The 57,671-nt window shown below is 45.2% G+C and carries 38 protein-coding genes (1 of these 38 running past the window's edge); 14 read left to right on the top strand and 24 right to left on the bottom strand.

From position 1 onward, the window contains the following. Window positions 1–267, top strand: partial view of a biotin/lipoate A/B protein ligase family protein gene (locus QUA74_RS17695; RefSeq protein WP_333331583.1) — the end only. It extends 489 nt beyond the left edge of the window; the window shows 267 of its 756 coding nt (coding positions 490–756); its start codon lies off the left edge, out of view; it ends in the stop codon at window positions 265–267. 203 nt (window positions 268–470) lie between these two features. Here QUA74_RS17695 and QUA74_RS17690 read toward each other — a convergent pair whose 3' ends face one another. The 4 genes from QUA74_RS17690 to psaK all read right to left on the bottom strand — a co-directional run bounded on the left by QUA74_RS17690 (window position 471) and on the right by psaK (window position 4,884). After that, on the bottom strand, window positions 471–1,253 hold the full coding sequence (locus tag QUA74_RS17690) for a DUF928 domain-containing protein (RefSeq protein ID WP_333331580.1): 783 nt from the start codon (window positions 1,251–1,253) through the stop codon (window positions 471–473). 38 nt (window positions 1,254–1,291) lie between these two features. After that, a complete protein-coding gene (locus tag QUA74_RS17685; RefSeq protein WP_333331578.1) occupies window positions 1,292–3,241 on the bottom strand; it encodes an adenylate/guanylate cyclase domain-containing protein in 1,950 nt (649 codons plus the stop codon). A gap of 81 nt (window positions 3,242–3,322) precedes the next feature. Then, window positions 3,323–4,519, bottom strand: coding sequence for a site-2 protease family protein (locus QUA74_RS17680; RefSeq protein WP_333331575.1), 1,197 nt, complete (start codon window positions 4,517–4,519; stop codon window positions 3,323–3,325). A gap of 80 nt (window positions 4,520–4,599) precedes the next feature. Further along, window positions 4,600–4,884 carry a photosystem I reaction center subunit PsaK gene (gene psaK, locus QUA74_RS17675; protein WP_333331571.1) on the bottom strand — a complete coding sequence of 95 codons (285 nt, stop codon included), beginning with the start codon at window positions 4,882–4,884 and terminating at the stop codon, window positions 4,600–4,602. A 133-nt stretch (window positions 4,885–5,017) separates the two neighbouring features. Here psaK and QUA74_RS17670 point away from each other — a divergent pair, with 133 nt between their 5' ends. Next, window positions 5,018–5,665 carry a phosphoribosylanthranilate isomerase gene (locus tag QUA74_RS17670; RefSeq protein ID WP_333331568.1) on the top strand — a complete coding sequence of 216 codons (648 nt, stop codon included), beginning with the start codon at window positions 5,018–5,020 and terminating at the stop codon, window positions 5,663–5,665. A gap of 133 nt (window positions 5,666–5,798) precedes the next feature. On the opposite strand, the gene QUA74_RS17665 is transcribed toward QUA74_RS17670, so the two are convergent. Further along, a complete protein-coding gene (locus QUA74_RS17665; protein ID WP_333331565.1) occupies window positions 5,799–6,113 on the bottom strand; it encodes an acylphosphatase in 315 nt (104 codons plus the stop codon). Window positions 6,114–6,172: 59 nt separating this feature from the next. Between QUA74_RS17665 and QUA74_RS17660 the strand changes: the two genes are divergently transcribed. Next, window positions 6,173–6,724: a CPBP family glutamic-type intramembrane protease gene (locus QUA74_RS17660; RefSeq protein WP_333331562.1), complete on the top strand. Its 552-nt coding sequence runs from the start codon at window positions 6,173–6,175 to the stop codon at window positions 6,722–6,724. A 45-nt stretch (window positions 6,725–6,769) separates the two neighbouring features. Then, window positions 6,770–8,068 (top strand): HEAT repeat domain-containing protein, encoded by a 1,299-nt coding sequence (locus QUA74_RS17655; protein ID WP_333331559.1) that lies wholly within the window; start codon window positions 6,770–6,772, stop codon window positions 8,066–8,068. A gap of 310 nt (window positions 8,069–8,378) precedes the next feature. On the opposite strand, the gene QUA74_RS17650 is transcribed toward QUA74_RS17655, so the two are convergent. Both QUA74_RS17650 and QUA74_RS17645 read right to left on the bottom strand, forming a co-directional pair. Next, a complete protein-coding gene (locus QUA74_RS17650; protein WP_333331555.1) occupies window positions 8,379–10,223 on the bottom strand; it encodes a BamA/TamA family outer membrane protein in 1,845 nt (614 codons plus the stop codon). A gap of 171 nt (window positions 10,224–10,394) precedes the next feature. Further along, window positions 10,395–10,595: a hypothetical protein gene (locus QUA74_RS17645; protein ID WP_242720238.1), complete on the bottom strand. Its 201-nt coding sequence runs from the start codon at window positions 10,593–10,595 to the stop codon at window positions 10,395–10,397. 128 nt (window positions 10,596–10,723) lie between these two features. On the opposite strand from QUA74_RS17645, the gene QUA74_RS17640 reads away from it, so the two are divergent. Then, window positions 10,724–11,584, top strand: coding sequence for an alpha/beta hydrolase (locus QUA74_RS17640; RefSeq protein ID WP_333331552.1), 861 nt, complete (start codon window positions 10,724–10,726; stop codon window positions 11,582–11,584). Window positions 11,585–11,714: 130 nt separating this feature from the next. Continuing rightward, window positions 11,715–13,196: an ATP-binding protein gene (locus tag QUA74_RS17635; protein ID WP_333348506.1), complete on the top strand. Its 1,482-nt coding sequence runs from the start codon at window positions 11,715–11,717 to the stop codon at window positions 13,194–13,196. A 146-nt stretch (window positions 13,197–13,342) separates the two neighbouring features. Here the strand turns inward: QUA74_RS17635 and QUA74_RS17630 are convergent, their stop codons facing one another. The 6 genes from QUA74_RS17630 to QUA74_RS17605 all read right to left on the bottom strand — a co-directional run bounded on the left by QUA74_RS17630 (window position 13,343) and on the right by QUA74_RS17605 (window position 25,328). Then, window positions 13,343–13,696 (bottom strand): slr1659 superfamily regulator, encoded by a 354-nt coding sequence (locus QUA74_RS17630; RefSeq protein WP_333331544.1) that lies wholly within the window; start codon window positions 13,694–13,696, stop codon window positions 13,343–13,345. A 66-nt stretch (window positions 13,697–13,762) separates the two neighbouring features. After that, window positions 13,763–14,371 (bottom strand): DUF6272 family protein, encoded by a 609-nt coding sequence (locus tag QUA74_RS17625; RefSeq protein ID WP_333331541.1) that lies wholly within the window; start codon window positions 14,369–14,371, stop codon window positions 13,763–13,765. Window positions 14,372–14,402: 31 nt separating this feature from the next. Beyond that, on the bottom strand, window positions 14,403–15,638 hold the full coding sequence (locus QUA74_RS17620; protein ID WP_333331538.1) for an adenylate/guanylate cyclase domain-containing protein: 1,236 nt from the start codon (window positions 15,636–15,638) through the stop codon (window positions 14,403–14,405). Window positions 15,639–15,794: 156 nt separating this feature from the next. Beyond that, window positions 15,795–21,245: an AAA family ATPase gene (locus tag QUA74_RS17615; RefSeq protein WP_333331535.1), complete on the bottom strand. Its 5,451-nt coding sequence runs from the start codon at window positions 21,243–21,245 to the stop codon at window positions 15,795–15,797. Window positions 21,246–21,501: 256 nt separating this feature from the next. Next, window positions 21,502–23,034 carry a hypothetical protein gene (locus QUA74_RS17610; protein ID WP_333331533.1) on the bottom strand — a complete coding sequence of 511 codons (1,533 nt, stop codon included), beginning with the start codon at window positions 23,032–23,034 and terminating at the stop codon, window positions 21,502–21,504. 167 nt (window positions 23,035–23,201) lie between these two features. After that, window positions 23,202–25,328, bottom strand: coding sequence for a SpoIIE family protein phosphatase (locus QUA74_RS17605; protein ID WP_333331530.1), 2,127 nt, complete (start codon window positions 25,326–25,328; stop codon window positions 23,202–23,204). A gap of 175 nt (window positions 25,329–25,503) precedes the next feature. Here QUA74_RS17605 and QUA74_RS17600 point away from each other — a divergent pair, with 175 nt between their 5' ends. Further along, window positions 25,504–25,863 (top strand): VOC family protein, encoded by a 360-nt coding sequence (locus QUA74_RS17600; RefSeq protein WP_333331527.1) that lies wholly within the window; start codon window positions 25,504–25,506, stop codon window positions 25,861–25,863. 3 nt (window positions 25,864–25,866) lie between these two features. After that, entirely contained in the window at window positions 25,867–27,147 is a 1,281-nt protein-coding gene (locus QUA74_RS17595) for a recombinase family protein (protein WP_333331524.1), read from the top strand. A gap of 34 nt (window positions 27,148–27,181) precedes the next feature. Here QUA74_RS17595 and QUA74_RS17590 read toward each other — a convergent pair whose 3' ends face one another. From QUA74_RS17590 to QUA74_RS17580, 3 genes are all read right to left on the bottom strand, one after another. Continuing rightward, window positions 27,182–28,318 (bottom strand): adenylate/guanylate cyclase domain-containing protein, encoded by a 1,137-nt coding sequence (locus QUA74_RS17590; protein ID WP_333331610.1) that lies wholly within the window; start codon window positions 28,316–28,318, stop codon window positions 27,182–27,184. 174 nt (window positions 28,319–28,492) lie between these two features. Further along, window positions 28,493–32,191: a GAF domain-containing protein gene (locus QUA74_RS17585; RefSeq protein WP_333331521.1), complete on the bottom strand. Its 3,699-nt coding sequence runs from the start codon at window positions 32,189–32,191 to the stop codon at window positions 28,493–28,495. Between the two features lie 105 nt (window positions 32,192–32,296). Further along, window positions 32,297–33,850, bottom strand: coding sequence for an ATP-binding protein (locus tag QUA74_RS17580; protein ID WP_333331517.1), 1,554 nt, complete (start codon window positions 33,848–33,850; stop codon window positions 32,297–32,299). 646 nt (window positions 33,851–34,496) lie between these two features. On the opposite strand from QUA74_RS17580, the gene QUA74_RS17575 reads away from it, so the two are divergent. Together QUA74_RS17575 and QUA74_RS17570 are read left to right on the top strand one after the other, a co-directional pair. Continuing rightward, window positions 34,497–35,819: an AAA-like domain-containing protein gene (locus QUA74_RS17575; protein WP_333331514.1), complete on the top strand. Its 1,323-nt coding sequence runs from the start codon at window positions 34,497–34,499 to the stop codon at window positions 35,817–35,819. 115 nt (window positions 35,820–35,934) lie between these two features. Next, the gene (locus tag QUA74_RS17570) at window positions 35,935–39,528 is read left to right on the top strand and encodes an AAA-like domain-containing protein (RefSeq protein WP_333331511.1); all 3,594 of its coding nucleotides are present in this window, start codon (window positions 35,935–35,937) and stop codon (window positions 39,526–39,528) included. 495 nt (window positions 39,529–40,023) lie between these two features. On the opposite strand, the gene QUA74_RS17565 is transcribed toward QUA74_RS17570, so the two are convergent. Together QUA74_RS17565 and QUA74_RS17560 are read right to left on the bottom strand one after the other, a co-directional pair. Further along, window positions 40,024–40,992 (bottom strand): SPFH domain-containing protein, encoded by a 969-nt coding sequence (locus QUA74_RS17565; RefSeq protein WP_333331508.1) that lies wholly within the window; start codon window positions 40,990–40,992, stop codon window positions 40,024–40,026. A gap of 95 nt (window positions 40,993–41,087) precedes the next feature. Then, entirely contained in the window at window positions 41,088–41,519 is a 432-nt protein-coding gene (locus QUA74_RS17560; RefSeq protein WP_333331505.1) for an NfeD family protein, read from the bottom strand. A gap of 334 nt (window positions 41,520–41,853) precedes the next feature. Here QUA74_RS17560 and QUA74_RS17555 point away from each other — a divergent pair, with 334 nt between their 5' ends. The 4 genes from QUA74_RS17555 (at window position 41,854) to QUA74_RS17540 (ending at window position 47,448) form a co-directional block, all read left to right on the top strand. Next, on the top strand, window positions 41,854–43,980 hold the full coding sequence (locus tag QUA74_RS17555) for a protein phosphatase 2C domain-containing protein (protein WP_333331502.1): 2,127 nt from the start codon (window positions 41,854–41,856) through the stop codon (window positions 43,978–43,980). A gap of 765 nt (window positions 43,981–44,745) precedes the next feature. Continuing rightward, window positions 44,746–46,653 (top strand): 1-deoxy-D-xylulose-5-phosphate synthase, encoded by a 1,908-nt coding sequence (dxs, locus tag QUA74_RS17550; RefSeq protein ID WP_333331499.1) that lies wholly within the window; start codon window positions 44,746–44,748, stop codon window positions 46,651–46,653. Between the two features lie 112 nt (window positions 46,654–46,765). Continuing rightward, the gene (locus QUA74_RS17545; RefSeq protein WP_333331496.1) at window positions 46,766–47,083 is read left to right on the top strand and encodes a hypothetical protein; all 318 of its coding nucleotides are present in this window, start codon (window positions 46,766–46,768) and stop codon (window positions 47,081–47,083) included. Further along, the gene (locus QUA74_RS17540) at window positions 47,080–47,448 is read left to right on the top strand and encodes an aspartyl protease (RefSeq protein WP_333331494.1); all 369 of its coding nucleotides are present in this window, start codon (window positions 47,080–47,082) and stop codon (window positions 47,446–47,448) included. The genes QUA74_RS17545 and QUA74_RS17540 overlap by 4 nt, the downstream gene beginning before the upstream one ends. A gap of 198 nt (window positions 47,449–47,646) precedes the next feature. Here the strand turns inward: QUA74_RS17540 and QUA74_RS17535 are convergent, their stop codons facing one another. From QUA74_RS17535 to QUA74_RS17510, 6 genes are all read right to left on the bottom strand, one after another. After that, window positions 47,647–50,064, bottom strand: a complete 2,418-nt coding sequence (locus QUA74_RS17535; RefSeq protein ID WP_333331492.1) for a sulfotransferase — start codon at window positions 50,062–50,064, stop codon at window positions 47,647–47,649. A 134-nt stretch (window positions 50,065–50,198) separates the two neighbouring features. Then, window positions 50,199–52,271 (bottom strand): Wzt carbohydrate-binding domain-containing protein, encoded by a 2,073-nt coding sequence (locus tag QUA74_RS17530; RefSeq protein ID WP_333331489.1) that lies wholly within the window; start codon window positions 52,269–52,271, stop codon window positions 50,199–50,201. Continuing rightward, complete coding sequence (locus QUA74_RS17525; protein WP_333148033.1) at window positions 52,272–53,063, bottom strand: ABC transporter permease; 792 nt, start codon at window positions 53,061–53,063, stop codon at window positions 52,272–52,274. Further along, on the bottom strand, window positions 53,060–54,310 hold the full coding sequence (locus tag QUA74_RS17520; protein WP_333331487.1) for a glycosyltransferase: 1,251 nt from the start codon (window positions 54,308–54,310) through the stop codon (window positions 53,060–53,062). Before QUA74_RS17520 ends, QUA74_RS17525 begins: the two co-directional genes overlap by 4 nt. A gap of 255 nt (window positions 54,311–54,565) precedes the next feature. Beyond that, window positions 54,566–55,876 (bottom strand): glycosyltransferase family 2 protein, encoded by a 1,311-nt coding sequence (locus QUA74_RS17515; protein WP_333331484.1) that lies wholly within the window; start codon window positions 55,874–55,876, stop codon window positions 54,566–54,568. Between the two features lie 74 nt (window positions 55,877–55,950). Continuing rightward, window positions 55,951–57,141: a glycosyltransferase gene (locus QUA74_RS17510; RefSeq protein WP_333331480.1), complete on the bottom strand. Its 1,191-nt coding sequence runs from the start codon at window positions 57,139–57,141 to the stop codon at window positions 55,951–55,953. Window positions 57,142–57,671: the final 530 nt, after the last annotated feature.

Here is a 57,671-nt window from a genome sequence, read left to right as displayed (position 1 = left end):
CGACGGGGCGATGCTATTTTGCAGCACGGTTCGATGCGTTTGCAGCCAGATTATCGTTTGTTTTCTCAAGTGTTTGGGGAGGAATTAATTCCTGTGCAATTACCTCTATCTGAAGGAGAAGATGATTTGATTGCCACTGTAATTGATGTTTTGAGTGCGGCGGCTTGTCGCTGTTTTGAGATTGATTTGGAGGTGCAGCCGCTTTCGGATCAGGAATGGCTCGATATTTGGGAATTAACAACAAGTAATAAGCTGTTTCACATTTAATCTGCATCTTTGGGGGTGGGCTTTACTGCCGCCTTTTGGGAACAGCCAAGATGGCCGTTCCACAACAAAGAGTTTTTATTGTAGAACAGCCATCTTGGCGGTTACTGATACAAGTTAAAAACTTGTACACTTCTTTTTATTAAAAGTCTTCTGACCCGTTGCTCTAACGCCACCAAAAAAGTTAAATTTATATGCAGTACAACTTATGGCTGTGGCTGAGTTTGAACGATCGGCTCTTGGGCAATTTCGCCCAATTTCACAGAATCCAACAAGCTTTCCCAATCAGCCTTGAACGTTGTATCATTAGGCTGATCACGGCGAGCGGCAGCTAGGGTGCTGAGGGCATCTTGCCAAATCCCATTTTCAGCATAAATAAAGGTTTTCTGGCGCGGATCAGCCTGATCTAATTGACGGCGGATATCTGCACTAAGTTCAACACGCCGTACAGTACCGATTTGGATCTGATCGGCCGATCGATCTTGAGAGTCGCAAATCACTGTAAAATTCCAAGTGTAACTTTTGCCTACTTCTAAGGGCGCCACATTTTTGTTAGTGGGGATACTAACGCCGATTACCCCTGATAAATTGCTAATTGTGAGATCCTGTTTATAAATCTGGTTGCCACTTTGATCTTTTAAGATAAATTCGGCTGATTCCGCCTCTGTTGGAGGCAAGTAGAAAAAGAACGTTGGATAGTCGAAAACAGTCCGTCCGATCTTATTTGTAGGCACTAAGGCTGTGAGACCTAGCTGACTAATGCTCGCGCAGCCACCGCGCACAGGGCGTCCCGGTTGAGTGGGAGGCCGCTCATCAATATCTTCACGGGGCTGAATGAAGCGCGGCCCTCCCGGTACAGTGGGTGGCTGGCCCACATTCGGGGGAACCGGCTGTCCCACAACTGCTAATTGGGAAGCATTAAGTGTTGCTATCAATACTATTGAGCCAACTGATGTCAGATTGATGAGAAACTTAGTAATTGTTTTCATATTAACTCCATGAATTTGTAGGGAGAGATTCTCTCTTTTTATTTCTTTTTTCTTCCCAAAATCCGGTAGACATTAACTTTTTGTTCCCTGCCTCTTAACGGTAAAGATCCCCAAGATTCTACCTCAAATTTGTCCGCCAGATGCAGAAAGGTTTCTTCTGCAATCAATATCCGGCAAGTGTCCTCATGCCGATCCTTTTCGCAGCTTTCCAGGCGAGAGGCAATATTTACGCTGTCGCCGATTACTCCATATTCTAAACGGGTTGTGCCTCCCAGACTACCCACCATAACAGGCCCTGTAAAGATGCCTACTCGCATTTTTACGGTCGGTAAACCGCGATCGAGCCAATTTTGATTCATTTCTGGCAAGCGGGAACTGATGGCTAAAGCGCAAGATACGGCAAGGCGAGCATCTTCTGCAATTTCTTCTGCAGTGGTGCGGGGAATGGGTACGCCAAATACTGCCAGCATTCCATCTCCGGTAAATTTATTAATCACGCCTTGATGTGCTTGGACTTCTTGGGCCATTGCGGATAAATACTCATTTAACCAACTCATTACCACTTCTGGCGGTAGTTTTTCGGAGATTGTACTAAAACCCTGCACGTCGGTGAGGATGATCGTAGCAGTAACTTTTTGCCCTGGCAATAACCCTGATTCGAGCAGATGGACGCGTTCTTTCCACAGCGCATTTGCGATCGCCGGTGAAGTTTGTTGTCCTAATAATTTCATCACAATCCCTTGCTGTTGCCTCGACTGCTCGTACTTATAGGTGACTGCGACTCCTGCGGTGATTAAAAGGGCGAGGGCTGGAGCGATTAGAGGTATCCACCCCTGTTGAATGAATAGGAAAAAGGTGAATCCCGCTAATGAGCCGCAAGCTGCGATCACACTTCCCATCAAATTCAGCGATTTTTCTAGCCGCCAAGCTAAACAGCCGCCGACTGCACTCCACACAGCGATCCAGAGAATTTCTTGCCATTCGTCCCAATACCAAAATAGCCCTTGGCCGTCTAAAACTGCACTGAGAATTTGGCTGGTGGCCGTTGCGTGAATTAATACCCCAGGCGTCTGGATATTACCGTTTGTAGTAGCGCTGTAAGGGGTAGAAAAAATATCTTTTACAGTTGGGGCTGTAACCCCGATTAAGACTATTTTACCTTTTACCAATTTGGGGTCAACTTTGCCCTTTAAAACTTGAGTTAGGGTCACGGTTTCTGCTATCTTTTTAGAAGCTCGGTAATTGAGCAATATTTGATAGCCTTGGGCATTAATGTTTTGATAACCTCCTGAGTCAGCTCGCAATTTTAAAAATACTATTTTGTTAGCCTCGATTTCTTGTTTTTCTGTCAATTTAGACTCTACTTTTTTACTATTTAAATAGGCAAAAGCTAGTCGCATTGAAAATGAAGTCTGTGTCGTTTCCCCCTCGCTAGCAAACATCAAATTGCGACGCACTATACGGTCTGGATCGACTACTAAATCGTTAAATCCTACCCGATTCTCTGGTATGTTAGGATTTGGTGGCACTCGCTGCAGCTTTGAGTCGCCGCGGAAGGTTATCGGAAATATTTTGGGATTTTTCAATTGAATAGCTAATTCTGCATTCCCCGGCTCGTAGGGAATGTCGCGAATTATATCGAGACCAATAGCTAGGGGTTCAAGACGCGCTATTTGTGCGATCGCTTTTGCTAAAGTGCGATCGGAAATTGGCCATTTTTCACTAGTATTAATATCCCGCTCTGTGATTTCAACTATAAGCAACCTGGGGTCAGGGCCCAGATCTGGCCGCAACTGCACCATGAGGTCGTAAGCATTTAATTCTAGTGGCTGCAACCCGCCTAAATGCCTCACTCCCAATAGAGTTCCGGTCACGACAATCCAGATAATAGCAAGAGGCTGCAAGTCAGGGAAGGGGAAGAAATAAGTTAAGTTTTTTCCACGTCCCTCCGCAAATTTATGATAAATTCTCTTAAAGAAGTGGGGCATAAAATTTAGTGTTTCAACCCTGAGTCACAAAGTACGCTACATCTTAACTGATCACTGATGCCCCTTACTGATGGCCAATTTTTAATTTTCCTGTGCGGTTTTGGCGATCGCACTTAACTGCAATCCCTGCGGATAGCTGTTTTCTTCTTTGCTGCGCTTGATGTCGGCGATTGAAATCTGGGGTTTGAGGTATTTTGCCAAAACTTTAATCACGTCGCCCCGATCGATCGTCCCCGCTACTGAACCAATCGGCGAGAGGACGATGATTCGGGGGAGTTGGCGGGCTTCCATGCTGTTAATTACTTCGGCGATGGATGCTTTTTCCGAGACTGTGGGGGTTTTTCCCAGGGGTTTCAAAATGTTGTGCAAAGTCTGAATTTGCCACTGACTGCGTTCTGTGAACCGGATATCGTCGATCGACACTAAGCCCAAATCGCGGCCGTTGGTCGCAGCAATGTAAAATGGAAACGGATTGACTTCTAACAAATAGCGATCGGCAAATTCTCGCAGAGTCAAATCTGCATCTACAACTCGAAACTCGCGGCTCATCGCATCGCTGGCTTTAATTTTGAGCAGGGCTTCTTGCAGTGAAGTCAATCGGCTATAAGCAGTGGCATTGCGAATGCCAAACCCGCCGATCAGCGCAATCCACAAACCGCCGAACTCGCGCGCTAAAAAACATAAACTCAGACCCAAAGCAACGCCCAGCCAACCTAAAACTTGTCCTGTTTTTGCCGCCCAGCGAACGCCGGCAAATCGAGAGCCGGTGATTTTCCAAATTGCTGCTTTTAAAACTTGTCCTCCATCCAAAGGCAGACCGGGAATTAAGTTAAATAATCCCAAAACGAGATTGATGAGTGCTACCCTTTCGGTGACAATTCCTAGCAAACTTTTCGGGGGAAGAACTTGAGAACCCAAACCGAGGATTAAAAACACCGCAAAGCTGACTAGAGGGCCGGCAATAGCTACTTGAAAAGCTTGACCGGGAGTTTTTGATTCCGAGTCGATCGAAGCTACTCCGCCAAATAAGAATAAGGTAATAGAATTAACTTTAATGCCTTGCGATATCGCCGCCAAGCTGTGTCCGAGTTCGTGCAAAAGCACGGAAGCAAACAGTAGCAGAGCTATTGCTAACCCCGCACTCCAGGAGAGCGCAGACCCCCACAGGCGGTAACTGCTGGCGTATTCGCGGGTTGCTAAGGCTAAAATTATAAACCACGAATAATCTATAACTAGGGGGATGCCAAATAAAGAGCCGATTCGCCAACCTGTCTGCATGAATTTTCCTGGGAAAGGAGAGCAAGAAAGAGTTTCTATTATATCTTTTCTTCCCCTTTCCTTTGCCTTTCCCCTGATTTTTACAGAACTCCGGCGCTACCCAAGCCCAAGATTACTCCGGCTCCGAGCAAGTGGCCGAAGCTGGCTGTTGCCAGCAATTCTGGTACCCCGAAGCCTTTGAACATTCCAGGGAGTGCAACGGGTAAAGCTGGGCCCTTGCCTCGGTTTTGCTTGGAGATGCCGTAGTAGCCGATCGTGATCGCCAGCAAATTACATAAAATCATCGTCAGTCCTACCAGTGGCGACCACTCCGGTGTTGAGGGAGCGGTAGATTGTACGGCTAACAGCAAAGATGAGGTGATCATGTTCTTATCTCCTGATTTTACAGATCAATTGATTTCCCAGATTATAAAAAGCGGTTTGCATTAAACTAAGATTTGTTTTAATAGTTAACAATTCGTTGATATTTTGATACAACTGCGGAACCGAGGAGGAAGAGTGCGGGTTAAAATTTGCGGAATCACTAAATTAGACCAAGGAATTGCGATCGCCCGCTTGGGAGCCCAAGCTTTGGGGTTTATCTGCGTGCCGGCTTCCCCCCGCTATGTCACCCCAGAAACAATTCGCCTGATTGTCGAGCAGTTGCCGGAAAATGTCGATCGCATCGGCGTTTTTGCTAACACCACAATAGAAAATATCTGTCAAGTAGCGGCAGAGTCAAATTTAAGCGGGGTGCAGTTGCATGGAGATGAAACAGCGGAATATTGCGATCGACTGCGGGATTTTTTGCCGGGAATTGAAATTATCAAAGCTTTGAGAGTTAAGACTCCTGAAACTTTAGCCACCGCTGCTGTTTATGCTGTTCGTGTCGATACTTTACTGCTGGATGCTTACCATCCCAATCAACTCGGCGGTACTGGCAAAACGATCAACTGGATGATGTTATCAGAGTTTAGACCCCAGTGTCCTTGGCTGCTGGCGGGCGGTTTAACACCCGATAATATTTTAAATGCAATGGATAGCGCGATCGGCAATAACTTCAGCGGTGTTGACCTTTCTAGCGGCGTAGAAATAGCGCCGGGAGATAAAGATTTGACCAAAGTTGCTCAGTTGTTTGCTAATTTAAGTCAACTTGCTCATCATTGATAAATTGGCCATACATAATTCGCGCTTTTTATGCGATTCATTCTTTAGTCAGCGTGAGCGAAGCCTGCCTTATACAAGGCAGACCTCGTTTATACAGTAGCGGTTTCAACCGCAGATTATTCCCTTTATTCTTTTATCGGCGGATCTCAAAAGTACGCGCGGCGAAGCTATCTTGAAGGGAATCGCCCTCCGGGTCTTCGTATTCCAAAACCAACTCACTAACCGTAGCACCGGTGGGGCCGCGGCGGCACCAACTAATCATTTCTTCCACAGCTTTTTTGGAGCCTTCAAAGACAGCCTCGACGCGCCCATCGGGGAGATTTCTTACCCAGCCGCCCAGGCCGAAATAGTTTGCTTGATTCCTCGTTGAATATCGGAATCCTACTCCTTGAACTAATCCCGAAACAAAAACGCGGACTCTGACGGGCGGGGGTGATTGGTTTTGCATAATAAACGGCTCAACTTACTGCTAACATCTGTTTGAAAATTTTAAGGATCAGTTTGATTATGTTAAATTTTAGTACGATCACGGTGCCGGGATTCCTGATACGCCGCGTCACCCTAGCTTTTTCAACTATTCCCGATTTCACCGATTGGCTGGTTGCAGCTATGCTAGCGCTGGTTTACACTTTGATCGCTCTTTCCGTCGGTTTTTGGTCGGGATTTCTAAAAGTAGACGTGCAAACCTCTCGGCGTACAATTGTGGGAGTGCTTCTTGGCTGTTTGTTAAGTCCGGGCATCACCGAGGAATTATTGTTCCGGGTGTTAATGCTGCCGCACCCGTTCGAGAAGGCTTCTGGGTTAATCCTGTGGTTTTGGGGATGCGCGAGTTTGGCGGTTTTTGTAGTTTACCACCCGCTGAACGCGCTGACTTTTTACCCGGTTGGTCGATCGACCTTTATGAATCCAGTGTTTTTGCTGCTGGCGGCAATTTTGGGAGTTGCGTGCTCCATCGCATACCTGCAAAGCGGTTCTATCTGGCCTGCGGTGGCGGTTCACTGGTTCGCAGTGACAGCCTGGCTGTTGCTACTGGGCGGTTACAGGAGGCTCTATGGTTAAATGTAAAAAGTCCAGCATCACTATTTTGTCAGGAGGATCTCAGTTGTGGGTATCATAGGAGCGATCATAGGTTTTTTGGCAGGGGTAGCAGTTGCTTACTGGTTAGTGGAAAAGCGCTTAAACAAGCAAAAGCAAGAATACTTGCAGCAAACTCGCAGAATTAGTGAGGAAATAGAATTAGCTCAGATGTCTCGGGTGCAACAAGCTGTCGAATCTCAGAAAGGAGAACGGGAAAATCAGCTTAGAAAAGCTACTATCGAACACGAAAATTTACTCAGACAAGTTACTACCCAATACGAAAACCAGCTCAAACAAGTTGCAGCTCAATACGAAAATCAGCTCCAACAAGTTCGGGCAGAACGCGACAGTCAGCTCCAACAAGTTGTCAGCGTAGACGAGCCTGGGCTGCGGCGACAAATCAGCGAGGAATTAGAAGCGGCTAACAATGCTAGGATGCAGCAAAATATCCAATCTTTGCAAGCAGAACACGAACACCATTTACTCAGAGTTGCTGACGAATTGCATCTAAGTTATCAAGCTCAGATGGAGCAACATTTGCAAAACCTGCAAGATGAACACGAAATTCGCTTGAGGCAAATTGCCGAGGAATATGAGAACCGAGAGGTTGAAATGCAGTTAAATATGGAGGCTTTGCAAGAGCAATACGAGAGTCAGTTGCAAGCGGCTCACGAGCAGTTGAGAGACCACGAAGCTCAGATGCAAGCTACTATCAGGTCTTTGCAAGGGCAGTACGAGAGTAATGTAGAACAAGAAGTCCCGGAGCAGCAGTTCAGTCAGTTAAATTCAACAGAATTTGCCGAAGGTTTATCACAAGAAGAAGTTTTGCAGCAACTGTCAAGTGAGTTAAATCAAACCGAAGTTGAAGAAGAGTTAAATTACACAGATTTTTCGGAACCACAACCAATTGATTTACATCCACCCGAAGTCGAACAACAGCTTCCAATTGCCAGACAAGCACCAAGCTATTCCCTACCGCAGTTGATGGGATGTGTTCAAAGTCAGGACAAAGAAACCCGCAAGTTTGCAGCGTCTGCTTTAGGTAAAATGGCTGCTGCTAATGCTCTGAGATCGGAAGGTCAGCGAGCAATAGAAACATTGGGAAAATTAGCTCAAGATATTCACCCGGATGTGCGCGAAGCTGCTGTGGAAGCACTAGCAATGATTAAGTCTGACAAAGTGATTCCGCTGCTACAAAAAGCTTTGCGAGATATAGATAGCGGTGTGGCTAAATCGGCAAGTGCTGCGCTCAATAAGTTTAAATTTTATCCGCGCACTCCGGCGGCTAAACCGAAAACTGTTGATGTGAAAAAACCCAAGCGTTAAGCAGTTACTAGGATATATATAGCAATTCTCAATTGCCTACAACACAGTAGGGATACAATATTGTTGTGTCCTTACCGAGGTGCTGTATTTCACTCAATTTCGATTACTACCACAAACTGTGGAGGTTGGGTTGAGCAAAGAAATCCAACTCAATTATTCGATCGACAACTCGCCCAATCAGACGCAGCAATCACCGACACTGCGCTGTTTAAAACCCTGGGCTGAAACCTTTTTTTAGCAACTGGCAATTGAAATCGCTTCTTGTATCTACACTTAACTCGTGACTAATGACTACTGACTGATGACTAATTTAAAATCGCTGCTTTGTACCGAGTATAAATTTGAGATCGCCGGAGTCGCTAACCGCCATATCTAAGCGAATTAATCCAAAGCGCGATCGCACTCTCACACCCACCCCAACACCCGCCCCAGTCCCCGGTTTGTCCCTGACTACCGCCGGTTTTCCCAACACGCTATCTCCCGTTCCCAAATCCGACGCAAAATCAACAAATATCACGCCGCCGACATCCCTGCCGACAGGAAACCGATATTCGCCGGAAGCTAAAAAATAACTTCGGCCGCTGCCAATATCCCCGCTATCGTAACCCCGCACAGAATTGCGGCCGCCCAGGCGAAAAGCTTCCGTTGGTGGCAAATCCCCGATTACCGTCCCCGCTTGCAAGTTAAAAGCCAGCATTTCGGGCAAAGCCTCGGACTCGCCGCGGCCGAGCAAAGTTACTGGTACATACTGTATATAATTGGCTAACAGGCGGTTGCTCACAATGTTACCTCGCCCTAGAGGTATCGACTGCTCGGTGCTGAGGCTGAGAATCGAGCCGCTGGTGGGGTCGAAGGGATTGTCCCGCCGATCGAGCATCGCACCCAAAGAAACAGTGTATAACTCGTCAACGCCCGATCCGCTGAATGTGAGAGGATTGCCGAGTTCGTCGCGGCGGGCGATATTTAAGTTGCGATCGCGCGTACTGATATTTGTATAATTCAGTCCCAAAGTCGATTGCCAATCGCCCAAAGGTCTGGTAAACCTGAGATTTCCGCCCATCCGAATTTCCCGAACTCGGTTCCCGTTGGGCAAATCAATATCTTTGTTGAAAATTTCCGATATTCTGCGATCGCCAAAAGCTCTCACACTGTATCCCAAACGGTCTTCGGCGGCCACGTAAGGGCTGACAAACTGGACATCGTACTGGATACCTCGGAGGCTGGGCTGAAGATCCACCGCCAGCCGCTGTGGCACCCGGCCGAAAGTTCGATCGGTATAGGAAAGAGGAACAGCAACGCCAACATCATCACTAAGACTGGCACTCACGCTAAAAGAGCGAGCCGATCGCTCTTGAACGTTGTAAATTACATTAACATCCGTGCCAACTTCTTCAATCGAAACCGTAACCTTGTCAAACAATCCCAATTGCTGCAACTGCTGCAAATCCGATCGCACCACTTCCCGGCTGTAGTTATCCCCCGCCTTGAGTTTGAGTTCGCCTCGGATAAAATCTTCCGAAATTCTGCCCTCAACCGGATTCCCTTTTTTATCAACAGCTTCGCCTCTGGAATTGACAAAGCGAATTTTCACCTCAGCAACGTAAACGCCTTCAGCATTGCTTGCTTGACTAATTTGTAGAGTACCGCCTAGCTGTCGGGCGTTGCTGTTTACTGCTTCGGGGATTTCGGCTTTTGCCGCGATCGTCGCGGGAGTTTTTAACAGAGATGTAAAATCTTTATTGTGGCTGGACTTGAGAGAGGGCGATTCCCTAGGGGATAGCTGCGCCGCGCGTACTTCTCCAGAAGCTGCGAGCTCATCGGATGCCGGCAAATTCTGCACAGTTGGGTTCACCTGAGAGGTTGCACCATTCTCAATCAGCTTTTTAGGAACAGGCAAGATGCCTGTTCCACAAAACAATTCATCTCTTGTGGAACGGGCATCTTGCCCGTTCTTGAGAATGGTGCCAGATGTGAGACTCACCTGATCCTCCTCCCTCTGTGCCCTTGTGGGACAGGCGTCTCGCCTGTCAATTTCTGCAGTTCCCTCTCTAAACTCCGCCTGAGTCGGTGCGGCAGTCGGATCGATCGCCCGCGCCGCCAATTCGTCGCCAGCCAGCGCCGCCAAAGTCAAAAATGCAATAATCGGAATTCGCATAAATAAAAATAAATTTAAAGCACACCCAACGCATATTACCCAAAACCGGGCCCCCTGCATAATTAGCCGAAAAGAAACCCGGTATTTTTGAGGCTACCGGGTTTCTGGGATGCTGAAATTTAGGAAAGTTCGATCGCGGGCGATCGTAAATTGGGGAAACCGAAAATTTGTTTAAAGAGTTTGTCGAGAAACTCGTTTCTCAAAATGAGCCTGAGTCTGCTGCAACAGTTGTTCGCGACTATCCTTAGCGGTGGTAATGGTAGGGAGCAAGTTGCGAGCTTGTAACGTCATGTGAAGCTGTAGGTGTGCTACGTACTCACTGACATCTTCGCGAAGAGAGCAAGCCGGGTACTGTTTTAAAGTAGAGTTCAAAGTGTTCTCCTGCTTTGAGTTTGCAGTATTTTCTAATAATTATAGAGAATATCATGGTCTATTTCTAATTGTGTACTCCGTAATGAACTTTAACCTTTGGACTGCTGTTTTGTTACAATTGTTTACAAATGTATCTTACCTATCAGGAGTCGATCGCCATGCAGTCTCAAGCACTTGTAGGACAAACGCACACATTAAGTACATTTGTCAATAGCACCACCCAAACAGCCGCCTACCTGGACATCGGGTGCGGCAGACCCTTATTGATGCTGCACGGTTTCTTCGGAGAAAAGACTTGCTGGCTGCCATTAATAGAGTTATTGCAATCTCAGTTTCGGTGCATCAGTTTAGATATGTTGGGTTTTGGAGAATCCAGTAAACCAGAAATCCGCTATGACGTAGCTGTAGAAGTTGATTTTGTCCGGCAAGTTGTAGAACAACTAAATATCGAACCCTGCTGCATTATCGGACATTCTTTTGGCGGTTGGGTAGCATCTGCATATTCTCTAAAATATCCTAATTCTGTTAGCAGTTTAGTCTTAGCAGCACCGGCGGGAATTCGGGACGACACTTTTTGTGGTCAATATGATGCTTTGCGGCCGCTGTTGTGGGAAACCCCAGCCGTGGATTGGGCCTTGCAGTTGGCAAAACCTTTTGCTAGTTTAGCTGGAAAAAGTGAGAAATTGCAGCAAATTTCCGGGTGGCGCAGGGAATTAATGTCTCAACCAGTAGCAAGGTCATTTTTAATGAGCCGGATGCGGCCGGAAGACGCAGTTGATACAGTAGAAAAAGAAATTCACAAATTGCAAATTCCTACCTTAGTCATAGCCGCAGAGAGTGACGAAACAATTCCTCTATGGCACTGTGAAACCTACGCTAATGAGATACCGGGGGCCGAGTTAGCAATTATTCCTAATGCTGCTCACGGGTTGCCACAAACTCAAGCTCAAATTATGGCGAAGTTGATTGGTAATTTTTTGAATAATTAAGAAAAACGGTGCAAGAAGGCGACTCATAAAAATTGTGATCAACTACTAATTGAAAATAATTGTATTTTAGTATACTACTTTAGTAAGAAATACATAATATATTGCTTAGTGTATTGTACAATTTTTTATTATGGCTCTTAAATCTTGTGTCAGCAGGAGCTACAGACATTTAGTTGAGTCGGGGATATTACCAATGGCTGCAATGAGGAACTATTTTAATCTGGAAGAAATTACGACAGCCAGAAAAATTAGTGCTGCGGTAATTAATATCAGCGGCCGTCAGCGAATGCTTTCCCAACGAACGGCTTTTTTTTGCATGAGGTTAGTTTGTTCTCAGAATGGGGTAGAAAGATCCAAACTGCGGGGGAATTTGTTAGAGGCGATCGAGCTTATGGAAAAATCACACCGCGACTTAATTAATACTGACAGCAGCATCAACTTAGTGAGTCCCCCTTCAGCCACCGTCAAGGCACTGTATTTTGAGGCGCCACTGTATCTAGACAAACAAGTCCGCCAATATATCGATCGAATAAAAGCATTGCTGCAAGTTCCCGATGCCGAACTCAGGCTGGAAAATCCCCACCTGCTGTATATTGTCGAAGCAGCGGGCGGCGAGTTGCTAGAAGCTTTCGATGCCGTGGTGAGTCAATACCAGCAAGAAAGCGAAATCGAACAATTTGAAATCGACCTTAAACAGGTTGAACTTTATCAAGAAAGTTGTGCTGCTACCTCGAAAGCGGAAGCTCAAGCCGCCGAGATCGATCGCGCACTTTGCGAACTAAAACAAACTCAAGCTCAACTCCTCCACAGCGAAAAAATGTCTTCGCTGGGGGCGCTAATGGCTAGTATCGTCCACGAAATTAATAACCCAGTTAGTTTTATTTACGGCAACTTGAGCCATGCCGCAATTTATACTCAAGATTTGTTGAACCTGCTGTGTCTCTATCAAGAATGCTATCCCAATCCCTGTCCCGAAATCACAGATAAAATCGAAGAGATAGATCTTGGTTTTATAGTTGAAGACTTGCCTAAAGTTATCTCTTCCATGCAACTGGGTTCCAATCGCATTCGCGAAATTGTCAAATCTATGGGTAATTTTTCGCGAACCGATAACAGTAACATGACGCTGTGTGATTTGCACGACAGCATTGATAGCACCGTGTTAATTTTGCGAAACCGTCTCAATTCTAAAACAGACCGTCGCGACATTCAATTAGTTAAAAATTATGGAAAATTGCCTGCTGTAGAGTGTTATGCCGGACAGCTCAATCAAGTATTTATGAATATAATTAGCAACGCGATCGATGCTTTGGACGAGGCATCACAAACTCAGCCCTATGCTGCGCTAAAAATTTCTATCAGCACAGAATTAGCAGGGCCAGATCGCGTGAGAGTGCGGATTGCTGACACTGGAACCGGAATGACAGCAGAGATAAAAGAACGAATGTTCGAGCAGTTTTTCACCACCAAGGAAATCGGTAAAGGTACTGGTTTAGGATTGTCTATTGTCTACAAAATCTTAGTAGAAAATCACCGAGGATCGCTTCGGTGCGAGTCGGAACCCTGCAAGGGAACCGAGTTTATCATTGAACTCCCGATCCAGCAAACTTAAGCAATTTACTAATCATCCAAATTTATCTATGTTAACTGTGGCACGCGCGTCCCGCCTGTGTTAACTGTAGCACGGGCGTCCCGCCTGTGTTAACGGTGGCACGGGCGTCCCGCCTGTGTTAACTGTAGTTAAAATTTACACATATCCTACTCTAATTCTAACTTCAAAGTTGGCAACAGCTTTTCTAAATTTCTGAGAGATTTCTGTTGCCAAGGAATATCATTTGAACCCAATACCAAAAGTTTAATCGTTTTCTTTTTCCGGACGCTGATGACAAATTTAGACAGCATACTGATACCAGAACTGTTAACAAAATCCAATTGTTTTAGGTTCAAGGTAATAGTAGGCGGTTCGCGATTGGCGACCTCATCTAACAATTCGACTATTGGTGCATACTCTGGAGGGCCGCTCAGGCTGAGTTCGCCTTGGAAAGTGGCTGTGACTGATTCTGGATCGTACTGAATGCTGTAATCTTCACCTTTAATTTCTTGAATGCCCATTGTGATTGTGTTTCCTGACTAAAATATTGCGATCGCACAAGAGAGTAAACATTGAAATGCTAGAAACTAGACCCTAATTTGAACTACAGTCGTAAGAATTATGGTATCACTATCTGGCCTGCGATCGAATTTCCAACCTATCTTAGCTGAATAGTCATTAATCATCGTCAGCAATCCCAATCCCGATGTGTCACTTTCCGATTCCGCATTCTTTTCAAGCTGCTGCAAATAAAGTTCATTGGGATCGGAAGCCATAATTTCTTCAATAAACTCCTTCAACTTATTTGCCCCTTGTGGATTGACACTATTACTGGCAAAAATTACTGCCGTCACATCTGTGTCACCAATAAAATGTATGCCAAATCTGACCTTGTAATTGGTATCATCGTTATTAAATTTTATCGCATTTTCTAACAGTTCGTTGGCTACGTAGCTCACAGCTCCCTTGCTTTCTTTTATCCGTTTCTCGCTGCTAGCATCCTCCTCATCCACCGGTAGAAAGCTAGACAAATAATCGGCTACAAAATGAGCAGAAAGCCTGTTGTTTCGCCAGCGCTGTTTGATGGGGCGAGAACTGGGGGTAAATGTAAGTTCTAGGGAGTCGTGTTCAGGAGGAAATTCTTCAATGAATTCTCCAAAAATTTGTGTCATTGTTTTTAAGCTTCCAGATGTCATGATTTTTCTGCCTCCAATTGATGTATTAATGTCACTTCTGGGTGAATTTCCACACGCCATTCCAGTTAGCGGGAATACTCTTTTCTAACAGCGATTGGATGCGTTTTAGGTAAAGTTGACTGGGCTTGTCATCTGGATTTAGGGCCACTATCTGTTCAAAACAAACTATGGCCTTAGCGAAATTTCCCTGAGAATATTCTTCGAGTCCCTCCTCAAATATAGGCAAAGTTTGAATTTTGAGCGATCGCACTGGTTCTACTTCAACATCTAACACCTCACAAACTGTAATGGCTTCTTGTCTACCTTTGACAATAGCCCGATCCAAAAAACGGATATGATACTTTTCGGGTTGACTCAAACGTTGTACCACATCTCCAGAAATTAATAAAGATACGCCATAATACTTAGTCAAACCTTCCAGACGAGCGGTGAGATTGACATGATCTGAGAGCGCATCTGCTTGCATCCGATTCGCGTCTCCAATAATCCCAACCATCGTATCACCCACATGGATACCAATGCCAATCTTCAGCGGTATATCCCCATTTATTTTACGGCTTTGATTGTATTTCTGCAACTGCTCCAATTTCACAATTCCTGCCTGAATAGCATCATCAACGCCATCAGGAAAAACTGCCATGACTCCATCTCCAATATACTTGACAATAAAACCGTTGTGCTTACGAATTTCGGGACTAATTTGCTGTAAATAGTTATTGATGAAATCAAAGTTTTCTTGAGGAGTCATTTGCTCCGCCATCGTGGTGAAGGAACGCATATCGGAAAACATAATGGCCATCTCTTTGCTGACGTGATCTCCAAGCTGGAAATCAACAATGCTCTGCTTGCCGAGAAATTGGAGATATTCATCGGGAACAAAACGTCCGTAAGCTTGCAAAAGTTTCTCTAATTCTTGTTCCCGCGCTTTCACCGTTTGCACCATATGCGAAAATACCTGTGCCAGTTCTCCCAGTGCATCACTGCGCGCTGCCACCTCTGACAATATCTGGGGTTCAAAGCTGTTATTTTTCACAGCAATAGCTGCATCTATCACCTTTTTTACCTGCTCGATGTAAGTCTGCATCTCTCGATTTTTATGACGGATCTGGTTTTCGAGATCCGTGGAGTGTTGCGTGATAATTTCTACTAAGGTTTCATAGCTGTTTTTTTCATCCTCTACTTCCTCAAGTTTTTCGCTCAACTCCTGTAGCTGGGTATAGAGATTTTCTGGAGATTTAGAGGGGGCTAAATTTATTTGTGGTTTCATAATTTATACTTCCGAATCGGGAAGCGCAAAATTGTTTGACTCGCTCGCGGTAAATTATTAGAACTTAAACGGGGAGAACTCGAAATCCTGTTTCGGCGTCGAAGTTTGGTCACTAAATCCCATATTCTTCGTAGAAACCGGGTTGACGACCATCAATCATAAATTATGCACAATATTTCCCTGTTGCTTCAATACTAGCAAAGTAATGTCATCAAAAACCTTTTGTTCTCCAATAAAGTCTCGCAAATCAGCGATGGTGGCTTCCTTGATTTGTTCGGCGCTCAAATGCCAGTTTTGAGAAACCACTTCACATAGTCTTTCGATACCGTAGAATTTTTTGTGGATATTTCTAGCTTCGGGGATACCGTCAGTATAAAGCACTACCCCGTCCCCCGGCTCTAAGTCTACTAAAACATGGCTGACCCAATCGGAAATATTCTCATCTAAGCCGAGCGGAAATCCTAAATTCATCATGTCAATCCGTTCAATTTGACCGCCTTTTCTGACCACAAGAGTTTCCTCGTGTTGACCACTAATACTAACTTTACAGTCGGCATAGTTGAGCAAAGCTAGTGTCATATTTTTGTCGGACTTCATGCGCTGGACATTTTTATAAATAGTGCGGTTGAGGGTATCTAAAAAGCGAACCGGGTCTAGTTCTTGAACTTCCTTCAAAGTGCGAACAGCCGCTTGAGTCATCACCATCAAAATGCCGCTTTCTAGTCCGTGTCCGGTGACATCACCAATGGCAATAGTCACCACTCCTTCAGTATAAAGTACGTCGTAGTAATCGCCACCAACTTCATCTGCTGGCTCCATAAATCCAGCAATATCTAACTCTGTAATTGCTGCTAATTCTGCATATTTGGGCAGAATTAACTGCTGCATTTGTTTGAGGATTTCGAGTTCGGTACTCATCCGCAGATTTTCGGTTTTGAGGCGCTGGTTGAGGGCAGAGATTGCCTGATTAGCATGAGCTAGTTGGGCTGTACGTTCTTCAACTTTATCTTCTAGAGTTTGATAGAACAGAGCATTTTCGAGCGAAATAGCCGCTTGGGAAGATAGGATTTTTAAAACTTCCAATCTGTCAGGAGTAAATGCACCTGTGGCGAGATTGTTTTCTAAGTACACAATGCCCATCGCTTTACCTTGGTTTACAATTGGAGTACACAATACAGATTTAGGTGGGTGCTGAATAATGTAGGGGTCGGCAGCAAAGATATTTTCAGTAGCAATATCGTTAATTACTAAGGTTTCTCTGGTACGCCAGACGTAGTTAATGGCAGTGATGGGAAGGTTTTGGCTTTGAGAGAGTGGAATATTTGGCAAATAGCAGCTATCGCCTAAATATTTAGCAACGATGGATAATTCACCATCCCTTTCTAAGATGAGAGAGCCTTTTGACGCGCCAGCATTTTCTATCAATACTTGCATTAAAATTGACAACAATTCATCAATGTTTATTTGCCCCGATATGGCTTGAGAAGCTTTAATAACTGTTGCCAAATCGAGAATATCAGAAATATTCTTCCCACTTGAACTGATGGTTCCGACTATAGTCTGAGCAATGGTATCTCCTCCATACAAACTTGTTTTTTGTTCTACAATGGGGGCGAGTAATTGGGGATATTTTTGTTCTAAATCATCAATTTTTGCCTGAGATCCCCAGCGAGCATAAGCGTAATAAGCGTCAGTTAGATAGACGCGGGCAATTTTATCTTTACCTAATTCCAGATAAAATTTAGCTGCAAGTTCACCTGCTAATGCTTCTTCTTGGAGGTATTGGTTTTCTTGGGCAGTAGCAAGAGCGCGATCGTACAAATCGATGGCTTCGAGCCTGTGTCCCAATACTCGTGCGATTTCTGCGGCTACTAAGTCATACTTGTGCTGATAATTCATCGGTGCGTGGAATGCCCAGGTTTGCATTTTTTCCTGATTGGCTCTGACTTGGTTTAAGTATTGTTCCTGAGCGATCGACTCAGCATGGAGATACAGTGCCAGCAGGGCGAGGGAATGGTAAAAGTTGTGCTGGGGAACCATCATCAACGAGCCGACACCAGCGACATATTGCTCTGCTAGCTGGGCATTTTCCACAGCACGATCGCGATCGCCAAACAAATAATTCACAACCAATTTAGCAAAATACACCCCAAAGATGGAAGAGACATTATTGGCGGCTAGCAAAACTGGCAACATTTCATCTTCATTAAAGCTGTCCCCAACTAACCGACAATTATCCTCAGCTAATCCTTGTAAATTTAATGTGAGTTGTCGCCAGATTTTAGTATAATAAGTCTGATATTCTTGTTTGGAATTCAGCATTAGTTCCAAATACTGCTCGTATTTTTTATCTACCGATGTTAAGTCTTCACCGCTAAAAAAGCTGTAGATGCAAAGATACATACCCGAATAGCAAGCATACTCGATATCCCCTGTTTCTAAACCACTTTGGACTGCTGAGAGCAAAGACGGTATGGTCGATCGACTGGGTTCTTTCCAATGTCTCACACAAGCATTGTACACCATCACCACTTTCGAGTGAAATTCTTGGGATGGGAATTTATCTAATACCTGCAAAGATAGTTGGCCGTATTGATAGCCTAATTCAATTTCTCCGATTACTTCACAGATTAAACTGCAACAAGCATAGGCATAACTAGCCGGTGCAGAGTTCCCATATTTGCTACAAATATGTGCCATTGTAAACACAACGGTGGGGTAAATTTCTGGACTAGCTAGATAAGCGGCAGAAGCGATCGCACATAAAATCCTCAAAGCAGCAATTTTATAAGCATCATTAATTTCTGGCCAATTAGCTAAGGCAGAAATCTCCACTGTAGCGGGAAGTTCGGTTTCCAAAGAAACACCAAGCATTCCCAAAACTTGCAATCCAGTATCTACTGCCGATTTCATCTGATTTTGAGCAATATAAGACTGAATTTGCACTGCGTAAACTCTGAGTTTATCGAGAAAGTTTTGCGATCGAGATAGAACTATTTCCGCCAGTTGGTGCGACACATCGAAATTGGTATTCAAATATTCGGCTTCAACTGCTTCTACATAAAGATCAATCGTCAAGTCGTATAAATTTGTCCAGCTATCATCGGCTAGCAGGTTTCGGCCGATAGTTAAGTAATCAACAGCAGCAGCATAAGCTGTGGAAGTTTTAGCTTTACGTCCAGCAATTAAATTCAAGGAAGCTAGTTGATTTTGTTCCGTGCGATCGACAATTAATTCTCGTCCAATGTTCAAGTGGTTGACTATATCAAATATCTGCTCTTCTTTTTCATCTTCTGGGGTATTACTCAACAACAATCTACCAATTTTCAGGTGAGTTGACTGTTTTGCCTCGTCGGGTATCAAGGAGTAGGCGGCTTGTTGAACGCGATCGTGCAAAAATTTGTAACTTGGTAATTGACAATCAGCAACAGCTAATTGTGCAGACTCCCCAGCCTCTGTAAAAAACTTATAAACTTCACTTTGCGGTAAAATTAGACCTTCTTGCAATGCTTTCCACAAATCAGCCGCGGTGTCTTTTTGAGATTTTTCGCAAACAACTGCTAAGGTTTCTAAATCAAATTGACTGCCAATACAAGCAGCTAATTGTAAAATATTTTGAGTAGCGATCGGCAATTTCTGCAATTGATTCGCCATAAAATAAACGACATCATCGCTGACTGCTAATTCTCGGATTTTAGTAATATCGCACTTCCAACCACCCCTTTCTCCCCCTTTCCAGGGGGTAAAATCGAAATAAATTAACTTATCTTCGTACAGTTTTTTGAGGAATTGATTGCTAAAAAAAGGATTGCCTTTAGTTTGTTGAAATATCAATTCTGTCAAGGAAAGAGAGCGTTCTGTCGGACAACTTAAAGCATCAGCAACCAGACGATTTAGGTCAATTTTTGAAAGTGGCGCGAGAGTAATTTGATTAATTAGAGGGGCTGGTCTATCAATACTGCGGTTTGGTAGATTGCGAATCTCTGATAAAGTCAGCATTAATGGATGAACGCTGGAAACTTCATTATCTCGATAAGCACCAATTAGCAGCAAATGTTGACCCTCGGATTCGCCCAGCAACAATTGCATTAATTTCAGAGATGCTGAATCAGCCCATTGCAAATCATCTAAGAAGATGACTAAGGGGTGATTTTTGGTAGCAAAGACACGAATGAACTTTTGAAATAACAGATTGAAGCGATTTTGTGCAGGACTGGGCTCTAATTCCGGGACAGCAGGTTGCTTGCCAATCAGCAGTTCTAATTCTGGGATAACATCAATAATGACCTGAGCATTATCGCCTAAAGCGGACAATATTTGGGCTTGCCAATGCTGAACTTGAGTAACGCTTTCTGTCAGTAGTTGCCGCAGGAAATTTTGCAAAGCTTGCACCCAGGCGGAAAAGGGAATATCGCGCCTGAATTGGTCGAATTTTCCTTTGATAAAGTATCCCCGCTGCTGGACGATCGGCTTGTGAACTTCGTTAACGACAGCGGTTTTGCCAATCCCGGAAAAGCCTGCTACCAGCATGATTTCGGTAGTAGCTGTACGGGGGAGTTTATTAGGCTCTCGGCTGCTAGTAAGGGAAACCTCCAAATCGGCGGTTGCGAAATTTTCCTGGGGACAGGCGACGCGGTTGAACGCTGCTAATAGGGTCAAAACTTCGGTTTCTCTGCCGTAAAGTTTTTCGGGAATGACCAAGCGTTCAGAAATGTCTCTGCTGCCTAGTTCAAACATTTGAATACTGCCCTGATCCGAGTATTCTTTTAAGCATTTTTCTAAATCGTGTTTGATGCCAACAACTGTTTGATAGCGTGCTTCCGCTGTTTTCGCCATCAGTTTGAGTACGATGTCATTCAATACTTGGGGGATGGCAGGATTTAGGGAGATCGGGGGAATTGGCTGGCGAGCAATGTGAGAATGAATCAATTCCATCGGTTCATGAGATTGAAATGGCAATTGTCCTGTCAACAGTTCGTAAAAAGTTACTCCTAGCGAGTAAAAATCGGTGCGGTAGTCAATCCCATGATTCATTCTTCCAGTTTGTTCGGGAGACATATAAGCTAATGTCCCTTCTAAGATGTTGGGATTTTTGATTTCTTGATTTTCTCGAGGCAAAAGCGAGGAAATACTAAAGTCTATTAGTTTAATTTCTTTAGTGTTAGGGTTGATTATAATATTCTGGGGTTTGATATCTTTGTGAATAACTTTGCTGTTATATATTGCTTCTAAACAAGAGCAAATTCTAATGGCAATATGTAAAAAATCCCCTAGGCAATTAGTAAATTTTCCCTGAATACCCCAAGCATCATTGGTGATGTATTCTGCCAGAGAAATACCGCCAAAGTCCTCCATCACTAAGGCAAAACCGTTACGGTATACTTCCAGACTTAAGTGTTTGACAATACCGGAATTTTCAATATTTTTGGCAATGGTGTACTGATTGCGAAACTGCACCAGTTCGCTGAAAGTCGGATACTCAGACTTGAGCAGTTTGATGACAACTGGTTGATTGTCTGATTCCGAAAAACCTCGATACACGGAGGTTCTGGGGCCAGAGTAGAGTTGTTCGATCGCACGGTAGCCAGGAATTGAGATCAGGGTCATAGTTGCTATAGTAGATGTTGAAGGAAGAGGGCAAAAATCGATGGATCGATGCAATTAAGGGCAAGGTTTCAGCGATTCAGAACGTACTTACCGCCGCTCAGGTTGCTAAATCATAGTCAACTTTTGCTTTAATCAAGATAAAAAAGTTTTCGGTAATTAGTGATTAGTTTACTACAGCCCGCAAGGTTTCACTAATGCCTGAGCAAAGAATAATAATTTGTCGATCGCTAACCGCTCCTACATCCGAGCCATTTTGTTAAAAACCTTTGAAGCGCTTGCTTCGTAGGATATCTCGCCTATTCAATTCACATTTGGGATATTCCGGTTCCTCTTGGTTAAATTCCCTACAAAATTCTTGGTACATCGCTATTTTTTTATTTTCGGAAATAGAGTTAGGAAAATTTGCGTTTTGGTTCTTGACTACTGGTGCGAATTGCGGATATAGTTCGTCTTGCTGGACTCGTGGCTGGCTGTAGAAAGCTTTGATGGCTGGTAGCGATCGCCTGGGTGGCGTACCGCTATCTAAATCTTCGCTAAAAGCAATCCAGAGTTTTGTATCAACGCTGCTCATGTAGTCGATAAATTTGACGCCATTAGCTTGACAATTTTGATTGTTACATCTTGAAGAGTTCATAACTAAACTATCAGCAAAAACCAATGGTTTAAGTTCCTGACCATAGGGAGCTGGTGTAGCAAAAAGAGGTAGTTTTTGGGGATCGGACAAGCGGATATAAAAAGAATTTTCCGAAAAGCCAATAAAGCTGCTGGCCCCTGCTAAAAAGTCCTGGTATCCAGCGCTTGGATCTTGATTATAGTAGTTGTTGACACAGCCATTTGTACCATTGACTGCACATTCTGCAGATATTTCTACTAAATTGTTCATTACCTGCGGAGCGAGCGGTTTCTCCAAAGCTTCTGTCACGTGATCAAACCCAAACAAGTCTGTATAGCCATCCAAATAAAAGCCGATCGCATTCCAGTCACTGTTAAAGTTGGCAATTAATCGCGGTTTTACGGCTGGTTTGTGAGATAAATAATTAATTAATTCCGGCACTGATTTAACTTGTAAAATATCCGGATCTCGCCCGAATAAAAAATATGAACACAGCCAAGTCGGAAAACCGTAGAGTTGATTGTTGTAAGTTGAGGCTTCTAGACCTACTGGCCAAAACTTTGAAGTTGATATTGCTTGGGAAGCGGGAAGAATCAAATGGTTATCGACTGCATCACCTAACATTAAGGTATCAAGTTCAACTAAATCAAATCCATTTTTACCGAGAATGTTCGGCAAATTGCTGTAGGTATAGGTGTCATATTCTAAATCTTGAGTCATTACTGCATTGAGCAAAATCTGGGGATTTTTATGTTGAAACTCATTAACAATCCGCTTTACCATCGGCTGAAAATTTGCTTCTAGTGTTGTCGGTAGATAGGGGTACAACAATACCGATAAAGTCTGCTGGGCTTGACCGGTGAAAGATAAATAGCGATCGGGACTATTTACGGTGATGTTCAGATTGTCCACATTGTATCCCGCACACTCCACGCGAGCGATCTTTTGCGTCGAGAAATCCTCTGGGTTGAGTGCAAGAGTTTCGCCTTGTGAGAGGGCGATCGTCTGTGTATTTTGCTTAACCGTGTTGCGAATCTCGCCAGCAGCATAACAGGTAATGGGCTGGTTAGTAGAATTGTGAAGGGAAATCTGACCTGCATTAGCAACTCCGGGAAACAGAGTTATTGTTGCGATAGTTAAGAAGATTGACAGGAGTCGAAAGATGCTGTTTGTCATTTATTTATAGACCAGAATAGATTTTTAATCACTAATGCGGTAGAGCCAGCGTTTTATAAAATTTTATTCAAAATATTTTTGTATAAACCACAGCCGATCATACTAAATATCTTTATTGTAGACTAGCAGCAATGGGTGAATAAAGCAAGAAGGAAAACAGACAGGATTTAATCCTTTTTCTTGAGAACAAGCAAGGTAATGTCATCAAATACCTTTTGTTCTCCAATAAAGTCTCGCAAATCAGCGATGGTGGCTTCCTTGATGTGTTCTGCGCTCAAATGCCAGTTTTGAGAAATTACTTCACAGAGTCTTTCAATACCGTAGAATTTTTTGTGGATATTTCTAGCTTCGGGGATACCGTCAGTATAAAGCACTACCCCGTCCCCCGGCTCTAAGTCTACTAAAACATGGCTGACCCAATCGGAAATATTCTCATCTAAGCCGAGCGGAAATCCTAAATTCATCATGTCAATCCGTTCAATTTGACCGCCTTTTCTGACCACAAGAGTTTCCTCGTGTTGACCACTAATACTAACTTTACAGTCGGCATAGTTGAGCAAAGCTAGTGTCATATTTTTGTCGGACTTCATGCGCTGGACATTTTTATAAATAGTGCGGTTGAGGGTATCTAAAAAACGCACCGGGTTGGATTCTTGCATTTCCTGAAGAGTGCGGACAGCAGCTTGAGTCATCACCATCAAAATGCCGCTTTCTAATCCGTGTCCGGTGACATCACCAATGCAAATCGTGACAACCCCGTTAGTACAAAGTACGTCGTAGTAATCACCGCCTACTTCCGAGGCTGGCTCCATAAATCCGGCAATATCTAAATCTTCAATGGCTGCGAGTTCTGCGGGTTTAGGGAGAATCAACTGCTGCATTTGTTTGAGCATATCGAGTTCGGAGCTCATGCGGAGATTTTCCGCTTTCAGGCGCTGGTTGAGAGTGGCAATTTGTTTAGTGGCTGTGGCGAGTTCAGAGGTACGTTCTTTGACTTTTTCTTCTAGCGTTTCAAAGGATTCTTGCAGTTGTCTCGCCATGATGTTAAAGGAATTTCTTAAGGTTTCAATTTCCAGAATTCGACTGGAATCAACGTTTTGGTTGAGATCACCACCTGCTAGATATTCTGAAGCTTGAGCAATTTGGTCGAGGGGGCGAGTAATCCAGCTAGCGGTGAAAATACCCACTCCAACAGAGACAATTAGAGCCACAATACACAGCAAAATGGTCTGGCGAGTGTTAGCATAAATTTGCGCCATAAACTCCGCTTCAGGAACTACTACTACAATCAGCCAATTGAGACCGTACTTGTCAGTTAGCGGAGAAACTTGGATAAATTGCCGCTCACCGTTTAGCTTAAAGTCAAGTTGAACTGTTTGATGGATGTCTTCCAAACGCTTGAAGTGATCGAGCAGATAAACCACACTTTGACGCATCAGCGAGTTGCTGCTTTCCTGTGCTTTGATCCGCTTTGTATCTTTGCCTGTTCCCACCGAAAGAGGCTGTTTTTTAACCGAGGTCGCTATTAATTCACCCTGGGGTTCAATGATAAATACTTGACCGGAATTACCCACCCTTAAGGTTTGCAGGAAGTGGCGAATTTGATCTAGCCCCATCTGGCAAGTCAGCACGCCAATTAGTTTCCCTTTGGCATCGTAATAGGGTAGACTCGCATTAATTTGCAGCGTACCGTAACCAAAATTAATATAAACTTCACTCCAAGCTGCCTGTTTCTTCTCAACAACAACTCTGTAAAAAGGGCGCGTGCGAACGTCATAATTGGGCGTGGTTTTGTCAATTTTCGTGGGGTTTCCATCAGCGTCAAGGTTGTAATATATCAAGTCGCCACCCCCGGGAATCAGTTGCTGGGCAAGCTGAGGTTGTTCAAGTCCAACCAGCCGATTTACCCAACCCACACGCAGGTACTGACCTTTTTCGTTGGCAATTCCCGCGTGACCAATCGATTTAAATTGCAGAACTTGTTTCCAAAAATAGGGTCGAGCTTGCTCCAAATCGTCAAAGTTCAACACCCCCAAAGGTAAAGCATCCTGATTGATCAGATTCACCAGTGGCGGAGCTTCCAGATAGGTTTGGACACGCTCGTAAACTCTCGCACTCACTTCGTGCCGCAACTGACTAACAATATCGTTGACTATCTGCTCTCCGTTTCTGTAAGAGAGATAGCCAATGCAGCCAACAGCCGCCAAAATTTGGAGAACAAAGGGAACTACCAAAACATTGCGGAGACGGAATTTGCCCGATCTGGAGACGATCGCACTTTTTTCTGAAACCATTGTTAAAAACACTCCCAGCGGGCAGTTTTTTGTTACAAGACTTGATAAGGGATATATTAAGAGCGACGGACAATGTTATCATATCAAAAACTCAACAAACATCAAATAATCTGCGTTAATCAGCGCTCATCTGCCTGCCTCAGCGGTTAAAATAAAAAAATAAATCCCAACAAAAATGCAAATTATCCAATCCCTCCACGCCACCCTACTCATCTCCAACCTCGAAAAATCCCAACACTTTTACAGCACCGTATTAGAACTGCCAAAAATCGATCGTGACTTAAAATTTCCCGGAATCTGGTATCAAATCGGCGACTTCCAGCTCCACCTAATTTTAGCTGCAACAATTATCCCAGATGCCGTAGACAATGCCAAATGGGGACGCAACCGACATCTAGCATTTTCTGTGGCTAACTTAGAGGCAGCCAAACAGCAGTTAATCGCTCACACTTGCCCGTTTCAAATGAGCGCGTCAGGTCGAGCGGCATTATTTACCCAAGATCCCGACGGCAACATCATCGAACTCAGCGAGTAACAGATGAAAATCATCGCTTATTCTTACACAGAACCGCTACTGGAAGCAGCACCCGCACCGGAAATTTGGGGCCAAGAAGTCGATCGCACCTATCAAGACTTAGGAGGGCGACAACAACTGCAACAACTCCTCAAAGACTGCCAAACAGAACCAGTCAAATACCTGTTAATTCAGCGGTTTGAAGAACTAGGCGACACATTACAGCAAGTGTGTTCGCACCTCGCCCAACTCGAAAACCTCGGCGTCGAAATCATCGTACAAGCAGAAACAGAACCGCGAAACCGCAAAAACTTGCTGCAAATCCTCGCAGAAATCCAGCGCAGCCAACACAGCCGGAGTCTTCGCAAAGGACACGCGCGCAACCGCATCAAATCCCGGATTCCACCGGGTAAGGCTCCCTACGGCTACCGGCGCGGCAAAGATTGTTATACGATCGATAAAACCACCGCCCCCACCGTCAAAGACTTTTTTGAACACTTTTTAATTTACGGTTCCTTGCGAGGTTCCGTGCGGTATTTAGCCAAAAAATACAACAAAAAAATCTCTGTAAGTACCGGCCGCCGCTGGCTGACAAATCCCGCCTACCGAGGCGATTTGGAATATCAAAACGGCCAAGTAATTTCTAACACCCACGTCCCGATTATTTCCAGAGAAGAAGCCGCCCAAATAGACAGGTTACTGCGCCGCAACCGCTGCCTTTCTCCTCGCAGCGCTAGCGCCCCACGTTCCCTCGCAGGTTTAGCAATTTGTGCGGAATGCAAATCGCCCATGACAATTGCCAAAGTCACCTCCTACCGCAAAGAAAAAGAATACCTTTATTTGCGACCGATTAACTGTCCAAAACAGCCTAAATGTAGCGGTCTTTCCTACGATGAAGTATTGCAATTAACCATTGCCGGAATTTGTCGGGATTTACCCGATGCTGTGGCGGGGTTGCAAATACCGGATATGAATAGAGTTAAAGCAGGCATGGGAAGTGCGATCGAATTTAAAGAACAAATCATAAATCAACTGCCAGCCCTGATTGAAAATGGCATTTTAGATACAGAAACTGCCCAATTGAGAGCCTACAAAATTCGCACCGAAATTGCGGAAATGCAAAGCAAATTAGCGCAACTACCGCCCGTGAATTTGCGAGAAACAGCTCAAACTGTTTCTCTTCCCCAATTTTGGTTGGACTTGTCGGAATCGGAACGCAGGTTCTATTTTCGAGAATTTATCGATCGCATAGAGATTGTACGCGAAAATTTAAAATTGAGACTGCAAATTATTTTCATTTTTTAAGTAAACCGATCCATAACTTCTCCATTAGCTTGAACTAACTTTTTTTAGCCTTTAGCCAATAGGCGATCATCTCTCCTTTACCTTTAACCGTTATCGCACCTCTTTCCTCAAATACATACCGATCTTTTAACAGCTCATAAATAGCAGTAGTAACTTGAATATACCCCGGTAATCCTTGACATTCCATCCGAGAAGCAACATTAACAGTATCTCCCCACAAGTCATAAATGAATTTTTTAGTGCCAATTACGCCAGCAACTACGGGCCCTGTACTAATGCCAATCCGAATTTGAAATGGTTCGCCTCTGTCGGTTTGAAAATCAGCGATCGCTTCCTGCATATCCAAAGCCATATTCGCGATCGCTTCTACATGATCTGCCCTCGGCACAGGCAACCCGCCCGCTACCATATAAGCATCTCCAATTGTTTTAATTTTTTCCAAACCGTGTGTTGCTGTTAATTGGTCAAACCTCGAAAAAATTTGGTTCAGTACATTTACCAATTCTAGAGGTAACATTCTAGCAGCAATAGACGTAAAATCGACAATATCGGCAAAAAGAACTGTTGCTGAATCAAACCTCTGGGCAGGAGAACCCTCGCCCTTTTTCAAATTTTCAACAATCGCTGCTGGTAAAATATTCAGCAATAAATCATCCGACTTTGTTTGAGCAAGCCGTAAAGCTACCTCCACCCCCTGCCGATCTTTAATTTCGTTTTGCAAACGTTCGACAAGTTCTTTGAATTGCTTCGTTTGCTCTTGAAGTAACTGTTGTTGACTTTGAATTGTTAACTGATTTGCCACTCGTGCCAATACTTCTTTAGCGTGAAAAGGTTTAGTAATATAGTCAACTCCTCCCACATCAAAAGCTTTCACCTTATCTAAAACGTCATCTAAGGCGCTTAAGAAAATCACGGGAATGGAACTGGTTTTTGGTGAAGCTTTCAACTTTGCACATACCTCATATCCATTCATGTCTGGCATCATCACGTCCAGCAAAATTAGAGTTGGCGGAAACTCCAGCACTGTCGCGATCGCCCTTTGCCCGTTCAGCGCTTTACGAACCTGATACCCTTGTTCGGTCAAGATTGTAGATAAAAGCCGCACGTTATCGGGCTTATCATCAACTACTAAAATGTTGGCTTGAATCGTAGGATATTGATTGCTGTCCATGCGAGGGTTCACGGTTGTTTTTTAAGCTCAAAGATCTTAACACTTAATAATTCGCTATCCAGCAAAAGGAAACAGTATAAATTTTAATTTTTCTCTTATAAAGAGAGGGCAACGAGAAGGGGTGGGGGCTTAATGTTAGGTCTTTTTTAAATAGGAGATGCTCCTAAGTTGAGATTAGTTGGAAACTGGTATTCTCACCGTGGTAACTGCGGATTGCGCTAGCTCTATAATATCGTCAAACAGGAAATCCTCCACTAAAGTAGTTAAAACTTGTGCGGCTACAGCAAATTCTCTAGGCATTTCCTCAATCAACTTGACAATTTTATCGTCGCAACATTCATGAGCAGCATGAGATATCTTTTCTACCCACTCAAGAGGCATTTGACCGAGTTGTGACTCGACAGATTGATTGCTAGTTCCTCCGCTAATTTCGCTTTCATTTTCTAGTAGTGCATCACCCGATTCCTCGTAAATGTAACGCACTCCTAAAAGTTCTTCCATCTTCGCAAATAATATCTTGGCCTCGAAGGGTTTACGCATGAAATCATCGCATCCTGCTCCTAAAATAGTTTGTCGTTCCTCTTCAAAAACGCTAGCAGTAAGAGCAACTATTACAGTTGGTTTTCCGAGAGGATGAGCTTTAATTTTTCTGGTGGCTTCATAGCCATCCATGACAGGCATCTGCATATCCATCCAGATCAGGTGCGGTTGCCAATCCTCCCATACAGCAATAGCTTCTTGACCATCTCTAGCTTCTCGCACGAGGATGCCTAGTGGTGACAATAATCTGTCTATGACTAGGCAGTTATCGGCGCGATCGTCAACAACCAAAATCCGGTATTCGGGTTGATTCGGTGCTAAACCAATTACTTTTTTCTGCGGTTTAAGAATTTTAATCTCGGTGGGAGTGGCAAGGTTGATTTGAATATCAAAGGCAAACTTACTTCCCAACTGAGGTGTACTGCTGACAGTAATATTTCCTCCCATCATTTGTACAAATTTGCGGCTAATTGGTAAACCTAACCCAGTCCCCTGTTGAGATTTTTGACCTGTTTTTGTTTGCTCAAAGGGTTCAAATAACTTATTCATCTCTTCTGCAGCAATGCCAAGGCCAGTATCTTCAATTTCAAACTGAAGGCGTAACAATTCCGGGGGAAGGTGATTCGCGTCTACACAATCACAGTCCGCCAAGCTTTCGGACTGATTAAAACCAGTGTACCATCCGGGTTTTTTTTGTATAGCGGTGGTTTCAACCGCTAAGCTTTCGGAATGTTCACAACCCGCGCCGACAAGTTGTATTTGTGTGTCCGAAAACTCTGCGGTTTCAGCCCCCAAACTTTCTCCTACCTTCTTTTTAACTCGCAAAGTAACGCTACCCCTCTCTGTAAACTTGATCGCATTTCCTACAAGATTAATCAAAATTTGCCGCAATTTACCTTCATCTCCAGTAACAAAGTGTGGTACGCCGTCACCCACTTCCAAATTTAGCTGCAATTTCTTAGATTTAGCTTTTAATCGAAACATTTCTTCTAAGGTTTTTAGCAAGCGCATTAAATTAAAACTGCTTTCATTAAGCTGACTTCGGCCGGCTTCAATTTTGGACATTTCCAAAATGTCATTAATCAGGGCAAGCAAGTGTTCACCAGCGCGATTAATAATTTCTAGGTGCTGTTGGTGTTGATTGTTGAGAGATGAATCCCGCACCATCACCTGACTAAATCCGAGAATGGCATTCAGGGGAGTCCGCAGTTCGTGGCTCATAGAAGAAAGGAATTCGCTCTTGGCGCGGTTAGCTGTATCAGCAGCTACGACAGCTTTTTGTAATGCTGTTTCTGCTAATTTGCGATCGGCAATTTCTGTTTTGGCTTGTTCAAAAAGCGTGCATTGCTGGATGGCAATTGCTAGCTGCACGGAAATTTGCTTGAGAGATTCTATCTCAGAAGAGTTCCAATGCCTTTGACTGCGGCAGTGATGAGCAATGAGTAGCCCCCATAATTTTTCACCTTGCAAAATGGGAACCACGAGGTTAGCTTTAATTTCAAACTGGCTCAGTAAATTAACGTGGCACTCTGAAATACCTGCCGTATAAATATTGTCGATCGCGCGCAGGTGTCCCTGCTCGTAAACAGAGACGTAGCCTTCTCTAAAACAAGGGTCATTAATGTCAATTCCCAAAATCGGCATCGTACCCACGGCTACCGACTCGACGGCTATAAATCCACTCCAATCTGGGTTAAAGCGGTAAATAACTGTTCTATCAGTTGACAAAAACTGCCGGATTTCTTCAACAGCCATTGTCAGCACTTCTTCTAAGTTAAGAGAGGAACGAATTCGCTCTTGAATGGAATTCACCAGCCGCTCCCTTTTTACTTGTTGCTGCAAAGCTGCTTCCGCCTGTTTGCGAGCCGTAATATCTACTCCATAACCAACGCACTCCACAGGTATGCCAGCAGCATTTTTGACCAACTTAACCTCATCGTATATCCAGCGATAACTGCCGTCTTTGTGCCGTTCGCGGTATTCGTAGGAAATCCCTTCTTTTTCCAATAGTTGAGCGAATGAAGTAGCAACAATTTCTCGATCTTCTGGGTGAATCAGGCTATGCCAATCAAGGGAACCATCAATAAATTCTCGTGCTTCGTAACCAATCATTGAAACAATATTATCGCTGACAAATGTTACGTCATAATTTCCCCCTAATTTGCAGCTAAAAATCACTGCCGGAGTAGTCGCCAGCAAATATTGTAAGCGTTCGGTGACAGAACGCAAGTTTAACTCGGCTTGTTTGCGATCGCGAGCTTCCATTGCTAAAGCTGCGATCTGCGCCACATAGCTAGCGAAGCTTTGTTCGTCGAGCGTCCAATTCCTGGTCGTTCCCTGATGTTCTAAACAAATTACACCCGCAATTTGCCCTTGATGGGTAATAGGAACATCTAGCATCGACGAGATGTTTAAAGGCCTCAAATAAGATTCGCTAAATTCTAGGGTGCGCGGATCTGTTTGGGCATCAACCGCTGCGAGTACCTGTTGTGTATTCAAAGCTTGGAAATAGCTAGGATAGTCAGCAACTTTCAGTTCTACACCGGCGCTGTGTTGATTGGGAGTCAGTTCGTAAATATCCGCACAGCATATTGCGGATTTATCTTCCTGATAAAACCAAATACTTGCCCGATCGACATTCAGAGTACGGGTTGCCATTTGTGTAATCTCTCTCAACGCCTCGCCGATATTTCCCTCGTATATACTAGAATTTTTTGCTAATTCGAGTAAACCATTTTGTTGTTCGGTTAACCTAGTTTCTCGTTCGCGTAAAGCCGATTCAGCAGCTATTCTTTCTCGAATTTCTGCTTCTAAATAACCGTTTATTTCTCTCAACTCTGCGGTGCGTTCTTGAATTTTAATTTCTAAGTCATCATAAGCACAGCGCAAAGCTAATTCTGCATCTTGACGCACGGCGATTTCACACTGCAACTTGCTATTAATTGCCTCTAATTCTTGGGGGGTTTTCAAAGATAAAAACTGTGGCAATAGTGTTACCATTTGTCCAGCAGTGTAGCAGGAAACCAGTGCAGTAATTCCTTTCTCAATCCCCGACAGCCAATAAGCGGAATGCCACAGCGTCCAAATGTCTATCAAGTGACCAGTGCCGCAGAGAATAATAAATGCACCAAATAAAGCAAATATTCCTAAAAAAGGAACGTCGCGCCGCTTGAAAACAAAATAAATTAGCATCGCCGGAATTGAATAGTAGGCGATCGCAATTAAAAAGTCCCCAGTTATGTGTAGCCACACTAAAGGCGTTTGCCAAAGATAGCAATGACCGTGCGGCATATACTGACTTGGCGAAAAGATATTTTTGAGTATTTCCCACATAAGGTTTGGTATTGGCCGATAATATGGATTTGATGATGCCTAAGTTAGGCGAAAAATAAAAGAAACCGAAAGTGGTAGCTGGATTCCGCATTATTTATTAACGCCTCAGCCCAGCTTGTTCATAACAGCTTGCTTTTGCACTAGGTGGCGATCGCAACTGTGCGATCGCAAAGGAATTTCAATGATAAACTCAGTACCTCTGCCCACCTCGGAAGTGCAGCGCAAATAACCTTGATGGGTTTGAATAATCTGATAAGAAATCGCCAAACCTAGCCCAGTACCATAACCGATAGGTTTGGTCGTATAAAATGGATCGTAAATTTTAGCGATCGTCTCAGCATCTATGCCAGTGCCATTATCAGCAATGTGAATCTGCACCCACTTGCCATCAACTAAAAGCGTGCGGATGCGAATTTTTAGCAGTGGGCAATGGGGGTTTGGTAAGTGATCATCAAAATTATTGTCCCAATAGGCTTTGGTCGAAACTCCCTGCGCCGCCATCTGTTCTAAAGCATCAATAGCATTAGAAAAAATGTTCATAAATACTTGGTTAAGCTGTCCAGCATAGCATTCCAATTCTGGCAAATCTCCATACTCTTTAATCACTTGGATAGGCGGACGGTTTGGTTGTTCTTTCAAGCGGTGCTGCAAAATCATTAAAGTGCTATCGAGTCCTTCATGGATATTTACCTTTTTCATCTCGGCTTCGTCTAACCGGGAGAAACTTCGTAAAGATTTAACAATCTCTCTAATTCGCTCTGAGCCAATTTTGATAGAAGCAAAAAGTTTTTGCAGGTCTTTTAAAATAAAATCGAGTTCGATAGTGTGAATCTTGTCGGCAATTTCCGGCGCAGGAGTGGGGTAATAAACTTGATAAACCTTAATCAATTCCACAATCTCTTTAATGTATTCTTCAGCCGGAATCAGATTGCCATAAATGAAATTGACAGGGTTATTGATTTCGTGAGCAACACCAGCTACCATTTGCCCCAAAGAGGACATTTTTTCATTTTGTACGAGTTGAGCTTGGGCGCTTTTAAGTTGTTGCAGAGTGTTCTCTAACTGCTGAGTTTGCTCTAGGAGTTTAGCTTCCGAGTGCCGCAATGAATTTTCAGCCAAGGAGCGATCGCGATTTTCCTGTTGCAAAAGTTCATTGGTTAATTCTAAAGCGAGCGTCCTATCCATCACCCGTTTTTCCAATTCTAGCATTAATTTCGAGAGTGCTTCTTGAGCTTGTTTGCGATCGCCAATCTCATTTTGTAAAGCCACATTTGCCGCCGCCAATTGATCGGGACTGGGGATAGCCAAGATTTTTGGGATTAGTTCCACCAGCACTGCTGCGGTAGATAGCGAAATCAGCGCTGTAATCCCTTTAAGAAAACCAGAGAACCAATAATTAGGATGCCACAGCGTCCATATTTCCATAATATGGGTAATACCGCAGCAAATAATAAAAGAGCCAAACAGCATGAAAACCCAGTCAAAAGGCACGTCTTGCCGCTTTTTGACAATATAAATCAGCGTGAGCGGTATCAAAAAATAAGCGACGGCTATCAAACCATCGGACAAAATGTGTAGCCCCACTAATCCCGGCTTCCACAAGTAACAATGACCGTGAGGAATAAAATAATTGGGAAACATTTTATGAACCATTTGCATCAAATCAACTCGGTTATTGGCTAATAATAAAAAAAAATCGCAAAAAATCCCAAAACCTGCTTTCACAAAAAGAAGAATTAGGCTTTTGGACTTAACACTTGTGAGGAGTAGATGCAGCGATATGAAAGTACATTTTATTAAAATAACATCAATTGAGTAAATTTTAGCAAGGTCAAGTGTCACATTTTTAATTGTGGCTTCATGAGCAACTGTGACACCTGCCTGACATTTTGGCTAACGAGGGCAAAAAAGTGAACGCAGCTACCTGAAAGTTAGTCTCACCAACACACCTTGAAACTGGGTTATAAGACTCCGTGACCAGGGAGGCAACGGCGCAAGCACAAGATTTAACCGATGTCACGGATTTAACTTAACGAAGAGAACCCTTCTCAAAAACCTGTAGAGGTGGGTTCACTCTTGTAGCCTTGAAGAGTGCAGACAACTTAAATACACCCACCCCCACCCCGCCAGGGGACTCTTTATTGACAATGGTACTCTGGGCGCGAGATTTAACGGATTTGAGCAGTTATTCCCTGAGAAATGTCGCGACAGCATCGTGTCGCAATCCAATAGGCGATCGCATTAGGCTTTACAGTCAATCATAAGTGATAATATCAACGATATACTTATATGGTAATTGCCAGTTATGACGATAGATGAGGTACTACAGCTAACTCGTGTCCGATCGCAAAAAGATTTATATCCCGTACAAGAAATCATACTCCGCCAAGTTTGGGAAGGAAAGACTTATACAAGCATCGCATCTACCTCTAATTACGGAGAGCATTACCTGAGAAACATCGCCTCGTCCTTGTGGCAATCTCTCTCTCAAATCTTACACACATCTATTAGCAAATCAAATTTTCGCTCTTGTTTAGAATCACGTTCCCTGACGGCAGATGAACGAGCATTAATAGAAGAATTCACCCGCAGCCAATGCCTAGCAACACCTTTAGAATTTCCCGGTTCTCCCGTGCCCCTCGATTCGCCATTCTATATCCATCACCCGCTAATTGAAGAACTCGCCTATCGAGAGATTACTAAACCCGGAAGTGTTCTGCGGATAAAAGCTCCCAGGAAGATGGGAAAAAGTTCCCTTCTGCTACGGATTTTAGAGCGCGCGACTTCTCTTGACTATCGAACTGTAAGTTTAGATTTTCAGCAAGCTGAGGAAGCTGTTTTAGACAACCTCGATAAATTTTTACGGTGGTTTTGTGCCAACATCAGCCGTCACCTAGAATTGCCACCTCTATTAGATGATTATTGGGATGAAGACATGGGTAGCAAAGTAAGCTGTGCTATCTATTTACAACAATATATTTTAGACAAAATAAATAATCCTCTAGTCTTAGCTTTAAATGAAGTCAATAGAATTTTTGAGTATCCAAAAATTGCCAGAGAATTTTTGCCGCTGCTACGAAGCTGGCATGAAGAAGCAAAGCGCATTGAAATGGTGGGAAAACTGCGGTTAATCGTTCTTCACTCCACAGAAATTTATATTCCTTTAAAGCTCACTGAATCGCCTTTTAATGTCGGTTTACCGCTGCAATTGCCCTATTTTACAGAAGAGCAGATACTTGCTTTAGCCCAGCGTCACGGACTGGATTGGACAGAGGGTTCCGATGCCGATCGACTGATGGCCATGGTAGGGGGACATCCTTATCTAGTGCGGCTAGCTCTTTACCACCTCTGTCAAAACAGTTTAACGCTCGATCAGCTACTACAAGAAGCTCCCACCATAGCCGGAATTTATAAAGATTATTTGCGGAGTTTTTGGGTGACATTGCAAGAGTATCCCGAACTTGCGGTTGCACTTAAACAAGTGGTAAAATCGGAACGCGGGGTGGAATTAGATCCGATAGTAGCTTCTAAATTAGTTAGTATGGGGCTGATTCATATCGATAATAACCGCTGTACGCTGAGCTGCGAGTTGTACCGCATGTATTTTGGTTCGCCCAACTTTATTTAGATCGAGGTTTGAGAGTTTATTTGCGTAATTTATATGAGAATGAAGCGATCGCACCACATCCTCACCTCTCACTAAACTCAATAGATACTCACATTTAAACCAACCCAGAAACGGCATGACCCAGGTTACATACCAAATTGGAGGCAGTCTCGCTAGTGATGCACCTACCTATGTTGAACGACACGCAGATATCGAACTTTATCAAGCCTTAAAACGAGGCGAGTTTTGCTACGTCCTCAACTCCCGACAAATGGGCAAATCTTCCCTTCTCGTTCGCACCCTGCACCGACTGCAAGCAGAAGGATTTCTATGCAGTACCATTGACATGACGCGCGTCGGTAGCGAAAACATTACTCCTTTACAGTGGTACAAAGGAATCATTGGGGATTTGTGGCGTAGCTTTAATTTATTAGGACAAGTTAATTTAAAAACCTGGTGGAAAGAACAAGAAGAAGTCTCTCTCCTGCAAAGATTGAGTCAGTTTATTGAAGATATTTTATTAGCCAGATTTCCGGAGGAGCGAATTTTTATATTTGTTGATGAAATTGATAGTATTTTAAGCTTAGATTTTCCTGTAGATGACTTTTTTGCCTTAATTCGTTATTGCTACAACCAACGAGCCATCAATCCCTCATACAATCGGATTACCTTCGCGATTTTCGGAGTAGCTACACCAAGCGATTTAATCGCCGATAAAAATCGGACACCTTTTAATATCGGACAATCGATCGATTTGTCAGGATTTAGCTTAGAAGAAGCGCAACCATTAGCGAAAGGGGTAGAAAATGTCATAGCCAATCCGCAAGAAGTTCTCAAAGAAATCTTAGTTTGGACGGGAGGACAGCCATTTTTAACCCAAAAAATATGTGAATTAGTAGTAAAAAAGGCGGGGTCAGCCCACAGCGGTGATTTAAAAATACCACCCGGAACAGAGGAATTTTTTGTCGAATCGGTGGTGCGATCGCACATCGTCAATAACTGGGAATCTCAAGATGAGCCAGAGCATCTGAAAACGATACGCGATCGCATCTTGCGAAACGAACAACGCGCCGGAAGATGGCTCGGCATTTACCAGCAAATCTTACAAAGCGTAGGGGCGATGCCCCCGTACCCGCCCGTCCCAACAGATGACAGCCCAGATCAAATCGAACTATTGCTATCGGGTTTAGTGGTAAAAAAACATGGGTATTTGCAGGTAAAAAACAGAATTTATCAAGAAGTATTTAATCTCGAATGGGTAGAAAAACACTTAGGGCAACTGCGCCCTTACTCCCAACTATTTGATGCTTGGATCGCTTCCAAACAACAAGACGAATCGCGACTGTTGCGCGGACAAGCGCTGAAAGACGCTCAATCCTGGGCGCAAGGTAAAAGTTTGAGCGATTTGGACTATCAATTTTTAGCCGCTTCTGGTGAATTAGACAAGTTGGAAATGCAGCAAGCACTGGAAGCAGAACGAGTAAAAGAAGTCGAAGCACGACTGCTAGAAGAACGCAAGCGCGTAGCTTATGAAAGAAAGACAGCACAGCGACAGCGCAAGTTTATTGCAGCGTTGAGTGGGTTGCTGATAGTGGCGATCGCATCCGCCATTTTCGCCCTCTGGCAATATCACCGCGCCCTCACCAACGAAATTCAAGCCCTCACTTCCTCATCCTCCGGGCAATTCGCCTCCCAACAGCGATTAGACGCTCTCGTGACTGCCATCAAATCAAGACGCAGGCTCGACAGTCTAGCTAATTCCAGCCCCCTGTTGCCATCTCAAGTTCAACAAGTGCTGCAACAAGCCATCTATGGAACGGCAGAATTCAATCGCCTGTTGGGGCATTCCAGCCCTGTTCTGGCAGTTGATGCCAGCCCAGACGGTCAACTCATCGCCACGGGGGGCGGCGACCAAACGGTCAAGCTTTGGCTGCCCGATGGTACGCTGCGCCAAACCCTCCAGCACGCGGCTACTGTCTTCGCCCTCCGTTTCAGTCCCGACAGCCAGCGACTGGTGACATCCAGTCTAGACGGCAGCATTTATTTGTGGAGTCGGGAAGGCCAACTGCTCAAAACCTTTGAGGGACACAGCGCTGCGATCTGGGCGATCGCCGTGAGTCCTGACGGTCAGCGCATCGCTTCCGCCAGCGAAGACAGCACCATTCGTCTGTGGAGCATCGACGGCAAACTGATCGAGACTCTGACAGAACATCAAGGTGGGGTTTGGGCTGTTGCCTTTAGTCCCGATGGAAACCTGCTCGCCTCTGGCAGCGCGGACGGTACGATCAAGGTTTGGACTAACAAAGGCGAACTGCTGAGAACCCTGAAAGGGCACAACGCTACCGTGTGGGACGTTGAGTTCGCCTTACTTGCAGACAATAGCGGCACAAAACGTCCCACCATTGTCTCTGCCAGTGCTGACAACACTGTTAAACTCTGGCAACCAGACGGAGGGGCAGGCACGGGGGCACAGCCCCTACTTACTCTTAGCGGTCACAGTTCGGAAGTGTTTGAAGTCGCCGTCAGCACAGCAGGCGATGTCATTGCTTCCGCCAGCGCCGACCAAACCATAAACCTCTGGAAGCCGGACGGGACGCTGTTAAAAGTCCTCAAAGGGCATCAATCGGCAATTCGAGGCGTTACCTTTATTCCCAACAGTCAAATGGTTGTCTCCGCCAGCTACGACAATACCGCACGAGTCTGGAATCCGATAAGCCCCTTCTCAAAAGTTCTTCACGGACATCGTGGCACGATTTGGGATGTGGATTTCAGCCCGGACGGCCAGATGTTAGCTTCCGCTGGTGCGGATTGGAGCTTCAAACTATGGGCGCGAGACGGTACATTGCTGAAGTCTTTTGCCGGATACAAGGCTGCCATTCGCTCTGTTGCTTTCCTCTCTGGGGCAAGCTTTGCCAACACAGCGAACGCGCCAATCCTTGCTGCCTCCAGCGGAGATAAAACGATTAAATTCTGGCAGTTCGACGGGACGCTGCTGAAAACCATAACAGGACATAAGGCAGGCGTTTGGGATATCTCCGCAAGTCCAGACGGTCAACTACTCGCTTCTGCCAGTGACGATAAAACCGTGAAACTGTGGAAGCCGGACGGCACGTTGCTGAAAACGTTCCAAGGACATCGGGCTAGGGTTTATGATGTGGACTTTACGCCAGACGGAAAGAGGCTGGTTTCCGCCAGTGAAGATGGCACAGCTCGGTTGTGGAGCTTGGACGGTCGGTTTTCCAAGACGTTGAAAGGTCATGGCAGTGGGGTTTGGGAAGTTGCTATCAGTCCAGACGGTCGCACTTTGGCAACTGCGAGCATGGATGACACGATTAAACTCTGGACGAGTGATGGCACGTTGCTCAAAACCTTCAAGGGAAATACTAGAGGCATGATGGCGGTTGATTTCAGTCCAGACGGTCAAATGCTGGTGGCGGGAGGCTCAAGTGGCGCACTAAAACTTTGGAAGACGGACGGTACAGAAATAACTGCACTAACCGGACATGAAGGGAACGTTTGGGGGGTAGCGTTTAGTCCCGATGGTAAACAGATTGCCTCTGTTGGGGACGATCGCACAGTGATTTTGTGGGATTTGGAGCGGATTCTCCAACTAGATCCGCTGGCTTATGCCTGCGATCGCGTGTGGGATTACCTGCGAACAAATGCCGATGTGAAGGAGGAAGATAGACATTTGTGCGATCGGATAAGCTTGGATTCTACTCAACCTTAGCTAGAGCATAATCCCAAAAGAGCCAGAGGAAGAAAAGTAGTAGTTTCAGCAATTAGCCCATGTCGTCAACATATTGGCATTTGCGATCGATTGCAGTCTTAAACAGGAGCGATCGAACAAGAGAAAAAAATGCTAAACCAAGTTTAACCCCACATTCCGCACTTCTTAACATAGTCAAAAATATGTTGACGAGAAAACGTCATCCTAGGAATTTAATCGCCAACATATTCTCGATAATTAATGACTCTTGATAACAAATAAACACTCCTTAATAATAACTCATATTTCTACATATCAGCGGAATACTTGTAGACAAAAAATTACAGCCATTTCTTACCCAAAAATCCCCAATTAATGTTAAGACCTGCAGAAGGTGGGTAATAATGTGGTGTGTGATGAGACAATCATTTTTGCTATTCATGCTAACTCTGTATGAGGAGTTTCATCCCTCCTACAGAGTTATCAGTCTCTTTCAATTGCCTATTCTAGCTAAGACTATTTTTTAACCTCATTATTATTACCTTCCCCAACGATCGATCGCATTCCTTCTAGCGTAGCGGGAATGCTGCGCGGATCCATAAACATCACCTTGCTGCTGTCGCTGGTGCCAATTTTTAGACCCATATCCAGATAGTTTTGAGCTAACAAAAATTGTAAAGCTTCCCGGGCAGTGGGGTCATTTTGCAGAGTTTTGCCGATAATTTGCAAGGCCTCAGAAGTAGCTTGAGCTTTCAAAACCTGACTTTGGCGTTCTGCTTGAGCTTTCAGGACGATCGCCTTTTGTTGAGCTTCCGCTTCCAAAATAGTCGCTTTTTGGCGGGCTTCTGCATCCAGAACTTGCGCTTCTGCTTTACCTTTGGCGCTGTTAACTGCTGACTCGCGTTCTCCCTCTGATGTCAGAATTGCCGCCCGCTTCCGTCGATCGGCTGCCATCTGCAATTCCATCGATTCCTGTACAGTTTTAGAAGGGATAATATCCCGCAATTCTACCCGCGTTACTTTAACTCCCCAAGGATCGGTAACAACGTCTAAATCTCTGAGCAAAATTTCATTAATTTGAGAACGGGCAGTAAAAGTTTGTTCGAGATCCAGTTGACCCATTTCGGCGCGAATTTGGGTCAGCACCATATTTACCATTGCTGACTGAAGATTTTCTACTTTGTAACAGGCTTTTTCCAAGTCCACAATCCGCCAGTAAACCACAGCATCAACGGTGAAGGAAACGTTATCCCGCGTGATACAAGCTTGCGGAGGAATATCTAAGACTTTTTCCCGAATTGTTTGCTCGTACACGACGCGATCGAGAAACGGCGTGACAAAATTCAAACCGGGTTCCAGTTTCTTGCCGCTGTATTTACCTAAAGTTTCCACCAACGCTTGATTGCCCTGATTGATAATCTTGACGGAACCTGCCAGGGCAGAGCCGCCTAAAGCCAAAAATACGAGTAAAAAGTATTGTTCCATGGTCGCCTCCTATAAATGTTGACTGTTGAGTGTTAAATGTTGACTAATGACTGATGACTAACTACTAATTGCCTGTGATTAATTACGCATTTTGTTTAAGAATGCAAGAGATTTTCGGGCAAAACTATCAGAGTAGTGCCTTTCCGCCCGACGACAATTACGTTTTGGTTGGGGGGGATAGTGGTCTTCGTGTCTTCGCAGCGAGCTTGCCAAGAATTCCCCTCATAAATCACTCGGCCGGCTTCTCCGGGGGGAATTTCTGTTAAAGTTTTTGCTTCCTGAGAATCTGCGATCGCCCTGGCGTTGCCTTTAGGTATCAACCGCCGAGACAGCAGCACAAAAACAGTCGAAAATACCATCCACAGGAATATTTGTAAATTAACGTAAGGTAGAACTAGAGAGCATCCAGCTACGGCGAAGGCGCTCAGTCCCATCATAAAAGCGACAAAAGCAGTCGGGAGAAATAGCTCTGCCAAACACAGCAAAGACCCAGCTAGCAGCCAAAGGAGCGTCGGAGTCCAGATCATAAAAAGAATAGGTGATACTATTTAGATCTTAGATTGGAAATTTAAGATTTAAGAAATGCAAACAACTGACTCTGCAAGGATTTGCGACTTGCTGGCCCTCAGAGCGATTTTTCGCGCCACGGTATCAGGTTGAGGCTTCTACCGTACTCCAAGTCAGAGTTTAGTAACTTAAATTACAATTTAAGCCGGTGCAGACTGGCAGAAACTACAATTTCTAGGGGCCCAAAGGCAGTTAAGAAATTGGTAGGGGCTAAAATCAGTTTATTCTCAAGCTCATAAATTTGGGCTTGCGAATCCTATATCTTCAGAATGTTTTTACACAAACTATTTCGATATGATCAGCAGTTTCTCCGAACCCATTTATTGCCCGAATCTTAGCTGTCCCGATCCACGCAATACCTTTGGCCGCCAGCACTGTGCAGCGTGCGAAACGGATTTAATTTATCGCTATGTGTGGGTGGTGGGACAAGCAGCCGAGGAAGTGCCGACGGGTAAGGTAATAGCCGATCGATACTTTGTCATTGCACCCCAAATCTGGCTCGACAGCCGTCCAGCTTTGCCTCCCAGCGTCCCGGAACAACTGCCGGATACGATTATGCCTTACCTGCATTTGTATCCCCAACGGCTGCATACGCCTGAAGTATACGGTTTTTGTTCCCTAGGGGAAGCACCGGAAGCGGCAGAGGTGCTGTTGTTGGAAAATGTGCCCATCAATAATTTCGGTCGCCCGTATCCTTCTATTTTAGAATCTTGGTCTGGGACAAGCGCCCCGCGCCAAGTTTACTGGCTGTGGCAAATGCTCCAACTGTGGGGGCCGCTGTCGGAACAAGGAGTCGCTTCGAGTTTGCTGGTACCGGAAAATTTGCGGGTGGAAGGTTGGCGGGTACGCCTGCTGGAACTGCACCGGGGCAATTTTGTACCGACGCTGCGGGATTTGGGAGATGTGTGGTCAGGTTTGGTGGAATCCGCGCAACCCGAAGTGCAGTCGAGACTCGGAGAGATTTGTCAGTTTATGCGCCGCAGCAGCATGAATTTCGACGCGATCGCCCTGGAACTCAACGATTTACTATTAGAACAAGCCGCTCAATTGCCTCTGCACTTAGAAGTAGTCGGCATGACAGATACCGGGCCGCAGCGCTCCCAAAATGAAGACAGTTGCTATCCGACTGCTGCTGATTTTCAATCTAGCAAAACTTCTGGGGGTGAGAAACTAATTCCTTACTTGACAATGGTTTGCGACGGGGTTGGAGGTCACGAAGGAGGAGAAGTTGCCAGTCAATTAGCCGTGCAGTCCCTGAAAGCTTTAATCCAAAATTTGCTCGCAGAAATCGCTCAACAAGAAGAGTTGATGACGCCAACAATGGTCATCAAGCAACTCGAAGAAATAGTCAGAGTTGTGAATAATGTGATTTCTGCTCAAAATAATGAGCAGGGAAAAGAGTTGCGCCAGCGGATGGGGACGACTTTGGTGATGGCCCTCCAGTTGCCTCAAAAAGTGAAAATTTCCGAGGATTTGCCCTCAAATAACAGTCACGAACTTTATTTAGTCAATGTTGGAGACAGCCGCGCTTATTGGATTGGCAAAAATTACTGTCAGCGGCTGACTGTGGACGACGACGTAGCGTCAAGGGAAGTCCAGCTAGGACACTGTTTATACTGGGAAACTCAACTGCGATCCGATGCAGGAGCCCTGACTCAAGCTTTGGGCACGCGGGACGGCGATTTCCTGCGCCCGACGATTCAGCGATTTATTGTCGAAGAGGAAGGCTTACTGCTGCTGTGTTCCGACGGTTTGAGCGACAACGACTGGGTAGAGCAATCTTGGGAGAATTACGGCCCAGAGGTGCTTGAGGGCAAAATGTCTTTGGAAGCCGCAGTTCAGTCTTGGATTCGTCTCGCCAACGAGAAAAACGGTTATGACAACACCTCGGTGGTGGCGACTCACTGTCGGATGTCGCCGGAGAGATTGGTACTGTTTGATCCGGCGGTGGCGTCAGCGCCAGTGTCAGCCTCGGTGTCGCTGCCACCTTCCCTCGCGGCATCCCTCCAGAAGTCCGGGAGGATTCCAGAATCTCAGCTTTCAGAATCGTCCAAACAGTTGTTGTACCCCGAAACTTCCCCCGCCCCGGAACCCGTTCAAAAACGGCAGTCCAAGCTTCCGCTGCCCCTACTGGGGGTGTTGGGGCTGATATTAGCCGGCGGTGGTTTAGGTTTGTGGGTGCAAAGCCTCCAAAGCCGCCAGCCAGATCCCGAACAACTTCCGCCACCGCCGGAAATTCCCGCTCCGAGTCCTTCGGAAATTCCGCCGCCCGATAGCGAGAGTCTCTCGCCGTCGCCCGAATCGACTCCTGCGGAAATTCCGCCGCCCGATAGCGAGAGTCTCTCGCCGTCGCCCGAATCGACTCCTGCAGAAATTGCGCCGCCCGAAGAAGCGGAAACTCCTTTGCCATCACCGGAGTAAGGGAGATTAGACCTCTTGCAAAAATCCTTTTCCTCAATTGATGGGCTGGAGAGCCCGTCCTAATTATTTTTGCAAGAGGTCTATTGAATTAAGTCGTCATAAATTAGAGGTAATTAACCCGGATTTGGTATTACATAATTTTCTCGCAGGCGTGTGAAAACTATTTGACAATTTATTGATAATGATAATCGCCTTAGTTGGGCTCGTCCAACCTTTCCCCTTTTTTGTTATCATTATTAGTGAATTTTTTATCCAGTTATAGGGATTGACAAAATCTACTCATTTCTAAGTTGTTACCAATGACTTGACATAAGTTATTTTATATAAATCACTGTTGGGAGCATCTCACTTTTGCAGCCCAGCTATAAATTAAAGTTTTGAGGCAGAAGGAAGGAGCCAGAAGAAGTGTTTTTACAAATATGAGATGCTCCCATCACAGTTAATAATTTTGTATCATAGTCCGCTTGCAGAAACAAGATGGCTAAAAAGTCAGCCATCACTACAAAAAGTAGTTAAAAATGCTTAAGAATCTCCATGCAGCTAACAATTAGCGATTAGGAACTAACAACATAAGCTTTTTTTATATTGACGGCGCACAATTTATTAACTATAATTACCAGACCAAAAATAACAAAAATCTTACGCCTAACAGTTTTTCTCAAATAACCGTTAAACTATTCTAACGTTTGCGCGTACCCAACCTCGCAGGCACAACCTATATCTGTTAAGGATTCGTCCTGATTCACAGGAGCAAGATTTTAAAATATGCATCTCAGCGAACTGACTCACCCAAACCAATTACACGGCCTCTCGATTCATCAACTCGAACAAATTGCCCGACAAATTCGAGAAAAGCATTTAGAAACTGTAGCCGCTAGCGGCGGCCACCTCGGCCCAGGATTGGGTGTAGTCGAACTGACCTTAGCACTCTACCAAACACTCGACCTCGATCGCGACAAAGTTACTTGGGATGTCGGCCACCAAGCTTATCCTCACAAATTGATAACCGGCCGCTACAACCAATTCCACACCCTCCGCCAAAAAGACGGCGTTGCAGGCTATCTCAAGCGCTGCGAGAGCAAATTCGACCACTTCGGTGCAGGTCACGCTTCCACAAGCATTTCCGCAGCACTAGGAATGGCAATGGCGCGCGACCTCAAGGGGGAAAACTTTAAAACTGTAGCAGTCATCGGCGACGGCGCATTGACTGGCGGCATGGCACTCGAAGCCATCAACCACGCGGGCCATATGCCGAAAACCAATTTGTTAGTTGTCCTCAACGACAACGAGATGTCAATCTCGCCCAACGTCGGCGCAATTACCCGCTATTTGAACAAGATGCGATTGTCGCCACCAGTGCAGTTTCTCAAAGATAACTTAGAGGAACAATTCAAACACATTCCCTTTGTCGGCGAAACTTTTACTCCAGAAATGGAACGCCTCAAAGAAGGGATGAAACGCTTGGCAGTCTCGAAAGTTGGAGCAGTAATTGAAGAATTGGGCTTTACTTACATGGGCCCGGTAGATGGACACAATTTGGAAGAGTTAATTACCACTTTCAAACAAGCTCATACCATTCAAGGGCCGGTGCTAGTTCACGTTGTGACGGTGAAGGGCAAAGGATATGCGATCGCCGAAAAAGACCAAGTAGGATATCACGCCCAAAATCCCTTTAACTTAGCCACGGGCAAAGGCATTCCCTCCACTAAACCCAAGCCTCCAGCTTACTCGAAAGTCTTTGCCCACGCCCTGGTCAAGCTAGCAGAAGATAATCCCAAAATTGTCGGCATTACCGCTGCTATGGCAACCGGAACAGGTCTGGATAAACTTCATGAAAAACTGCCGAAACAGTACATTGATGTCGGGATTGCCGAACAGCACGCCGTGACTTTATCCGCTGGTTTAGCCTGCGAAGGAATGCGCCCGGTTGTGGCAATTTACTCGACATTTGTGCAGCGGGGATATGACCAAATAATTCACGATGTCTGCATCCAAAATTTGCCAGTTTTCTTCTGTTTGGATCGCGCGGGCATTGTCGGGGCTGACGGGCCAACTCACCAAGGAATGTACGACATTTCCTTCTTGCGATGCCTGCCAAATATGGTAGTTATGGCACCAAAAGATGAGGCAGAATTGCAGCGGATGATAGTCACGGGAATCAACCACACAAGCGGCCCGATCACGATGCGTTACCCGCGCGGCAACGGTTACGGTGTGCCTTTGATGGAAGAAGGTTGGGAAGAATTGCCGATCGGCAAAGCCGAAATTCTCCGCAACGGCGACGATTTGTTGATATTGGGTTACGGTTCAATGGTTTATCCGGCAATGCAAACCGCCGAGATTCTGAGCGAACACGGCATTGAAGCAACTGTGATCAATGCGCGTTTTGTCAAGCCTTTGGATACCGAATTAATCTTGCCTTTAGCACAGCGAATCGGCAAAGTTGTCACAATGGAAGAAGGCTGTTTGATGGGAGGTTTCGGTTCAGCAGTAGCCGAAGCTTTGTTGGACAATAATGTTGTGGTTCCAGTGATGCGGTTGGGTGTACCCGATACATTGGTAGATCATGCAACGCCTGAACAATCATTTGCCAGTTTGGGATTAAATCCGTCGCAAATGTGCGATCGCATCTTAGCAACATTCAGCCGCAAACAGTCTCCTGTTAGCGTGTAAATAGCTAAAATTGTAGGGTGCGCCTAGCGCACCTTACTCTTCGATATCCGATCTATGACAGTGAAAGAGCAACATGATTGAAGGAAGATTTGAGGATAAGGGAGAAAAAACAATGACTAACGTGAAACCAAATCGCATAGTACGGCGGGGAAGATTATTCCCCGAAATCCAGTGGTCAGAAGAGAAAAAAGCCCAGTGGCGTGCTGAAAGAGAAGCATTTTATCAGCGCTGCAAACCTATTTTCGATCGCCTAAAACCAGAATTGATTAAAACCCACTACAACTGGTACATGGCGGTTGAACCCGACAGCGGGGAATATTTTATCGACAAGGATGATATGCTAGTTGCAAACCTAGCCCATGAGAAATACCCGAAAGCTAAATTGCACGTTTTTCGGATCAATGAAACCGGAGTTTGTGGCACAATATGATTCAAGGAAGATTTGGTGATGAGGACGAGCTATTTTTTGAAATTGAACTGATTGCTGATAACGGCTTAGAATTACCTGTTGATGCTCTGCTTGATACAGGTTTTTCTGGCTCGTTAGCAATGGACAGTCAGGATTTAGAGGGACTTGATTGGACATATGTCAAACAAGAAAAAATGCGAACAGCTAAGGGAGAATTTAATTTCGATCTTTATGTAGGAAAAGTGCGTATTGAGTATCTAGAATTTGACATTCCCGTTCATGTGGGTGACGGAGTACCGGAAATTTTAATCGGTCGCCAGTGGCTGAAAACTCGGCGGTTAGTAGTTGATATGCCTGCGGGTGTTTTGACATTGGGAGCGAGTTAAAAGCAAGATGACTTTAAAAAGTTTTGACATAGTAATAGTAGGAGCCGGCCCAGCAGGCGGTCACTGCGCGAGAATCCTAGGCTTAGGCGGTTATTTGCAGAGAAAAATTAAGGAATTGATTAAGAAATTTCACTTGTAAGGTGCGTCCCTTGAGAGATTGTTAGTTGAGGGAAAAATCTCGCTGATAGACGCACCATACTAAGCTAATTTTAAGGCATTTTCTGCGGTGACTTGAATGCGTGGCAGCAACAACAAAGAATCTTCAAAACTGCTAAAATTCAATGTATATGATACACCAAAAGTATATCCACTCGCGCCAATTAAATGCGCTACAATTGGATCGACATCACCGTAAGGATAGGCAAAACATTTAACAGATTTCTCTAATCCCCGTTCCAATATGGCACGGGATTTGGCCGCCTCCCGCACAATTTCTGTGGGCGACAATGCAGTCAAAGGTTGATGAGTAGCAGACATAGAACCGAATTCAATTCCTGCATCCCGCAGTTGCAAAATTTCCTGCCATCCCATTAACGGTACTTCTTCAAATTCGGCTTTTTCCCAACTATTGGTCTTTCCTATTGACTCCGCTACCAGAAAAACAGTGGCTGTAAAATCAAAGCGTTTTAGCAGAGGCAAAGCATATTGGAAAAAGTCCAGATAGCCGCCGTCAAAAGTCATCAATATAGCTTTACCGGGTAAAGGAGTTTTAGCCAGTTTTGCGCTTCGCCAATTTTCCCAACTCGCACTGTAATAACCCAGATTTTTGAGATTGTGTAACTGTTGTTCAAAAATCTGGGGAGTAACTGCGTCTAAACCGTCAGGAGAAATGCGGCGGTACGAGAGAATCGGGAGTTTTTGTGTAAAGCTATGATTGTCAAAAACTTGAGGTTTCACCGAGTGAGAAACTTCCCGATAAGAAGATTTTGAGCCAATGATTTCCGGTGCGTAAAATACTTGCTTGGGAAACTCGTTTTCTTGGGGAATTTGCATTGTCGGTTCCCCAGCGATTGCCGCGGCTGACTCGATTTCCTGCAGCGCCGCCGCCGGGAGTGCGGCGCGACGGCTGACACTCGTCCCGATCGCACCCGATCGCCTGCCGAACATCACCGCATTTTGGGGATAAATGCCCCCAGCACCCGGTGCATTCAACCAGTCGGGCAAATTAGACCTTTGTTGAGCACAAGAGGCTAAGCGCGATCGTAGCCATTGCTTGCCGTTGAGTGGTTTTCCCATCAAAGCTTCTCGCACGGCGGCGACGCACAACTCAAAACCCATATTTCGAGTAATTGTCGATCGCAATTTTTGAGCCGAAACAAACTTATTTTCCACCGCAACAGTGACAATACCGACAGCAACGCCGCCTACTTTCACCAGCACGTCAATTTCAGAAAGCTCAACTTTTATATTAGCAAATTCCTCGCTAATTTCTAAGACCATCACATCTTTTTCGAGGGTAATTGTTGAGACTTTCTCAGCTATTTCAGGCTTGTAGAAATCCTCCAAATGCCAATGCGGACGCCCCCATAATTCTTGCAGAAATAGCGTCCAGTCATGTTTAGGGTGGAATGGTTCCAGCAAAGTTTCCCACAATTTATTGCCCTTTTCGCAACGCTTGCGTTGAAAGAAGCGATCGATAATTGGCCAAGCAAACTGGGCTGCAACCGCATCCGCCAACACCGAAGCCGCAACCATGCCATCGCAAATCGGCAATTCAATAATACCGAGTTGAATTCCTTCTAGTTTGATCGTACAGCACAGGCGATCGCATATTTGCCCAGCGTAAATATCCGAAATTGGTTCGGTCACTTCCACCGTAACTTTCCAGGCCATTTCACCGTTGACTCGCTTAACTTTATCTAAAATATATCTGATTTCATTTCGAGTGAAAATTTTATGATATTTGTGAACGTTACTACTTTTGACATCTCTCTCAATTCCTTTGTGCCAAGGTAGATTTAAACTGAGATTCGCGGCTTTTTCTTGATAATTAACGAGCATTGTGCCGTCATATTCAATGCCCATAAAATGACAGATTTTTCCTAGAATTTGTGTTTTGTTATCTAAAAGCTCCTCATATTTAACTAATATATGATTGGATTTATTAATATATTTGTGGCTAGTTAACATCGCGTGTTCCCAGCGATAGATACAGTGGTTTAAATCCCAACCAGCGCCCCACAATTCGTTAAAACTCTTAGTAGCCTCATACATAGAAGCTATTGTATCCATACCATTTCGCAAAATATGTATAAATTTCGCATCCGGCAAAAAGCGCTCTATGTCATCAATAAAATATATGTGTTCCGGCGTTTTTTCCAACCAAACGCTGTTTTTTTGTTCAGCAGCCAAACCATCCAAAACTCTCACAAACCAACTAGCTTTAGCTTCCACACTTTGGCTGTCATCAAAATCTTTCAAAAGTTCAGGACGTTTAATCTCATCCTTAAAAAAAGCTTCCATTCTACCTGGCAACTTTCCAGCAAACTGATCGTACAGCAAATAGTGAAAAAACTTAGATTCTGGAAAAGAAATAACTTCGGGATGAGCGGCTAATAAGCTTTGAAGAATTGTTGTGCCGCTGCGAGGAGCTCCCACTAGAAATATTCGTTTCATTTTTATACTTTATAAGTTGTTGTGAATGAGATTTTTTTTATGAACCGCAGAGAGCGCAGAGGGCACAGAGGGAGAGAATAAAGAGGTAGGATTTATGTTCCTCTGTGCCCTCTCTGCGGTTAAAAACTATTTTTCTAACTCCAAGTAAAATCCTGTTTTAACAAATCAGAAAGTTCCTGATTGTAAGGCTTGAAATAATCTGTCAGTTGTTGTTCGATTGCTGCTGGTATTTTGCTGTACTCCTCGATCGTATTAATCTCATATTGTTTACTTGCGATCGCACTAATATCCAAGAAATCTAACACGTCGGAAAAAACTTTGTCCGTATTTGCCTCAAAATCTTCGCTTTTGAGAATTAGCAACTGTTCCCTCGGAAAATAATCGAGCCAATTCCTGATTTGTTCAACATAAATTCCTCGCGACAAATAAGAATAATGTTGGTGGTTGAAGCTGTAATAACTTGGATCAGCTTTGAGCTTTTCAATTTCACCTTTTAGGCGATCGGGCTCGGAAGCGATCGCCTTTTCAAAATCCAGCTTTTCGCAGCCGATCGCCACTTCTAAATGATAGTTCAGCCAAGCTCGTTTTACCGGGTTTCGCAGCATTACAATCAGCTTAACATCCGGGAAACACTTGTAAACCCGCTCTGCCACCAACGGATGATAAATATAGTAAGGAGTCATTTCCCACAGCAACACCTTCTCATCCGCCACACTGCGCGTCAAATGCTTGCTGTACCAATCAACGCCCCGCTCAAAATTCAAATCAAAAAAGTGAATTTCGCGGGAACCTTCTTTGATAATTTGCAAGTGATTTGCGAGATAGCCGGATAGAGGTTCCGTGCCGCACTGTTGAGCGCCAATAATTAAAAAGTCTGGTTCCTGCTTATTTGTCAACTGAGTCAAAATCTTGGCATAGGCGGGATTATCCTTATTCAAGGCGTGAACTTTTTCGATTGGTTCTGGTAAATCCCCAACCTGCATTTTGTCATCAAATTCCCAGCGGTAGGGCGGACAAAGAATCGTTTTTTGGTTTACAGTCGATCGCACATACAGCGGATAAGTGTGCCAATGATAATCATAGGCGTAAGCCAAACTCTTCTCGTAAACCCCAGCATTCACGTAATACTGACCGTTGCCTAAATCCAGCCTGTCTACGTGCAGGCGGATTGTGCCTTTACCTTCCGCCAGCGGCAGCAATCTGCCCATTTGATTCGTATTAGTCTCAAAACAACTTTGACCGTCTTCCCGGCTAATTGTCACGCCAAAAATAGCCGCCGAAATTGGCTTCGGTACAGAATAATGAATTTCCACAGTAATAGGATCGCCACTGTTTATCTCATCATCCGGCAACACTTTGACATCCGTAATTTCTACTTCCAAAGAACCGAAGCGATTGTCATTGATTCGCAGTTGCGAACCCGTACTCGTCACTTCAGGAGGACGCATGGGAGTGCGTTTTTCGGTTGCTGGGCGCATTTCCGACAAATACTGACCGACTACCACTTCCGGTTCCCCATAAGCCACGATTTCACCTGATTTCAGCCACAAAGCCCGATCGCACAGTTTATGAATTTGCGCCGCGTTGTGAGAAATCAAAACAATCGCACAGCCTTGATTCTTAAACTCCGTGATTCTGTTCAAACATTTATTTTGAAAAGCCACATCACCAACCGACAAATGTTCATCAACTAACAGCACTTCTGGATCGGTGTGTACCGCCACCGAAAAAGCCAGCCGCATTTGCATCCCTGTACTGTAAGTCCGCATCGGGCTATCAATAAACTGTTGCAATTCCGCAAATTCCACAATATCATCAAATCGGCGCGCCGCTTCCCGACGAGTCAAACCGGCCACCACCGCACCCACAAACACATTTTCTCGGCCGGTTAAATCCGAGTGAAAACCCGCACCCAAATCCAACAAACCGCCAATTCTGCCATTAACTTCAATAGTTCCTTCTTGAGCCTGGCCGATACCGCCAACAAGTTGCAGCAGCGTCGATTTTCCCGCGCCATTCTTGCCGAGAATTCCCAGCATCTCCCCGGGAGAAACAGTGAAATTGATATCCCGCAGTGCCCAAAAACGCGCCTGCGGTTTCATCTGCCGAAAACCCGCCAAAGCGGCCTGCATAATCGTATAAGGTCGATCGGCAGAGTAGCGGTTGAAACGTTTCCCCAAACCCTTGACAACAATAGCTTGACGCATTTACAGTTCCTCCACAAAAGTATTGCTTTGCCGTCTAAAAATTCCCAGTCCGATCGGCAAAAGAGCAGCCACAACCAAGCTAAGAATTAACAGCGCCAGCCAATCCGGCTGCGTACCTTTGAGCAGTATGGCGCGGTAAGCTCCCAGCAGTGGCACCATAGGATTCAACTGATAAAGAGGCTGAAATTGTTTCGGTACGCTGTTGAGGTCGTAGAAAATCGGAGTCAGGTAAAACAGCATCTGCAAAACTACGCCCAAAGTGTGCTGAGTATCGCGAAAAGTGACATTCAAAGCGGCGAGGGGATAAGCCAAACTGACAGTCAAAATAAACTGAATAGCCATCAGCAGCGGCAACACAAACAGCACTGCACTCGGCTGAACGCCATCAATTGCCAGAAAGATAATTAACACCGGCAAAGCTAACAGAAAGTGAATTAGCCCCGTCATAGTCGTGACTACCGGCAAAATTGCCGTGGGAAAATTAGGCTGTCTGATTAGCGCTTTATTGTTGGTAATTAATCCCGTTGCTTGAAATAATGCGGTTTGAGACCAACTCCAGATTAACAAACCGCTGAAAGCAAAGGAAGAAAATTTCGGAACGTTAATCGGTACAACAGAACGAAATACAAATGAAAATACAGCTAACTGCAACAGCGGATTGATTAAAGTCCAAGCAATCCCCAAAGTTGATCGCTTGTAAAGTAATTTTATATCGCGATCGACCAACACCCGCAGCAAATCGAAGAAATGAGCGATTTTGCGCCTGTAACCCAGCCTGGGAACACTTCTCATCGCACACCTCCGGCAACTTCCTGCGGTTCCGACTGTAGCTGCTCTTCCGGCTCAATCTCAGCTAAATGCTGCGCCTGCACCTGCGCTTTTCTGTAAGCAAAAGGACTGTCGAGAGCTCCTAATAACTCGCTGACTACCAACTTGCGCGGCAGCAAACCCGGAACCCCCAAGCGGCGCACCAGCCACCAACCAAGCCACTGAAACATAGCAAATTTCCAAATTTCCCAGCGCGGCACAGTGCGGTTGCGATAGCACGTCAGTAAAAAAGCCCCAAAGCTGCGCCCGTTGTCCTGTAACTGCCGGCTCAAAGCCTCGGCGCTGCGTCTGTGCCGATGCCACACAAAAGCACTCGGCTCATAAAAAGTCGAGTATCCCTTCGCCAAAATCCGATGAAACATCTCAATATCCCCACCACCGCAAGTCGCCGTACCCACATCAAGAGCAACGTCAAAATTCCCAACTTCCGCAAAAACTCGTCGCCGGAAAGCCATATTCGCCCCCACGCCGTATTTGCTCGCCCACAGCAACTCCCACGTCGAGAGCTTGCTACCATCAAATTTAAAACTGTCGAGGTATTGCAGCATTCCCCCGTAGCGGAGTTCAAATTGAATTTGAGCCTCTGTTTCTAGTTCCGCCGGCGCGACTAAACCGCTCACGGCCATAATTTCTGGGTCAGCAAACGCCGCAGCAATACCCCGCAGCCAACCCCGCTCTGGCCGCACGTCGTCGTCAGTAAAAGCAATAATCTCATGCCGCGCTTCAGCGATCCCGCGATTGCGCGCCCAGTCCAATCCTGGCCGTTCTTCCTTGACATAGCGTACCGGCGCATCCGCGACGAATTCAGCGGTGCTGGTGGTTGCAGGAGCGTTGTCTATAACGATAATTTCGCGGTGCGGATAGTCGAGGGCGAGCAGAGCTTCCAGAGCGCCTTTGAGCAAATCTGTGCGATCGCGCGTGCAGATGACAACGCTAATTGACGGCAGGTGGCGATCCGCCACTGCTTCAGAAACAGCGCCGAACTGCTCTCCTAAAGTCGATCGCACCAACTCTTTTCCTAACTGATCCACAATTGTTTGTCGCACTCGCTCAGCGGAAATTGTTTGTTCCCAGGGATTGTTACTAACAGAAGCCCAGCCCAGAAGCCGTCCCCGGTAGCGAACTAAAATGCGAACTCCTTCGTATTGTTCGAGTTGCCTAATCGGATTAATCTGTTCGGTAAACTCAATCTCCATCACTTTTATTGCCATAACTTGCTCCTGAAAATTTTGCAGCGGGCACTAGATAGAAAAGTTTTGACTTGGGACTTTTAACTTTGGGGTTGCAACTTTCCAATTTCCCAACTTTTGAGGTTTGAGTTTTTGGTTTAACTTCCCCGAATTCAGTAGATATGAACGAAAAAAAATCTTCTAGGGGCTAGTTTAGCTAAGCATAACCAGATATAAGCGAGAAGATGAAGGCACTCACCTGCCCGAATCATGTAATCTTTATTTGTACCTATTTACTTAGCTCTTAATTGCTAACTCGTAAGTTTCCAAAGCAACTAAAGGTTTTTCTTCAAGCGTTTCAGCAGTGCGGGGCAAACCGTTAACCGCGATCGCCCCAGCCAGGGGTTGAGCAAAGTGAAGCGCCAGAATCGATCGCAAGTGAGCGCCCCGCAGCGGTTCCGCGCCCGCTTGCGGAAAAATATGGCCGACTGTTAGTTGGTCATAATACAGGTAAACCCCAGCCGGTCGTTCCGCATCCAGCAGACTTTCTGCCACTTCCCAACCTTGCTGCAAATCAATGTTAATTTCATATCCGCCCAAATCAGCACGGGCCGGGCCTCCTTGCATAAAACTAGAAATAGCAGAGCGACTTTTCAACTCATCAATGACACCCCGCAAATACCAATAACCGCGCAATTTTGACCGCAACCACCGCCAAGTTCCCCGCATCCCCAAGCTTTCGAGTAAATCAAGAGATTTCCTCAGTCCCCGGGCCAGCCAATCCACAGCAGCCGGCCAGAAAAACGTGACCGCCACCACAATTTTATCTACCAGCGAGTAAGCAGTTTCGTAGGCTGCTACCTGCATGATCGGTCTAAGTTCCGGGTGTCGGCGGCCGATCAAAACATCCGATCGCCCTTCCTGACGACATCGGCGGAAAGAGCGATCGAGATTATTAGTTTCGTGTTCGTAATGATAGCCCACAGCATCCCCCGCTACAGCAAAAGGTACAGCAGCTTTCAGCAAACGCACCCCAAACTCGTAATCTTCTCCGCCGCAGTTCCCAAAAGCCGAATCAAACCCATCGAGACGACCAAACAGTTCTGCATCCAAAGAAAGGTTGCCGCTGAGCAAATCTTGATAAGTAAATCGGTGACCCGGTTGGCTCATCTGATAAAACTTCTCTTCCCACCACGAGCGCACTTCCACGTCAAAAAACCTAGTTCCTCCGTGCAACTTAGGTGGATAGGGGCCCATGACAGCCGCTCCCGGACGCTCTCGGTGAACCCGCGCATGGCTTTCCACCAAAGGTGGCAGCGCTTCGATATCGTCGTCGAGAAACAGCAGCAATTTCCCGGTAGCCGAAGCCGCTCCCGTATTGCGGGCGATCGAAGCACTCCGGCAATTTACCTCGATCGCCTGCAGTTTAAACGGAGCTTTGTAGTCTTGTAGCATTGCCAAAGTATCGTCAATGCAGCTATCTGCCACTACCATAACTTCCATCAGGTCGATCGGATAAGTCTGCAAGTGCAAAGCATCCAAAGCCCGTCGCAGCGAAGAACTTCGGTTGTGGCTAGGAATAATTATGCTAACTGTTAGATTTTCCATATTTACATTACAACAATTAACTTCATCTGCATTTCATCTCCCTTCATCTGCCGTTAAAAATAATCTAAAAATCCCTATTCATTGCTCCCCTTAATTTTTTGTAACAACTTCCGAGAAGCAAAATAAGCCATCGGTCCGCTAATGCAGCCTCGGAATTGAGCCCACAGCAAATCCCTCGGAACCGCATCCGGTTGCTTTCGCAAAGAAGCAATTAATTCAGGAATTTGCTTATACCGCAGCCATCCCCAAGCTAATAGAGGCACACTGAATTCTCTGTTGATTACAAACAGCCGCGTCCAGAAAGCATAGACTCCGATGCCGTAGCCTTGGAGCGTTTTTCGCAATTCTTCCCAAGTGCGCCGATGGCGGTGCCAGCTCAATGCTCTCGGCTCGTAGACAATGCAGTAGCCCGCGCGCAAAATGCGGGCAAAGAGTTCACAGTCTTCGCCACCTACCGTGGGTGTTCCCGCCCCCAAAGCTTCGTCAAACAGGCCAATGTAGTCGATCGAACTTTTCCGCACAGCCATACTGGCCGAAACTCCCACAAGATGCACAATCAGAGGATTGCACTGCGCCCCATCAAAAACTCGGCGCTCAAATCCCCGCCCGTGCGGGCTGTACCACTCAAACCATTCTTGCGCTTCGGTTTCCAGTTCCAAGGGCATCACCAGCCCCGTGACGCACATAACTCGCGGATCGCTAAAATTCCACAAGAGCGATCGCAGCCAGTTCGGATCGGGAGCCGCATCGTCATCTGTAAAGGCTACGAATTCATGTTTAGCTTCGCGTAAAGCTCGGTTACGGGCAGCGCTGGAGCCTGGTACGTCTTCGCGCACATAGCGGACTTGCGGGTAATTTTTGAGCAGTTCCTTGGTAGCGTCCGTGCTGGGACAATTGTCAATTACTAAGTATTCCTGACCCTCGTCTGGGAGCTGCATCAGCGCGTCTAGACAGCGCCGCAAATCTTCCGGGCGATCGCGCGTGCAAACCGCTACAGTGGCGATCGGCAATGCCTCCACCGGCCCCCGCTCATCCCATGCGAGGGTATCGTAGAGCCAATTTTTCCAAAGGTTGTCCCCTGCAGCGTTCATCAGTGTTTCCCGCAATTGGGAGCCGTCGGCGCGACCTCCGACGAGCGACAATAGAGCTTGGCCGATCGGTTTTCCGTGCAGTCGAATTAAAACTAAGGCTTTGCTGTAACGCTCCTCAACCGTAATTTCTGGCGGGAGTTTGGAGATTTCCAGCTCAAGAATAGCTGTTGCCATTTTAGATTTTTAATTTTATATTTTAGATTGCGAAAAAATCCTAGATACTCCGTATATTACCGGATGTATTTTAGCAGAAATTGTTTTAGGGGATAGCAACTTCTCAATGCCCTACTTGCCGATTGCCGATCGCGAATCAAAGATAAAGCCTCATTGTTTTTATTGCTTTTATTTATTTTTACTTTCAATGACCCGCTGATGTCAAGTTTTTTCCCAACACAAATTTTACCACCGTCAACGATCCCTCGTCGAGGCTTGTGTCAATTGCAGGTGCTATTGGCAGCAGAACGCCACCAATCCTCGCCATTAATGTCACCTGTAAAGACCCCATTTTTTTTACAAAACCCGGTTTGTGCGATCGCTCCTCATTTCAGCTTTAATTGCGATCGGGTACTATTCAAGGGCAACATAGCAAACAATTAAACACTCCCGCCCTTCAAACTTTCGCGGTTAAACCCACATTCCGCAGATGTGTGTGGAATTTTTTATCAGTTGTGAAAAGTTGGAGTCAAAAAGTTTTTCCCTTTAAC

It is taken from the genome of Microcoleus sp. LAD1_D3 (genome assembly GCF_036702135.1).
Taxonomy (GTDB): Bacteria; Cyanobacteriota; Cyanobacteriia; order Cyanobacteriales; family Microcoleaceae; genus Microcoleus.
Note: the sequence above shows the minus strand (reverse complement) of the source record. Positions and strands in the feature narration are given on the sequence as shown.

Coding starts and splice junctions, on each gene's coding strand:
- QUA74_RS17555 (WP_333331502.1), top strand. CDS start 41,854: ATGATCAGCAGTTTCTCCGAACCCATTTATTGCCCGAATCTTAGCTGT.
- QUA74_RS17520 (WP_333331487.1), bottom strand. CDS start 54,310: ATGGCAATAAAAGTGATGGAGATTGAGTTTACCGAACAGATTAATCCG.
- QUA74_RS17565 (WP_333331508.1), bottom strand. CDS start 40,992: ATGGAACAATACTTTTTACTCGTATTTTTGGCTTTAGGCGGCTCTGCC.
- QUA74_RS17570 (WP_333331511.1), top strand. CDS start 35,935: ATGACCCAGGTTACATACCAAATTGGAGGCAGTCTCGCTAGTGATGCA.
- QUA74_RS17665 (WP_333331565.1), bottom strand. CDS start 6,113: ATGCAAAACCAATCACCCCCGCCCGTCAGAGTCCGCGTTTTTGTTTCG.
- QUA74_RS17630 (WP_333331544.1), bottom strand. CDS start 13,696: ATGGGCATTCAAGAAATTAAAGGTGAAGATTACAGCATTCAGTACGAT.
- QUA74_RS17600 (WP_333331527.1), top strand. CDS start 25,504: ATGCAAATTATCCAATCCCTCCACGCCACCCTACTCATCTCCAACCTC.
- QUA74_RS17525 (WP_333148033.1), bottom strand. CDS start 53,063: ATGAGAAGTGTTCCCAGGCTGGGTTACAGGCGCAAAATCGCTCATTTC.
- QUA74_RS17685 (WP_333331578.1), bottom strand. CDS start 3,241: ATGCCCCACTTCTTTAAGAGAATTTATCATAAATTTGCGGAGGGACGT.
- QUA74_RS17620 (WP_333331538.1), bottom strand. CDS start 15,638: ATGAAACCACAAATAAATTTAGCCCCCTCTAAATCTCCAGAAAATCTC.
- QUA74_RS17660 (WP_333331562.1), top strand. CDS start 6,173: ATGTTAAATTTTAGTACGATCACGGTGCCGGGATTCCTGATACGCCGC.
- QUA74_RS17590 (WP_333331610.1), bottom strand. CDS start 28,318: ATGGACAGCAATCAATATCCTACGATTCAAGCCAACATTTTAGTAGTT.
- QUA74_RS17515 (WP_333331484.1), bottom strand. CDS start 55,876: ATGGAAAATCTAACAGTTAGCATAATTATTCCTAGCCACAACCGAAGT.
- QUA74_RS17610 (WP_333331533.1), bottom strand. CDS start 23,034: ATGACAAACAGCATCTTTCGACTCCTGTCAATCTTCTTAACTATCGCA.
- QUA74_RS17580 (WP_333331517.1), bottom strand. CDS start 33,850: ATGCAAATGGTTCATAAAATGTTTCCCAATTATTTTATTCCTCACGGT.
- QUA74_RS17605 (WP_333331530.1), bottom strand. CDS start 25,328: ATGGTTTCAGAAAAAAGTGCGATCGTCTCCAGATCGGGCAAATTCCGT.
- QUA74_RS17690 (WP_333331580.1), bottom strand. CDS start 1,253: ATGAAAACAATTACTAAGTTTCTCATCAATCTGACATCAGTTGGCTCA.
- QUA74_RS17635 (WP_333348506.1), top strand. CDS start 11,715: ATGGCTCTTAAATCTTGTGTCAGCAGGAGCTACAGACATTTAGTTGAG.
- QUA74_RS17510 (WP_333331480.1), bottom strand. CDS start 57,141: ATGGCAACAGCTATTCTTGAGCTGGAAATCTCCAAACTCCCGCCAGAA.
- QUA74_RS17575 (WP_333331514.1), top strand. CDS start 34,497: ATGACGATAGATGAGGTACTACAGCTAACTCGTGTCCGATCGCAAAAA.
- QUA74_RS17545 (WP_333331496.1), top strand. CDS start 46,766: ATGACTAACGTGAAACCAAATCGCATAGTACGGCGGGGAAGATTATTC.
- QUA74_RS17540 (WP_333331494.1), top strand. CDS start 47,080: ATGATTCAAGGAAGATTTGGTGATGAGGACGAGCTATTTTTTGAAATT.
- QUA74_RS17535 (WP_333331492.1), bottom strand. CDS start 50,064: ATGAAACGAATATTTCTAGTGGGAGCTCCTCGCAGCGGCACAACAATT.
- QUA74_RS17625 (WP_333331541.1), bottom strand. CDS start 14,371: ATGACATCTGGAAGCTTAAAAACAATGACACAAATTTTTGGAGAATTC.
- QUA74_RS17650 (WP_333331555.1), bottom strand. CDS start 10,223: ATGCGAATTCCGATTATTGCATTTTTGACTTTGGCGGCGCTGGCTGGC.
- QUA74_RS17615 (WP_333331535.1), bottom strand. CDS start 21,245: ATGACCCTGATCTCAATTCCTGGCTACCGTGCGATCGAACAACTCTAC.
- QUA74_RS17640 (WP_333331552.1), top strand. CDS start 10,724: ATGTATCTTACCTATCAGGAGTCGATCGCCATGCAGTCTCAAGCACTT.
- QUA74_RS17560 (WP_333331505.1), bottom strand. CDS start 41,519: ATGATCTGGACTCCGACGCTCCTTTGGCTGCTAGCTGGGTCTTTGCTG.
- QUA74_RS17585 (WP_333331521.1), bottom strand. CDS start 32,191: ATGTGGGAAATACTCAAAAATATCTTTTCGCCAAGTCAGTATATGCCG.
- psaK (WP_333331571.1), bottom strand. CDS start 4,884: ATGATCACCTCATCTTTGCTGTTAGCCGTACAATCTACCGCTCCCTCA.
- dxs (WP_333331499.1), top strand. CDS start 44,746: ATGCATCTCAGCGAACTGACTCACCCAAACCAATTACACGGCCTCTCG.
- QUA74_RS17595 (WP_333331524.1), top strand. CDS start 25,867: ATGAAAATCATCGCTTATTCTTACACAGAACCGCTACTGGAAGCAGCA.
- QUA74_RS17530 (WP_333331489.1), bottom strand. CDS start 52,271: ATGCGTCAAGCTATTGTTGTCAAGGGTTTGGGGAAACGTTTCAACCGC.
- QUA74_RS17680 (WP_333331575.1), bottom strand. CDS start 4,519: ATGCAGACAGGTTGGCGAATCGGCTCTTTATTTGGCATCCCCCTAGTT.